Below are 57671 nucleotides of genomic sequence, written 5' to 3' on the forward strand. Positions count from 1 at the left end.
CGTGGCGGAATGTCGCGCCAAGGGGCGCCTGTGCGCAAGCGCCATAGGATGCCATTGATCACGTGCCGATGCTCGACATACACGTGACCGTGATGGGGGTTGGATGGCAGATGGGGCGCAAGTTTGCGCCACTGCTTTTCAGTAAGGTCAGTTCGGCTCATCGCCCTATGACCATCCAACCTTAATCAAGTTCAGTCAGACAGACCCTAGCTGACAAGAACGGCACCTTCGGGTGCCGTTTTTTTATGTTCGTTATTGCGGCCTTCCGCACAGGCAAAGAGACGACCGCGTGGGAGCGGTAGCGCTTCAAGCCCCGCTGCTGGCCGATAAAGCCACCCTGGCCGGTGACGCCACCGAAGATCTGCTGGCTATCGAAACCCGGCAACACCACGGCGACGAAGCGTCATCTGCGCTGCTAGCTAATTTAAAACAGGCACCTTCGGGTGCCTTTTTTTATGCCCGCTGCTGCGGCCTTCCACCGCGCACGCAAAGAGAAACAAGCGTGGGAAGTGGAAGAGCGTCAAGCGCTGCTGCTGGCCGAGAAAGGCACCCTGGCCGGTGACGCCACCGAAGATCTGCTGGCCATCGACACCCGGCAACACCACGGCGACGAAGCGTCATCTGCGCTGCCAGCTGATTTAAAACAGGCACCTTTGGGCGCCGTTTTTTATGCCTGTCCACATTGCCATGCACAAAAAAGATAGCACGGCAGGCGGTAAATGATGGCAGCCCATTCCATTTCCCTATTCGATTGGCATGCATATCGCCACGGCAGCACATCATTTATATCGCGCACTGAGGAACACGATTTTCGGCTGTTGCTTATTCACACCCATTCATTTGTATTTCGCGGCATATGTAAATGGCATGCGTAAAATGGAAGAGAAAGGATGTATTAAAAGTCATGCTCTTATTGCTGGCCTAGATGGAGAACAAGACTTCTATGCAGGCATGCATCCTGGTTCGCTGATAGCTTATACGGCCGAGTTAATATTACGTCGGACATGTTTGAATTGATGGACTAAACGTGTAACGCGGTCGACGCCAGACTGGTGCAGGCGCGAGGCCGGATGTGTAGACGTCGCGCGGACGAATGTGAAGTGAGCGCTTACAAGGATGGCTGCTTGCGGGTGACGGCGCTTGGCTACTGCTGTTGCGTCATTCCGCTCGGTTGCGCATGGGGTCATCCTTCTGCCGATCGCGCATTCGCGCGTTGTTGTGGCGTCACATCCTGTTGCCTGCTACACGCCAGTTTCCAGTTCATTTATGCTAAGATTTGGCGCATGATTGCCCAAGCCCTGTTTACTCCCGCCCAGCAAAAACTGCTGGGTTTGCTCTTTGTCCGCGTGAATGAAGGCTTTCACTTGAACGAGATCATGCGCTTGACGGGGCTGGGCAGCGCATCGGCGCAGCGCGAACTGCGCCGGCTGCATGAGTCCGGCCTGATCATATCGGAGCGGATCGGCAATGTGCGGCGCTTCTGGCCTAACAAGGAAAGCCTTGTGTATCCGGAGTTGAGCGGACTGGTGCAAAAAACCTTCGGCATTGTCGGCGTGCTTAGCATGACTCTGGCGCCCTTGCGTGCCCAGCTGCACCTGGCGTTTGTGTCGGGCGCTGCGGCGAAAGGGCAGGATATGCCTGGCAGCGCCATCGATTTGCTGCTGGTGGGCGAAGAAGCCAATTATGGCGATCTGTTGACGGGATTGGCCCCGGCCGAGCGAACCTTAAGGCGTAAAATCAATCCCAACCTATATACGCTGGCCGATTATCGCCGGCGGCTGCGTGAAGGCCAGCCATTTCTGCTGCAGGTATTACAGCAGCCGAAGTTGTTTGTCATCGGCGATGAATCGCTATTGCATGCGCTGGCATTACCGGATTCTTCATTACAAGCGAATGACAAGCCATCTGTATTCTAAAGGCCGGGCCTGGCATTCAATTTCAGGTGCATGAAATTGTTGGCCAGAATAATATCTGAGGCGGATTGATCGTATGATGAATAAATTACAGGCTTTTGGTTTAATTGTTTCCCAGGCGGTGCGCGGTGAATTAACGTTTCCCACGAGTGTTAATTCAGCACTGCAATTGCAATTGGCCCTGGCTGAACCGGACTGTCATATCGACCACGCGATCAAGCTGGTACTGGCCGAACCCTTGCTGGCGGCGCGCACGGTCGCGCTGGCCAATTCAGCCGTGTACAGCCGCGGCGATGCGGCGCCCGTGACCAGCGTGCGCGCCGCCGTCATGCGCATGGGCTACCGCAATCTGTACGCGCTGGTGGCGGCCATGGTGGTGCGCCAGTTCGGTAGCAAGATCATCGACCCCGTGCTGCGCCAGAAGGCGACCCAGCTGTGGGAGCACACCGCCCACGTGGCGGCGCTGGCGCACGTGCTTGCCCGCCGCGTAACGCACGTCGATGCCGATACGGCGCTGTTCGCCGGCATCGTGCATGAGGTGGGCGGGTTTTACTTATTGTCGCGTGCCGATGAATTTCCCGGCCTGCTCGACGACGATGCCGATCACTGGATGGAGTCCGCCGAAGAAATCATTTCTCGCGAAGTCATGAAGAAGCTGCTGATCCCGCTGGCCGTGAGCGAAGCCATCGAAGGCTTGCGCGATGGCTTGCTGTCCATTCCGCCTGACTCCCTGCTCGACACCTTGTTGTTGGCCAAGCAACTGTCGCCCGTGCCGTCGCCCTTGCAGGTGACGTATGTGGAAATGCTCACCCCCTCCGATTCTGTCATCGATTTCATTATCGACAATGAGACCCTGCAAAGCATCCTGGCCGAGTCAAACGAGGAAGTGCGCTCGATGAGTGCCGCGCTGCTGGTATAGCTGAAATGCCAGCGGCGAAAAAAAACGGCAGCGCCATCGAGGTGCTGCCGTTGTGCCTTCAGGCGCCGCGTCTTACTTCTGTTGCGCGATCCACCGGTCGACCTTGGCTTCCAGCAGTTTCAAGGGCAGGGTGCCGTCGCTGAGCACGACTTCATGGAATTTCGGCAGGCTGAATTTGTCGCCCAGCGCCTGCTGCGCGCGCTGGCGCAGTTCCACGATCTTCAGCGAGCCGATTTTGTAGCCCAGCGCCTGGCCTGGCCAGGCCATATAGCGTTCCGTTTCGCTTTTCGCCACGGCGTCATAGCCGAGGGTGTCGCGCATGTACTTGATCGTCTGCTCGCGCGTCCAGCCCTTGGTGTGCAAGCCCGTGTCGACCACCAGGCGCACGGCGCGCAGCATCTCGTCGTTCAAGTGGCCGAAATACTGGGCCGGATCGTCGAACAGGCCCATTTCCTTGCCTAGGGTTTCCGCATACAGGGCCCAGCCTTCTGTGAAGGCATTATTGCCGCCGAAACGGCGGAAGTTCGGCAAGTCCATCTCTTGCACCAGCGCCAGGTGGAAATGGTGGCCAGGTTTACCTTCGTGCAGGAACAAGGTGGTCATGCCCGTGTCGCCATACAGTTTCGGATCGGTGACGACGGACCAGAATACGCCCGGGCGCGAACCGTCGGCGGCCGGCGCCGTGTAGTGGTCGGCGGCCGTGTCGCGGCTCAGTTCAGGTTCCAGGCGCAAGTCCAGCGGCGCTTTCGGCACCAGGGTGAACAGGGCGGGCAATTTGCTGTCGAGCCGAACGTTCAGCTTGCGGTAGACGTCGAGCACTTCCTGCTCCGTCTTGAACGGACGGTATTTTGCCTGTTCCGACACCCACACGGGCAAGCCGGCGGCCGGTCCGTTGTAGCCCATCTTCGGACCGACGATCGCGTATTGTTCCTGGATGCGCGCCACTTCGCGCAAGCCGATGGCGTGGATTTGCTCCGGTTTCAAATCCGTCGTGGTGCTGCTGGCCACGCGCGCCTGGTACCAGGCCGCGCCGTCGGGCAGGGCGCTCCAGCCGCTGCTCGTGCGGCCGGCCGGCAGATAATCGCGTTCCATGAAGGTGGCCAGGCGCTGCAGCGCGGGCATCAGCTTGGCTTCGATGATGACGGTGTAGGTTTGCGTCAGGCGCGCCTTGTCCACCGCGGAAAAGGTGGCCGGCAAGTTCTTGATGGGCGTGTAATAGACGCTGTCCTGCGGCGTGGCGCTGACGAGTTTCTTGAATTGCGGCAGGGCCGATTCCGTCAGCGCCTTCGGCAGCACGATGCCCTTTTGCATGCCGACTTTCATGTTGGCGATGGCCTGGTCTATCCAGCCCGGCAACTGCCCGATACGGCTCAGGTAAGCGTCATACTCCTTGACCGTGGTCAGCGGCTGCGATGCCTCGCCGCCCGCATAATTGGCCAGGGTGACGGGCATGCTGTCCATCTGGTTCAAAGGCAGCAGGTATTCGGGGAAGCGCTCGAAGCTCAGCGCCGTGGCCAGTTCATAGTCGAGGATATCGTAGTTGATCTGGTCCTGGTGCGACAGCTGCGCGCGGGCGATGCTGCGCAGGCTCTTCTGGTACTGGCGGTACAGGGCGAACTGTTTTGCGCGCGCGGCGGGCACGATGGCTGAACCGAGCTGGTCGTCAAAACGGTTGTCGCCGCTCTCGGTGGCGTTGATCGGCTCGAAACGGGCCAGCGCATCGTAGTACTGGTCGGCCAGCACTTGCAGCTGCTGCCTGGCTTTGGGCGCGCTGACGGCCAGGTCTGCGGCTTTGGCTGCGGGCTGGGCCGCCTGCGCCATGGGCGCGTAGGCGAGCAACAGGGAAATGGCCAGGGTGCCGAGGGTGCCGGCGGCAAAACGATGCTTCATGCGCAATGTCCTTTGTAAGGAAGGGAATGAACGGAGGCTTACAACGCCTAAAAAAAGCGTAGCGAGCGAAAGGAAGTTGTGGTCGAGAAGCGCAACTGTACGAAGGTACAGTGAGCATCGCAGACCGCAAATTACGACGCGCAGCAGGTTTTGATAGGCGTTCTTGGCGAGGTCGGGGTGGCCGGTCGCAAAGGAACAGCCGGGGCGTAAGCATACGCCATTGCCCAGTGCCTTTGGACAAATTGTGCGGGAGGAATGTTGCTATTTTTCCGTAGGCGGCAGGGCTGCTTTCATCGCCTGCCAGTGCTGGCTGGCCAATGGGACGCAGGCGGGGCAGGGCGTGGCGGCGATCAGGCTGCGGATCTGCTGGGCGCGCGCCGCCGTTTGCGGGTGCGAGGAAATCCAGCCCGGCACCTTGGCCTTGTCCTCGTCATCGAGCTTCTGGAAAAAGCGCAGCATGCCGTCGGGACGGATCTGCGCACGCTGCAAGGCGAGCAAACCGAGCCGGTCCGCTTCCTCCTCCATGTCGCGGCTGAAATACAGGGTGCCGGCCTGGTGCGCCAGCATGGCGGCCATGGCGCTGATGTCGCCGAGGGTCAAGCCCACCAGGGCGCCCCAGCCCAGGCTGCTGATCATCTGCCGCAGCGTATGGCGCTGTTCCACATGCTGCACTTCATGCGCGAGCACGCCGGCCAGCTCGCCCGGATCCCCCGCCTGGCGCAGCAAGCCCGTGTGCACGACGATAATGCCCCCCGGCATGGCAAACGCGTTGACCGTATCGTCTTGCTTGACCAGCCAGCGGTACTGGTAGCGCGACCCGGCCGTCAGCTTGCGGCCGATGTCCTGCACCGTTTGCTGCGCCACGCCGCTCTCGCGGATGCCGCCTTGCGCGCGCACTTGCGACAGGGCCAGCTCACCCAGCTGCTTTTCCGTCGACAGGGGGATGAATCCCGCCAGCGCGCCGACGGCATGGCCGCCTTGCCACCACAGCAGGGCGGCCGCGACGACGGCCGCGCCCGTCAAGCCGGCCAGCCAGCCCGATACCTGCCGCCGGTTGCGCTGGCGCTCTCCCCACAGGCGCTGCAGTTGCGGCTGCAGCGCGGCCGGCGCCTCCTTCAAGACGATGGCGACGGCTTCCGCCCCGAGCGTTTTCAGCGACGCTTGCCGTCCTTGCTCGTCGAGCCAGTTCAGGAACAATTCGGGGCCGTCGACGCCGCCCACGCTGACGACCAGCCGCGCCACGTCGATACCCTGGCCAAGCGCGTCGATGGCCAGCTGGCTGCCGAAAAAATGCGCGTTGACGACCGTGCCCGCCGGGCCGCCGTCTGGGCCGCTCAGCATTGCCTGGAATGGCGTCATGCGGCGGCCTCGGCAAAGCGGCTTTCGTACAGGGCCGCCATCAGATCGGACTGGCTGATGATGCCGGCCAGGCGTTCTTCCTCGTCGAGGATGGGAATATGGTGATAGCCGGCGTCGGCCATCAGGGGCACGAGGTCGATGATGGGCGTGCCCAGGCGGGCCGTGTGCGGCGACGGCGTCATCAGCTGTCCCACCGCTTCCGGCTTGTCGCCGTGGGACAGGCCGCTACGCTGCAGCAAGCCGCGCAGGCGCTGGCGCATGCCCTGATAATCGTCGAGCCCGCCATGGCGCAGGAAATCCGTCTGCGTGATGATGCCGATGACGCGACGCGCCCGGTTCAGCACGGGCAGGGCGCCCACCTGGTGCTCGCGCATCGTGCGCCACGCAACGTCGAGCGGCGTGCCGAATTCCACGCTGAGCACGTCTTTCGACATGATGTCGGCGCAGGTGACGACGCCGAAGCGGCGCTGGTAGGCGCGCATTTCCGTTTGCAGGAAGATCGCCTGTAAATCGTCGCGGCTGATGTCGAGCACCTCGCTGTGCTGGCGCAGCACGGCATCGAGGTCGTCCGGCGAAAAGCCCAGGCGGTTGCTGGGCACCTCATCCTTGGTGGCGTGCGGATGCGGCGCGACCAGTTGCTGGATGTGCGGGTAGCGGCGCCCCGTCAGGTTGTTGTACAGCACGGCGCAGGCGACCAGCACGGCCGAATTGAACAGCACGGTGATGAAGACGAATTCAAAGCCGGCCGCATGCACGCTGGCGCCGCCCACCACGGTGGTGAGCGCCACGGCGCCGCCCGGCGGATGCAGGCAGCGCAGGGTAAACATGGCGCCGATGGCCAGGCAGGCGGCCAGCGCCGCCACGCCCACGCTGGATCCGAACCATTTGACGCAGGCCATGCCGACCAGGCCGGAGACGACGTTGCCGCCCACCACGGACCACGGTTGCGCCAGCGGGCTGGCCGGCAGGCAGAACAGCAGCACGGCCGAGGCGCCCATGGGCGCGATCAGGTAGACGCTGGCGCTGTCGGGGGCCAGCAGGAAGTGACAGATCAGGCCCGTCAGCAGCAGGCCGCAGATGGCGCCCGCGCAGGCGCGCGCCTGTTCGCGGCGGCTGCCGTTGTTCGGTTGCGGCAGCCAGCGTGCCAGGAAAGAAGTCGTCATGGGGGAGGGCTCGTTCGGGCCGCGTTGCTCTGTGTGAGCCCGATATTATCCCATGCGTTGCATTTCGCTGCCTGTGGGCAGTAATCCTTGGTGGCGCTGATACGTGCTTATACGTTTTCCGCATAAGCACAGTGCAATTAAATGGTGGATATTTCCCACAAGCAGGCATATTCTAGACAGTCACGCCCGCTGGCAGCTGTTCAGCTGGCTTCACGATTTCTCTCAGGAGCCCCGCATGCGCGTTTCCCGTTTCGTTTCCCTTGTCTTTGCCAGCCTGCTGCTTGCCGGCACCGCTATTGCCGCCGCCCCGACGCCAAGCAATCCGGTCGCCACGCCGCATCTGCCGTACAACGCGGCGGCCGACGCCAAGGCCGACGTGGCCCGCGCGCTGGCCGAGGCCAAGGCGGCGCACGTACCTGTCTTGCTGATCTTTGGCGCCAACTGGTGCGAGGATTGCCGCGCACTCGACAAGGCCTTGAAGGAAGGCAAGAACGCCGAGCTGATGCAACAGCAGTTCAAGGTCGTCAAGGTCGACGTGGGTAACTTCGACCACAACCTCGATGTGGCGCAAGCCTACGGCAATCCGCTCAAGAAAGGCATCCCGGCCGCCGTGCTGGTCTCGAGTGACAACAATCAGGTGCTGTACGCCACCAAGGGCGGCGAACTGGCGAATGCCCGCCGCATGAGCGAGAGCGGCATTTATGATTTCTTCAAGCAGGCGGCAAGCGTGAAAGCGCCGGCGCTGTAATCTCTTCCAGCTTGAAGACGCTGACCACCTGCGCCAGCCGGCCCGCCTGATCCTGCAAGGACTGGGCCGCCGCCGCCGCTTCTTCCACCAGGGCCGCATTTTGCTGGGTGGCGTCATCCATCTGCGTGACCGTGGCATTGACTTGCGCGATGCCCTGGCTTTGCTCCTGGCTGGCCGAAGCGATCTCTCCCATCAGGTCGGCCACCCTCTGCACGGAGACGACGATGTCCTGCATGGTGGCGCCGGCCGAGTCGACCAGCTTGCTGCCCGCTTCGACCTTGCTGCCCGAGTCGACGATCAAGTCCTTGATTTCCCTGGCTGCAGCCGCCGAGCGTTGCGCCAGGTTGCGCACCTCGGTTGCCACCACGGCAAAGCCGCGGCCCTGTTCGCCCGCGCGCGCCGCCTCGACCGCCGCGTTCAGGGCGAGGATGTTGGTTTGAAAGGCAATGCCGTCGATCACGCCGATAATATCCGCGATCTTGCGCGAACTTTCCGTAATCGCACCCATCGTCTGTACCACCTGGTCGACCACTTCGCCACCCTTGACGGCGTGGCCCGAGGCCGATACCACCAGCTGGTTCGCCTGGCGCGCGTTGTCCGCATTCTGTTTCACGGTCGACGTCAGCTCTTCCATGGCCGCCGCCGTCTCTTCCAGGCTCGATGCCTGGGCTTCCGTACGCGCCGACAGGTCCAGGTTGCCCGACGCGATCTGGCTCGATGCGCTGGCAATGGCCCCGGTACTGTCGCGAACTTCGCGTATCGTCACGTTCAGCGACGCGACGAAGCGGTTGAAGGCGGCCGCCAGCGCGCCGACCTCGTCTTCCGATTCCACGGGCATGCGGCGGCTCAGGTCGCCATTCCCGCTGGCGATCTCGCTGAGCATGCCGGCGGCCCGCGCCACAGGCGCGGCGATGGCGCGGCTGATGACGTAAATGATGCACAGGGCGATGCCGCCACCGACCAGTCCGGCGATCAGGGCGGCGATCAGGGCTGAACGCGTGACATTGCCCAGCACTTCCGCTTCCGGCACTTCGGCCATCACATACAGATTGAGTTCCGGCACGAAAGAGGCGGCCACGAGCTGCTTGCCGGCGGGCGCCGCATAACTGGCATGCGCGTATTTGCTGGCTGTCAGCAGGGTCTTGCTCAGTGCTGCATTAAATCCCGGCAAGTCCTTCAATTGATGCTTGCCGTCGGCCAGGGCCGGATCGCGGTGGATCAGCAGGCTGCCGTCGGCGCGCACCAGATAGACATGGCCGGTCTGGCCGACCTTGTAGCTGCGGATGGTCTCGGCCATGGCGTCGACGCTCAAGCCCATGCCCGCAATGACTGCCTTGCCGCCCGCCGTCTGGCCCCGCGCATTCAGGAACAGCATGAAACCGCCCGAGGCCGGATCGCGGTCCAGATTGACCGTGTGTTGTTTGTTTTCGTCGAGCATGCTGAAGAACCAGTGATCGGCTGGTTGTTGCTTGTCCAGCGTGCGGATCAGGCCCGCATCGGTCATGTACCGGGACGCGGTTTGCGAACTCCAGCTGACGCCGGCCGCCTTGTTTTTGTCCTTGAGCATCCTGGCGTAGCGCTGGAAAGTGGGCAAGCCGCCGTCCGCCAGACCCGCGTCTTCCCAGTCTTGCAGGAAGACATCATTGGCCATCGTTTGCACCACCGACAGCGGTTGGCTGATCTGGCGCAACACGTCGTTGCGGATCTCGCCCACTTGCGCCGGCAACTCCTGGCCGACGACGCGCTCGCGCACATAGTCGCTGCTCATGCGCACGCTGAGGAACGAGGAAATGCCCATGAACAGCAGCAGGCACAAACCCATGCTGAACATCAGTTTTTTCTGGATGGAGAGGTGGCGAAGCAGATGCATGGACGACCCTGGGAATGGGCCCGCGCGACTGGCAGAAGTTGCCAAACAGGCACAGGCGAGTGCGCAGTATAGCGACGGATAGGGCCAATATAGAGAGGGATGGCGTATTTAATGGGGATGTGTTGCCATGTGGCAACGATGCCACGGCGCCAACATGCGCAGTTTTCATGCTCCCCCGTCCAGGGTGGAAAAACGTTCAGGCAGGCAAGCCGTGGGCGATCAATTCCAGCGGCAATTCCGTGCTGCACTTGATCTGTTCCATGGAAAAGGCGGACGACACGCCCGTCAGTTGCACGGCCTTGATGAGCTTTTTGTAGAAGGTGTCGTAGCCCTTGATATCGGTGGTGACGACTTTCAGCAGGTAGTCGATATCGCCGCTCATGCGGTGGAATTCCTGTACCTCGGGCAGGACGATGACGGCGGCGGCGAAGCGGCGCAGCCATTTTTCATCGTGCTGGCCCGTGCGCACGCTGACGAAGACGGTCACGGGTAAGCCCACTTTTTGCCGGTTGACGATGGCCACGCGGCTCTCGATATAACCGTCTTCCTCCAGGCGCTTGACCCGTTTCCAGCACGGGGTGCTCGACAGGCCGATCTTTTCGCTGAGGGCGGCGATCGACAAGGTGCCGTCCTGCTGCAGGGCGGCCAGGATGGCGCAGTCGAATTTGTCGAACGAGGCGTTTGGTAAATTCATTTTAGTATTCCGGTTTTTATGGCATGCACATGCTGCATAGTAGCGTAGTTGCAGTATCTTTTGGCATATCTTCACGGGGGCAGGCCGGTAGACTATCGATATGTCCCAGCCGCTTGCGCTGCGCCTTTTTAACTGCGCCTTTTTATAGAATATTCGGACTGCCATCATGAAAGAAATCTACCTCGACAGCAACGCCACCACTTGCGTGCTGCCCGCCGCCGTTGCCGCCGCCCGGCAAGCGATGGAGCAGGGCTATGGCAATCCCAGCAGCACCCATGCGACGGGTTTGCAGGCCAAGGCCATGATGGATGGCGTGCGCCAGCGCGCCAGCGGCTTGCTGGGCGTGGGCGACGGCCGCTTGATGTTCAACAGCGGCGCCACCGAGGGCATCCAGACGGCCGTGCTGTCGGCCCTGTGCGCGCTGCGCGAACGGCGCGACGCGGGCAAGCGCATCGGCAGCCTGCTGCTGTATGGCGCGACCGAGCACAAGGCCGTGCCGGAAAGCCTGGCGCATTGGAACCGTTTATTGGGCCTGAATCTGGAAGTGCGCAAGCTGCCCGTCGATGCGCAGGGGCGCCACGATCTGCAGGCGCTCGCTGCGCTGATCGGCGAGACGGCCATGCTGTGCACGATGGCGGCGAATAATGAAACCGGTGTCGTCAGCGACTTGTCCGCCATCGCCCAGCTGCTGCAGGAACGCGGCGCCGATGCTTACTGGATGGTCGATTGCGTGCAGGCGCTGGGCAAGCTGAAGCTGAACCTGGCCGCCACGCGCATCGACTACGCGCCGTTTTCCGGCCACAAGCTGTATGCGCCCAAGGGCATCGGCATGCTGTATGTGCGCGCCGGCGCGCCGTTTACGCCCTTGATGATGGGCGGCGGCCAGGAAGCGGGCCTGCGCTCGGGCACGGAAAACATGGCGGGCATCGCCGCGCTGGGCGCCGTGCTGGCCGCGCTCGACGATGGCAAGACCTTCCGCAGCCACGCCGACCTGGCCGCTTTCCGCGAGCAGCTGATGGCCAGCCTGGAGCGCGCTTTCCCCGGCATCGTGTTCAATATGCCGTTCGATTTGTCCTTGCCGACGACGCTCAATTTTTCCGTGCCGGGCCTGTCTTCGAAAGAGCTGCTGGACCTGTTCGACGCGGCGCGCGTGCGCGTCAGCTCGGGCAGTGCGTGTTCCGCCGCCAAGGCGCTGCCCAGCTATGTGCTCGAGGCGATGCACGTGCCGCAATGGCGCGCCAGTTCCGCCATCCGTCTGTCGTTCGGCCCCTTGATCGACGCGGCGACGGTAGCTTCCGCCTGCGCGCGCATCGAGCGCTGCGGCGAAGCGCTGCGCAGCAGCTGTTTGCTGCCGTCGGCGCTGGCGCCAGCGCAACAGGACGGCGCGCAGGACGGCATAATCCAGCTGAGCGTCGACGGCCAGTGCACCTGGCTGCTCAGCGACGCCGCCAGCGCCAGTTGCGTCGTCATCGACCCCGCCGCCGCGCTCGTGCCGCGTCTGGCCGCCTTCATCCGCTGCCAGCACCTGGCCTTGCGCGCCATCGTGCATACGGCGGCGCCCGCCGACCATGGCGCCGCGCGTCTGGCGCTGCTGCAGGAACTCGCTATCGAACAGGTGGACCGCATCGATATCGACGGCGAGCTGGCGCTGGGCCGGCAGCGGCTGCGCCGCATCGAGTGCGGCGAAACCCATGTGTACCTGCTGGAGCAGCGCTTCGCCTTCATCGGCGCCCTGGCGCCCGAGGCGCTGACCCCCTTGCTGGATGCGGCGCTGCTGACGCAGGACACCGTGCTGTGCGCGTCAAGCGACGATGGCAGCATCTGCGGCACCGTGCGCACGGTGCAGGACGGTAGCGTGCCGGCCGCCGCACTGCAGCTCGACGCGGCCGCCTTGCCCGCCTTCCTGCGCCAGCATCCCGACGCCATCCTCGTCGACGTGCGTGAAGCGTATGAACACGCGGCGTGCGCCGGCACGGTATTCGAGGGCTGCGCCGTGCGCAGTGTGCCGCTGAGCCGTCTGGCGGGACAGGTGGCCGCCTGGCTGCTGCAGCCGCAGCGCCCGCTCGTCTTTTTCTGCCGCAGCGGCAACCGCAGCGCACGCGCCGCCGCCTGCCTGCGCCGCCTCGGTCACGGCGCGGCATGGCAACTCAACGGCGGCATGGCGATGGCGGAGGCGACGCGCCATCCTCTGGCGATTGCGGCCTGATCTGCTTGAAATTTCTTCCATGAAATATTGCACCGTGCCATCATCGGCGCGGTGCGCGTCGCCCCTTTTCTCCCGTTCATTTCCTACCGGCATTTTTCAGCCATTCAACACGCTGATTTCTTCGCTGAAACGTCCCTAAAACACGGAGTATGTACGCTAGCGCACGGTGTTGCCTGCGCCGCCCTCCTACGATGAAGTTCAGAAAATCTCCCTGCACCCTGAGATTCATCGCAACGCTCCGGCGCTTCGCTTTCCGTCTTCGCCAGTGTCCGATCATGTTCTTCCAGACTGGGCCTGCGTGACGGTGGCCGCTGGCTGCCTGCGCGCACCTAGCGAGGCCAAGTTGAAAGAGTACACAGCAGTTGTCACGCAGCAGATCATGGAACAGGTTTCCAAAGTCAAAGAAATCTTCCGTGACCATTCCCTTGCACCGGACACCTTCGACGCCGCGCGCGACGATGCCTTGCCCCTGCGTTCGGAGTTATTCAGCGCCATGCAGATGGCCGCCCACGGCAAGCACGTGGCCGCCGGCCATGCGGTGGGCAAGCATCATGGCCGCGACCGTCTGTTGGCGCGCCTGGCCGACAATGCGGCCCTGATCACGGCCACCGTCAACGAGTTGACGGCCACGGTGAAAAGCGGGCGCCAGGTCACGCCCGCCTCGGAGTGGCTGCTCGATAATTTTTATCTGATCGAAGAGCAGATCCGCACCACGCGGCGCCACTTGCCGAAGAACTACAGCAAGGAGCTGCCACGGCTGAGTTCCGGCGTGGATGCGGGCTGCCCGCGCGTGTATAAAATCGCGCTGGAAATCATCTCGCACGGCGATGGCAGGGTCGACCTGGAAAACCTCTGCCACTTCGTCGAGGCTTACCAGGACGTGGCCACCTTGACCTTGGGCGAACTGTGGGCCGTGCCCATCATGCTGCGCCTGGCGTTGATCGAAAACCTGCGCCGCGTCGCCGCGCGCGTGGCCGACGACCGCATGCAGCGCGACCTGGCCAATACCTGGGCCGACCAGATGACGGAGATCGCCGAGCGCAATCCCAGCGGCTTGATCCTGCTCGTGGCCGACATGGCCCGTTCGAATCCGCCGATGACCAGCGCCTTCGTGGCCGAATTGTCGCGCCGCCTGCAGGGACAGAGTTCCTCGCTGGCCCTGGCGCTGTCGTGGCTGACGCACAAACTGGCCGAGTCGGGCCTCACCATCGAGCAGCAGATCCAGTCCGAAATCGGGCAGCAGGCGGCCGACCAGGTCTCGATCGCCAACAGCATCGGCAGCCTGCGTTTTCTCGGCACCATGGATTGGCAGGAGTTCGTCGAGACCATGAGCGTGGTCGAGCAAACCTTGCGCCTGGACCCGGCCGGTACATATGGCTTGATGGATTTTGCCACGCGCGACAGCTACCGCCACGCCATCGAACGCATCGCCAAGCGCAGCGCGCGCAGCGAAGTGGCAGTGGCCGAGATGGCGGTGCAGCTGGCGCATACGCACGGCAACGGCAATGACGCGCGCCGCGGCCACATCGGCTTTTACCTGGTCGGGCGCGGCGTGCTGGTGCTGGAAAAGCAGGCCGGTGCGAAGCTGCCCTTCATCGAGGCGCTGCAGCATACGGCGCGCGCCGCGCCGCTGGCCAGCTATCTGGGCGCCATTGCGTTCCTGACCCTGGCGACGAGCGCGCTGCTGCTCGAACGCGCCGTGCGCCATGGCGTGCAGGGCTGGCCCCTGGCGGCGCTGGGCGCGCTGGCGCTGCTGGGCAGCAGCCAGCTGGCCGTGGCCGTGGTGAACTGGCTGGCAACCCTGATGACGTCGCCGCACCCGCTGCCGCGCATGGATTACCAGGCAGGCATTCCGTCCGATGCGCGCGGCATCGTCGTGGTGCCGACTCTGATCTACAGCCCGGAAAACGTGGCGGCCCTGTGCGAGGCGCTGGAAGTGCGTTATCTGGCCAACCGCGACCCGAACCTGCGTTTCTGCCTGCTGACGGACTTTGTCGACGCGCAGGCGCAAACCCTGCCCGGCGACGACGCCTTGCTGCGCCAGGCGCAGGAAACCATCCGTGGCCTGAACGAGAAATACCGCGTCGAGGGCGCCGAGTTCAATGACAATGGCGAGCCGGCCGACCCGGAAGAGCTGGGCCATGCGGGGCCGTTCCTGCTGCTGCATCGTCCGCGCCTGTGGAATTCGCAGCAGAATGCGTGGATGGGGCAGGAGCGCAAGCGCGGCAAATTGTCCGACCTGCACGCGTTTTTGCGCGGCGGCGCGCGCGACAAATTCTCGCTGGTGGAAGGCGAGTTGCGCGGTCTGCGCACGATCAAATACGTGATCACGCTCGACACCGATACGCAGCTGCCGCGCGACGCGGCGCGCGAATTCATCGCCACCATGATGCACCCGCTGAACCGTCCCGTGCTGGACGCGGCCGGCACGCGCGTGGTGGCCGGCTACGGCATCCTGCAGCCGCGCGTGGCCGTGGCCCTGCCCAGCGCGAACGCGTCGCGCTACGAGCTGCTGTGCGGCGGCGAACCGGGCATCGACCCGTACACGCGCACCGTCTCCGACCTGTACCAGGACGTGTTTTATGAAGGCTCGTTCATCGGCAAGGGGATCTATGACCTCGACATGTTCGAGCGCGTGCTGGGCCAGCGCCTGCCAGACAATAAAATCCTCAGCCACGATTTGCTGGAAGGCTGTTATCTGCGTGCCGGCCTGCTCAGCGACTCGCAGCTGTACGAGGAATACCCGGCCCGCTACGACGCCGACGTCAGCCGCCGCCAGCGCTGGATCCGCGGCGACTGGCAGCTGATCGGCTGGCTGCTGGGCCGGGTGCCGGGCCGCGCCGGCAAGCGCGAACGCAATCCTTTGTCGATGCTGTCGCGCTGGAAGCTGTTCGACAACCTGCGCCGCAGCGTCGTGGCGCCGGCCACCACCCTGTCCCTGCTGCTGGTGTGGGGCTTCCTGCCGCACGTGGCCTTCTGGAGCGCGGCCGTGCTGGCCATCATCTTCCTGCCGCCCGTGTTTTCGGCCCTGTACGATCTGCTGCGCAAACCGCGCGACACCCTGTGGCGCCAGCATCTGGCCGCCTTCGAGCGGCGCTGCGGCGTGCAGTTTTCGCACGCCATGCTGACCCTTGTCTTCCTGCCGTATGAAGCGTGGATCAGCCTGGACGCCATCGCGCGCACGCTGTGGCGCCTGGGCGTGTCGCACAAGCATTTGCTCGACTGGCGCGCCTCGAACCTGCACAGCTCTTCCGGCAGTCAAGCCGACAGCTGGCGCGCCATGTGGTGCTCGCCCGCGCTGGCGCTGGCCACCTTCGGCGCCTTGCTGACCTGGCGCCCGGAAGCCTTGCCAGCGGCGGCCGTGGTGCTGCTGCTGTGGCTGGCCGCGCCCGCCATCGCCTGGTGGATCAGCCGCCCCATCGAGCGGGCCGTGGCGCGCCTGTCGGCCGAGCAGGGACGTTTCCTGCATGGCGTGGCGCGCAAGACCTGGGCGTATTTCGATACCTTTGTCGGGCCGGACGACCACTGGCTGCCGCCCGATAACATGCAGGAGCATCCGAACCTCGTGGTGGCGCACCGCACTTCGCCGACGAATATCGGCCTGGCGTTGCTGGCCAACCTGACGGCCTACGATTTCGGCTATCTCACCCTGGGCCAGTTGATCGAGCGCAGCCGCGCTACCTTGCACAGCATGGGCGAGCTGGAACGCTTCCAGGGCCATTTCTATAACTGGTACGACACGCAAACGCTCAAGGCGCTGCAGCCGATGTACATCTCGACGGTCGACAGCGGCAACCTGGCCGGCCATCTGCTGACCTTGCAGCCGGGACTGGTGGAACTGTACGACGCTCCCATCATCGGCGCGCAGGTGGTGCAGGGCATCCGCACGACGGCGCAGGTGCTGCAGGAATTCATCGCCGCCGAAGGCGAGGGCAAGGCCATGCGCGAGAGCATGAGCCTGCTGCAGGCGCCCGCCGCGCCTGCCACCTTGGCCGAATGGCATGCCTATCTCGCCGCCGCGAATGGCGCGGCCGATGCGCTGCTGTCGCTGACCTTGCAAGGCGAGGATGGCGAGCTGTCCATGTGGACGGGCGCGCTGGCGCGCCAGTGTCGCGCGGCGCTGGCCGAATTGCTGCAACTGGCGCCGTGGGCGGCACAGGCGGGTGTCGATCCTGCGTGGCTGCGCATGCCGACTCTGCGCGAACTGGCCAACCTGGAGGTGCCCGAAGACACGCCATCGGAGCTGGCGGCCATGCTGGCGCAAGGCCGCGAACAGGCGGGCCGCCACGTGCGCGACATCGCCCACGCGGCGGGCCAGGCGCGCGACTTCGCGCAGGTCGAATACGGCTTCCTGTACAACCCGTCGACCAAACTGCTGGCCATCGGCTACAACGTCAGCGAACGGCGCCTGGACCCCAGCTACTACGATTTATTGGCTTCCGAAGTGCGCCTGGCCAGCTTCATCGCCATCGCCCAAGGGCAGCTGCCGCAGGAGCACTGGTTCGCCCTGGGCCGCCAGTTGTGCATGGTGGCCGGCCAGCCCGTGCTGCTGTCGTGGAGCGGTTCGATGTTCGAGTACCTGATGCCGCTGCTGGTGATGCCGAACTACCCGAACACCCTGCTCGACCAGACCTACCACTCCGTCATCGAGGCGCAGATCGACTATGGCCGCCAGCGCGACGTACCGTGGGGGATTTCCGAGTCCGGCTACAACACGGTCGACGCCAGCCTGAATTACCAGTACCGCGCCTTTGGCGTGCCCGGCCTGGGCCTGAAGCGGGGCCTGGCCGACGACCTGGTGGTGGCGCCGTACGCCAGCATGATGGGCTTGATGGTGCAGCCGGAAGCGTCGTGCCAGAACCTGCAGCGCATGCAGGCGGCCGGCTACATGGGCCGCTACGGCTTTTTTGAAGCCATCGATTTCACCACGGCGCGCCTGCCGCGCGGGCAGGGCAGCGCCGTCATCCGCTCCTTCATGGTGCACCACCAGGGCATGGGCTTTCTGGCCCTCAGCTATCTGCTGCACGACCGACCGATGCAGCGCCGTTTCGAGTCTGATCCGCTGCTGCAATCGGCCTTGCTGGTGCTGCAGGAGCGCACGCCGCAGGCCGGCGCGTTTTACTCGAACACGGCCGAACTGGCGGTGCTGCGCAGCGGCGCGCCGGAGCAGGCCATGCCGATGCGCATCCTCACGCAAGCCAACAGCGCCGTGCCGGAAACGCAGCTGCTGTCGAACGGCCGCTACCACGTCATGGTGAGCAATGCGGGCGGCAGCTACAGCCGCTGGAAAGACCTGTCCGTGACGCGCTGGCGCGAAGACAGCACGCGCGACAACTGGGGCAATTTCTGCTACCTGCGCGACCTTGACGACGGTGAAGTCTGGTCCACCATGTACCAGCCGACGCTGGCCGAACCGAAGAAATACGAAGTGATTTTTTCGGAAGGGAGGGCCGAGTTCCGCCGCGCCGACCATGGCCTCGACCTGTACACCGAAATCGTCGTCTCGCCCGAGGACGACATCGAAATCCGCCGCACGCGCATCAGCAATAATTCGAACCGCCGGCGGCGCATCGAGATCACCAGCTTTGCCGAAGTGGTGATGGCGCCGGCGGCGGCCGATGCGGCCCACCCCGCGTTCAGCAAGCTGTTCGTGCAGACGGAAATCCTCGCGCATGAAAAGGCGATCTTATGCACGCGCCGGCCCCGCTCGAAAGAGGAGCAGATGCCGTGGCTGCTGCACGTGATGACCGTGCACGATATCGAACGCTGCGAAGTGTCCTTTGAGACGGACCGCGCGCGCTTCATCGGCCGCGGCAACACGGCGCAGCTGCCGCAGGCGCTGCAGGACGACGGGCCGCTCAGTGGTGGCCACGGTTCCGTGCTCGATCCCATCGTGGCCATCCGCTACGTCATCACGCTTGAACCCGACCAGGCCGTCACCGTCGACAGTGTTACCGGCATGGTGGAGCAGCGCGAGGCGGCGCTGCACCTGATCGACAAATACCAGGACCGCCATCTGGCCGATCGCGTCTTCGAACTGGCCTGGACGCACAGCCAGGTGGTGCTGCGCCAGTTGAACGCCAGCGAAGCGGACGCGCAGCTGTATGCGCGCCTGGCCAACGCCGTGATCTACCCGAATGCGGCCCTGCGCGCCGAAGCGAGCATCCTGATCAAGAACCAGCGCGGTCAGTCCGGCCTGTGGGCGTATGCGATTTCCGGCGACTTGCCCATCGTGCTGCTGCAGATACGCGACGCGGCCAATATCGAGCTGGCGCGCCAGATGGTGCAGGCGCACGCCTATTGGCGCCTGAAAGGATTGATAGTCGACCTGGTGATCTGGTACGAGGAGCAGTCGGGCTATCGCCAGCTGCTGCACGACCAGATCATGGGCTTGATCGCCTCGGGCATCGATGCGCAGGCGATCGACCGCCCGGGCGGCATCTTCGTGCGCCTGGCCGAGCAGATCGCCAACGAGGACCGCATCTTGCTGCAGTCGGTGGCGCGCGCCATCATCAGCGATTTGCGCGGCACCCTGGCCGAGCAGGTCAAGCGTCCGCCGAGCCCCGTGCTGCGCATGCCGCCGCTGCTGCAGGACCCGGCGCGCGACCATGGCGGCGTGCCGCACCGGGCGCCGCAGCGCGAGCTGATCCAGGAAAATGGCCTCGGCGGTTTCACCCCCGATGGGCGCGAATACGTGATCACCACGGGAGAAGGCAAGCAGACGCCGGCGCCGTGGTCGAACGTGCTGGCCAATGCGCAATTCGGCACGGTGGTGTCGGAGGCCGGCCAGGCGTACACGTGGAGCGAGAACGCGCATGAATTCCGCCTCACGCCATGGCAGAACGACCCCGTGTCCGACCTGTCGGGCGAAGCGTTTTATGTGCGCGACGAGCAGACCGGCCAGTTCTGGTCGCCCTCGTCCTTGCCCGCGCGCGGCAGCGGCGACTATGTGACGCGCCACGGTTTCGGCTACAGCGTGTTTGAGCACAGCGAGGGCGGCATCGCCACTGAGTTGTGCACCTATGTGGCGCTCGATGCTGCCGTCAAATACTCGGTCATCAAGGTGCGCAACGACAGCGGCGTGCCGCGCCGCCTGTCCGTCACGGGCTACGTGGAATGGGTGATGGCCGACCTGCGCGCCAAGTCCGGCATGCATGTGGCCACCGAAGTCGATACGATCAGCGGCGCGCTGTTTGCGCGCAATAATTACAACACGGAGTTTTCCGGCCGCGTGGGCTTTTTCAATACGGACGCCAGCATCCGTTCCATCACCTGCGACCGCAATGAATTCATCGGCCGCAACGGCAGCCTGGCGCAGCCGGCGGCGCTGCGCCGCGTGCGCCTGTCCGGCAAGGCGGGCACGGGGCTGGACCAGTGCGCCGCCATCCAGGTGCCGTTCGAACTGCAGCCGGGACAGGAGCGCGAAATCGTCTTCCTGCTCGGCGTGGGCGGGCGCCGCAATGCCGACGCCAGCACCATGGTGCAGCGCCATGCTGGCAAGGAAGCGGCCCGCATGGCGCTCGACGCCGTACGCGCGCACTGGGAAAGCACCCTGGGCGCCGTGCGCATCGAGACGCCCGACCCGTCGCTCGACGTGATCGCCAATGGCTGGCTGATGTACCAGACCATCGCCTGCCGCTTGTGGGCGCGCAGCGGCTATTACCAGTCCGGCGGCGCCTACGGTTTCCGCGACCAGCTGCAAGACGCGATGGCGATGATCCACACGGCGCCGCAATTGCTGCGCAAGCACTTGCTGCTGTGCGCGGCGCACCAGTTTGTCGAAGGCGATGTACAGCATTGGTGGCATCCGCCGTCGGACCGGGGCGTGCGCACGCATTGCTCCGACGATTATCTGTGGCTGCCGCTGGCTGCCTGCCGCTATGTGATCGCCACGGGCGACGTCAATGTGCTGTCGGAGGTGGCGCCCTTCATCGAGGGGCGGGCCGTCAAGCCGGAAGAGGATTCCTACTACGACTTGCCCGTACGTTCGGGCGAGTCGGCCGACCTGTACGAGCATTGCGTGCGTGCCATCCGCCATGGCTTGCGCATGGGCGTGCACGGCTTGCCGCTGATCGGTTCCTGCGACTGGAACGACGGCATGGACAAGGTGGGCGAACACGGCAAGGGCGAGAGCGTGTGGCTGGCCTTCTTCCTGTACGAAGTGCTGCAGCGTTTCGCCGAAGTGGCCATGCTGCGCGGCGACGCGGCCTTTGCCCAGTTCTGCCGTGACGAAGCCGTGAAACTGGCGGCCAACGTCGAGGAGCATGCATGGGATGGCGAGTGGTACCGTCGCGCATATTTCGACGACGGCACGCCATTGGGTTCGCACACCAACGAGGAATGCCAGATCGATTCGATTTCGCAAAGCTGGGGCGTGCTGTCGGGCGCCGCCAACAAGGAGCGGGTCGCCGGCGCCATGCGCCAGGTCGATGCGCGCCTCGTGCGCCGCGATTCCGGCGTGATCCAGCTGCTCGATCCGCCGTTCGACAAGGCCGACCTCAATCCCGGCTACATCCGCGGCTATGTGCCGGGCGTGCGCGAGAACGGCGGCCAGTACACGCATGCTGCCATCTGGACGGCGATGGCGTTTGCCCGCATGGGCGACGGCGAAAAGGCGTGGGAACTGCTGCGCATGATCAATCCCGTACGCCATGGCGTCGACGCGCAGGCGGTGGCGCGCTACAAGGTGGAACCGTACGTGGTGACGGCCGACGTGTATGCCGTGGCGCCGCACGTGGGGCGCGGCGGCTGGAGCTGGTACACGGGCTCGTCGGGCTGGCTGTACCGCCTGATCGTCGAATCCCTGCTCGGCCTGACGCGCGAAGCGAACGTGCTGCGCGTGGCGCCGACCATGCCGGCCGAATGGGACAGCTTCAAGCTGCATTACCGCTTCGGCGCCAGCAGCTATGCCATCACGGTGGAGCAGGCGCAGGGACGGCCGGCGGGGTTGTCGCTCGATGGCGTGGCACAGGGCGGCAATAGCATCGCTCTGCGCGACGAGGGCCGCGAGTATGCGGTGCTACTGCTGCTCTAGTTTTGCCACTTCTCGTATTCGGGACGGCGCCGGCCAGCCAGCAGGATCAAGCCGGCGCCAAATAGCAGCAGGTCGCGCGTGCGCACTTCGGGCGCGGATGGCGTCGCCGTCTGTTGGTGGTGCAAGGGGGCCGCCATGGCGGCGGCAGGCTGGATTGCGCAAGCGGCCAGGCACAGCGCCGCCACATTTCTATTCAACTGCATATATTCCTCAAGAAAGCGCGCTGACCGTTCCGGGTCGGCGCGCCGGTATTCATGCCGCCGACATTGTAATTATGAGCATGAATATTGTAAATTGGAAAATAACAGGGCTGTCTCAAAATCCCAGGGCGGCGCCCGCGCCCAGCAGGGTGGCCACGCCCAGCACGGCAAACACCAGGGCCGCGATGCCGTGCACCAGGCGCAGCGACACGCGGTTGGCGATCCTCTGGCCCAGGTAGACGGCCGGCACGTTGGCCAGCATCATGCCGAAGGTGGTGCCCAGCACGACCGAATAAATGTCGTCGTAGCGCGCCGCCAGGGCCACCGTCGCCACCTGCGTCTTGTCTCCCATTTCCGCCATGAAGAAGGCAATCAGGGTGGTCAGGAAGACGCCGTATTTGGCCAGCTTCGTCTCGTCTTCATCGAGCTTGTCCGGGATCAGGGTCCAGGCGGCCATGGCCAAGAAGGAGACGCCCAGCACCCAGCGCAGCACGTCCGGCCCCAGCATGCCGGTGATCCAGGCGCCGACGGCGGCGGCGAACGCGTGGTTGGCGACGGTGGCGACGAGAATGGCCAGCACGATGGGCAGGGGTTTGCGGAATTTGGCGGCCAGCAGAAAGGCCAGGAGCTGGGTTTTGTCGCCGATTTCAGCGAGACCGACGATGCCGGTGGAGATGAGGAAAGCTTCCATGAGATTGCAAGAGGTACGCGGGCCGGACGAATTAACCAATGATCCACGGGCGACTCCGGCCCATGCGGCCGCCCTGGATCAATGGTCTCGTCAAGTTCTGCAACCACCTGCACCATGGCCTGCGGGCCAATCATGTTGATACAGGTTCCCGCGGCAGGACCGCGGGACGACTACTCCCCAATGTTCGAGGCGCATGATACGCCAATGCCTGTTTCTGCGCCAGTGCCGCCGGCCGCCGGCGCCGTGCTGCGTGTGGGACTTCCACAACAATGATCGATTGCAAACAGACTCGACTTAGAATGCAGTTCTGTCCACGACTCCCAGATGGAATGCGCCATGCCGGTCCTTGTCCGCTTGCTTGCCCTGTGTTTGACCTTGTTATCTCCCTTGCCCGGCCTGTGCGCCGCCGCGCCCTTCGACGACAAGTTCCGCCAGCTCGAAGAACTGCTGCCAACGCCGAACAGCTACCGCACGGCGTCCGGCGCGCCCGGTCACGCCTACTGGCAGCAGCGCGCCGACTACGTGATCCGCGCCACGCTCGATGAAGCGCGGCGCGCCATCACGGCCAGCGAGCAGATCACTTATCACAACCGTTCGCCCGACAGCCTCGCGTATCTGTGGCTGCAGCTGGACCAGAACGGTTTGCGCCAGGATGCCGACCAGCGACGCGTACTGAGCGCGCCGTCGCGCCAGGCCTGGCTCAGCGGCAGCGAAGACGAAGCGCTGAAATTCGAGGATTTGCGCGCCATCCACGCCGGCCGCGAATTCGACGGCGGCTTCAAGCTCACCGCCGTGAAAGCGGCCAGCGGCAAGCCGCTGCCGTATGTAATCAACCAGACCATGCTGCGCATCGATCTGCCGGTGGCGCTGGCGCCCGGCCAGAGCGTCACGTTCAATATCGACTGGTCGTATCAGATCAATGACCAGAAGGTGCTCGTCGAGCGCTCCGGCTACGAGTATTTTGAGGACGACAAGAACGCGATTTTCCAGATCGCGCAGTGGTTTCCCCGCATGGCCGCGTATTACGACGCCGTCGGCTGGCAGCACAAGCAGTTCCTCGGTTCCGGGGAATTCACGCTGGAGTTTGGCGACTACGAGCTGTACCTGACGGTGCCGGCCGACCACGTGGTGGCTGCCACGGGCGAGCTGCAAAATCCTGCCGCCGTCCTGAGCGCGGCGCAGCGCGAGCGCCTGGCGCGGGCGAAGAACAGCGATACGCCGCTGCTGGTGATCACGCCGGAAGAGGCGCTGGCGGCGGAAAAGGGCAAAGCGGCGGGCATGAAAACCTGGCACTTCAAGGCGGCCAATGTGCGCGACGTGGCGTGGGCGTCAAGCCGCAAGTTCATCTGGGATGCGCAGGGGCTGAACAGCGGCGGCAGGCGCGTGATGGCCATGTCCTACTATCCGAATGAAGGCAATCCGCTGTGGCAGCAGTACAGCACGCGCGCCGTCGTGCACGCGATCGAGCAGTACAACAAGTACAGTTTCGATTACCCGTATCCGAACGCGATGTCCGTCAATGGCGCCGTGGGCGGCATGGAGTATCCGATGATTGCGTTCAATGGCGGGCGTCCCGTGAAGGACAAGAAGACGGGCGAACGTACGTATTCAAAGACGACCAAATATGACCTGATCGGCGTGATCATCCACGAAGTGGGCCACAATTATTTCCCCATGATCGTCAACTCGGACGAGCGCCAGTGGACGTGGATGGACGAAGGCCTCAATTCCTTCCTGCAGTACCTGGCCGAGCAGGCGTGGGAAGAGCATTTCCCCTCCTGGAATGGCGAGCCGCGCAAGATCGTCGACTACATGCGCAGCCAGAACCAGGTGCCCATTATGACCAACTCCGAGTCCTTGCTGCAGTTCACGGCGAATGCCTACGACAAGCCGGCCACGGCGCTCAACATCCTGCGCGAAACCATCCTCGGGCGCGAACTGTTCGACTTCGCCTTCAAGCAGTACGCCTTGCGCTGGAAGTTCAAGCGCCCGACGCCGGCCGACTTTTTCCGCACCATGGAAGATGCGTCCGGCACGGACCTGGACTGGTTCTGGCGCGGCTGGTTCTATACCACCGACGCGGTCGACATCAGCATCGACGGCATCAGTGAATACGGCGTGAGCACGAAGAATCCGGAAGTCGAGAAAGCGTGGAAAAAGGCGCAGAAGGCGGCGCAGCCCATCTCGATCTCGGACCAGCGCAACAGGGCGCTGCCGAAGAAGGTCGATACCGATCCCGCATTGAAGGATTTCTATAACCGGCACGACGAGTTCACCGTCACCAACAAGGACCGCAACAGCTATGCGGAAGAGCAGGAAACGCTGGAGCCGTGGGAGAGAAAGCTGCTGGAGCAGCACAACATGGGCAAGCATCTGTACCTGGTCGACTTTTCGAATCTCGGCGGCCTGGTGATGCCGCTGATCCTGGAAATCGAACTCAAAAGCGGCAAGAAGATCATCGAGCGCGTACCGGCCGAAGTGTGGCGCTACGCGCCGCACAAGATCAGCAAGGTGATCATCACGGACGAACCGATGGTGGGCCTGGTGCAGGACCCGTACTGGGAGACGGCCGACATCGACACCAGCAACAATGCCTGGCCGAGAAAAATCACGTCATCGCGCCTGGAGCTGTTCAAGCTGGACCGCGACAAGCATAACCTGATGAAGGATTTGAATACGCCGCTGAAGGCGCCCGAGGCCAAGGCCGAGGTCCGGCCGGAAGCAAAATAGGGAAACAGCGCCGGCCAGTCCGGCGCTTTTTTCTGCCGGCCCGCGCTGGAAGTGCTATTCTGCGCGACGCCCCGGCGCACACGGATCGGGGCTTTCGCAAATCATTCAAAAGACGACCATGCAAACTTTGACCTTCCTGCGCGCGCTGGGCTGTGCGCTACTTTGCCAGGTGACTCTGGCCGCGCACGCCGACCCCCTCAGCTATGCGCGCTACGACCAGGTGCGCACACGCGACCTGCAGCTGGACCTGAAAGCCGACTTCAAGCAAAAGACCCTGTCCGGCTATGCCGAGCTGTCCTTGAACTGGATCGATCCGGCGGCGCGCACCCTGGTGCTCGATACGCGCGATTTGTCGATCGCCAAGGTGCAGGTGCAGGACAAGCGCGGCGCATGGCAGATGGCGCCGTACCAGCTGGACAAGGCCGACCCGGAAAAGGGCCAGGCGTTGCGCATCACCACCACGGGCCAGCCGGGCAAGGTGCGCGTCTACTATCACACGGCGCCGAACGCCATCGCGCTGCAGTGGCTCACGCCGCAGCAGACCATGTCGGGCAAGCTGCCTTTCATGTTCAGCCAGTCGCAAAGCATCAACGCCCGCTCGTGGGTGCCGTCGCAGGATACGCCGGCCGTGCGCTTTACGTATAGCGCGCGCATCGAGGCGCCATCGGGCATGCGCGTCGTGATGAGCGCCGAGAACGATGAAAAGGCGACCGGCAAGGGCGGCTGGAAATTCAGGATGCCGCAGCCGATTCCATCGTACCTGCTGGCGATCGCCATCGGCGAACTGGAAGTGCGCAAGCTTGGCCCCCGCTCCGCCGTGTATGCGGAACCGCCGCGCATCAAGGCGGCCGAATACGAGCTGGCCGATACGGAAAAGATGATCCAGGCGGCCGAAGCGCTGTATGGCCCGTATGGCTGGGGGCGCTACGACATGATCGTGCTGCCGCCATCGTTCCCCTACGGCGGCATGGAAAACCCGCGCCTGACCTTCCTCACGCCGACCATGATCGCGGGCGACCGCAGCCTGGTCGATCTGATCGCGCATGAACTGGCCCACTCGTGGTCGGGCAACCTGGTCACCAACGCCTCGTGGAAACACATGTGGCTCAACGAAGGCTTCACCACCTACGTCACGACGCGCATCGTCGAGCAGCTGTATGGCAGCGACGTGGCGCAGATGGGCGTGCAGGTCGACCAGGAAGAACTGGCCGCGTCGATCCGCGAATTGCCGGCTGCGAAAACGGCGCTGATCTCGCGCGACGCCGATGCCAACCCGGCGGAAACGTACACGGATGACGGGATCATCTACCCGAAAGGCGCCTGGTTCCTGGCCACCATGGAGCGCCGCGCCGGCCGCGCCGTGTTCGACCTCTTCCTGCGCGGCTGGTTCGACCAGCATGCGTTCCAGAGCGTGACGACGGAGCAGTTCATCGCCTACCTGCGCAAGAACCTGCTGGCGCAGCACCCGGACGTGATGCCGCCGGCGGAACTCGATGAATGGCTGTATGGCACGGGCGTGCCGGCCAGCGCGCAGCGCGTCGTTTCGCCGCGCCTGGCGCTGCTCGACCAGCACCGCGACGCCTGGCTCAAGGGCGAGCTGTCCACCAAAGACCTGGGCATGGACAAGTGGATCGCCATCGAGTCGATGCACTTCCTGAACGACATCAACAACAAGGCCAGCGCGGCGCAATTGCGCGAGCTCGACCAGGTCTACGGCGTGGGCAAGAGCGGCAACAATGAAGTGGCCTACCGCTTCTATCTGGCCTCCGTGAACGCCGGCTACGACGTGCGCCAGCCCTTGCAGGCATTCCTGATGAGCGTGGGCCGCCAGAAGTTCGTCGTGCCCCTGTACAGCGCCTTGATGAAGACGCCGCAAGGCCATGCCTGGGCCAAGGACGTGTATGCGCAGGCGCGCGAACGCTACCACCCGGTGACGCAGGAAAGCGTCGATAAATTGATGGCCGCGCAAGCGCATTGAACCTTCTTTGGACATCCTGACCATGCATACCATGAACCGCCTCGCCGCCGCCATCGTGCTGGCGTTTTCCGGCATCGCCGTGCCGGCGCTGGCATTTGACGCCGCCCCCGTCGTTGCCGCCGCACCGGCGCCCGCGCCTGCCTTCGATCTTGAGCGCGACGTCGCCACCGCCCTGAAAGTGTTCGACGTGCCCGGCATGGCGATCGCCATCGTCAAGGACGGCAAGGTCGTCACCGCCAGGGGCTTCGGCGTGCGCAAGCTGGGCGAGCCGGCCGCCGTCGATGCGCAGACCTTGTTTGAAGTGGCATCGAACTCGAAAGGCTTCACGGCAGCCGCGCTGGCCATGCTGGTCGACGAGGGCAAGCTGGCCTGGGACGATCCCGTCACCAAGCATTTGCCCGGCTTCCAGATGCACGATTCCTACGTGACGGGCGCCATGACCGTGCGCGACCTGCTGACGCACCGCAGCGGCCTGGGCCTGGGCGCCGGCGACTTGCTGTGGTGGCCGACCACCACGTTCAGCACCGACGAGATCATCGAGAAGCTGCGCTACATCCGTCCGGCCACGAGTTTTCGCAACAGCTATGCCTACGATAACCTGCTGTATATCGTGGCCGGCAAGATCATCGCCGACAAGGCGGGAAAAAGCTGGGGCGAGGCCATGCACGAGCGCATCCTGGCGCCGCTGGGCATGACGGGCACCACCACCAGCCTGGCTGAAAATGCGGGCAAGCCCGACGTCGCCAGCGCGCACAGCAAGATCGACGGCAAGATCGCCGCCGTCAAGTCCATGCCCGTGCCGAACGCCGTGGGCGCCGTCGGCATCAACACGAATGCGGAAGATATCGCCAAGTGGATGATGGTGCTGCTCGATGGCGGCAAGATCGCCGGTACGACGGACAAGGATGGCAAGGAAGCGCGCCTGTTCAGCGAAAAGCAGGGCCGCGAGATGTGGACGGCGCAAACGCCGATCAAGATTCCCGAGCCGAAACCGGCATTGGCCGCGACGAAACCGAACTTCAGCGCATATGGCCTGGGCTTCCAGCTGCGCGACTACAAGGGCATGAAGGTCGCCATGCACGGCGGCGCGCTGCAGGGATTTTATTCGCGCGTGGTGATGGTGCCGGAAGCGAAACTGGGCGTGGCCATTCTGACCAATGCGGAAAATGGCGGTTCGATGACGGCGCTGCAATGGCGCATCCTCGATCATTACCTGCAGGCCGCGCCGTCGGACTGGCTGGCGCTGGTGGCCAAGGTGGAGCAGGACCAGCATGCCGAGGAGGTGAAAAAGCAGGGCAAGGCGTCGAGCGCGCGCGCGGCCAAATCGCAGCCTTCGCTGCCGCTGGCGGCGTATGACGGCGAGTATGAAGACGCCTGGTACGGCAAGGTCGTGATCAAGCCGGAAGGGAAAAAACACATCCTCAGCTTCACGCGCACGCCGGACCTGACGGGCGAGCTGGAACACTGGCAGCACGACACCTTCATCGTGCGCTGGAAAGAGCGCAATTTCAACGCGGACGCCTACGTGACGTTCTCGCTCAACCCCGATGGCAGCATCGACCGGGTCAAGATGGCGCCCGTGTCGGCCGAAACGGATTTCAGCTACGACTTCCAGGACCTGAGCCTGATGCCGGTAAAGCCGAAGGACGCGAAGAAATAAGGGGTCGATACCAAAACCGCAGCCTGTGCTGCGGTTTTTTTTCGCCTGTTGCCATGCAAATGCGCGGCGCAAGGGCGGCGGGCCGGTTTTTATTCCATGAAATGGGGCGAAAAATAAACGTTATCTTGTTTTCTTGTTTGCGTATTTACTAACTTTTCAAGGTGGTACTATTTCTGTGCGCCATGAAATTTGTCTGTCGACCGGCGCTTTCTGGCGGCTGGCGTCTTTGTCTTCCAGTGGTTTTTAGAACGACTCAACTCTTGGGAATGGGATAAAAATGATCAATGTGAAAAAAGCCGTATTTGTCTTTTGCGCCGCCGTCGGTTTTGCCGGCGCCGTCAGTTCTTCCGCGTATGCCCTGCCATCGCGCGAAACCTGCGAGGAAGCCTACACCGCGTGCGTGGTGGACGGCGATGCCAGCTCCTGCACCCTGGTCAAGCGCCTGTGCGGCGTGTACGGCATCCACCTGTAGCCGGCAGGTCAATCCGCGCTCGGGCGGCGCGCCGGATTGGCGCGCCGCCGTTGGATTGACTATGGCTTGACGAACTTCAGGGTCATGCGGTCGCTCTCGCCGATGGCCGTGTAGCTGGCCCGGTCCACATCCTTGTTGGCGTAGGTGGGCGGCAGCGCCCAGACGCCGCCCTGATGGTCCGCCGTGTCTTTCGGATTGGCGTTGATGTCCGATTTGGCGGCCAGTTTGAAACCCGCATTTTCCGCCAGCTTGATCACATACGCTTCGTGCATGTAGCCGCTGCTGGCCGTGGCGTCCTGCGGCTTGTTCGCCGGCAGGCGGTGCTCGACGACGCCGAAGACGCCGCCCGGTTTCAGGCTGTCATACACTTCCTTGAACAGGGTCTGCATGCCCGCTTCGCCGATCGGTATCCAGTTGTGGATATTGCGGAAAGTGAGCACCATGTCGGCCGTGCCCTTGGGCGCGATGCGGTAGGTGGTGGGCGGTGCGAAGGCGCCGATTTCCACCTTGCCGAAAGCGGCCGGATTGGCGTCGAGTTTCTGCTGGAAGCGCGCCGCGCCACGGCGCGCGCCTTCGCTGCTTGACTGCGGGTCGTTGCCGGCGGCGATCAGCTTGCCGTGCTCGCGCAGGTAGGGTGCCAGGATCTCCGTGTACCAGCCGCCGCCGGGCGCCAGTTCCACCACCGTCATGGTCGGCTTGATGCCGAAGAACGTCAGCGTTTCATAAGGGTGGCGGGCGCTGTCGCGCAGCGCGTTGGCCGGCGTGCGCGCGTTGCCGGCGATGGCCGCCTTCAGGGCCGCGTCGCCCGCATCGGCGGCCAGTGCCGTGCCGCTGCCGCCACAGGCCAGCATGACCGTCAGGGCCGCAGCCAGGGATACTCGCTTCATCATCATATGCTCCATGAGTGATTGGATCGGTTGGTAACTTGGTGGCGATCGCCATCAACGCCGATCATCGGTCAAGCATGCTGGCCGGTCAAGCGGATTCCGTACCCCATGCGGCGGCATACGCGGGCATATCGCTGGTGTTGAGCGCATCGGCGATGGCCGCGCCACGGCCGTGCGCAAACGGCAGTTCACCCGTCCAGACGGCATGCGCCATGTCGTCCGCGTCGTCGAGCGGGCCGCCCTGGCGCTGCTTGACGGCATATTCGTCGAGCGCGATGCGCAGCACTGTGGTGGCCGCGTATTCCTTGGCGCTGCCGCCGCGCACGTGCGCCAGGCGTCCCGGCGCCAGCTTTTCCATCAACGCGTCCATGGCCGCATGCTGCTGGCCGATATCGCTTACTTTTTCAAACTGCCCGTACACCATCGCCGAACGGTAGTTCATCGTGTGGTTGAAGGCGGAGCGCGCCAGCACCAGGCCGTCGAGATGGGTGATGGTCACGCATACGTCGCTGTCTTGCAAGCGTTTGAGCATGCGGCTGCCGTTCGAGCCATGGATATACAGGTGGCCATCGATGCGCCAGCAGGCGGTCGGGATGCAATGGCTGCCCTTGTCGTCGTGGAAGGCGATATGGCACAGGTAGGCGGCATCGAGGATGGCGTACAGGGCGGCTTGCTCGTAGCTGGCCAGTTCGGCGACGCGGCGCACGCGGGTACGGGGGCTGGGGGGCAGGGCGGGAGCGGTCATGGCGGGAATCCGGTTGGTTGAAGAAGCAGGCCGCACTATAATCGGCATCTGGCCCTGAAAAAAGATCCAGAACTGACAAAAAATATAGAGCCAGGATGAAAGGGGCGCATGGATTTCGCTTTACTGCTGGGCGCGTTCGAGCGCACGCACCGCGAGCGGGGCTGGCCGCGCCAGCGCCTGCTGCATGAATGTCTGCGCGCGGCGATCCGCGGCGGCCAGCTGGCGCCGGGCACGCGCCTGGCTGCCACGCGCGTGCTGGCGGCCGAACTGGGCGTGGCGCGCAATACCGTGCTGTACGCCTACGAGCAATTGGCCAGCGAAGGGTTTGTCTTGCCGGACCGGCGCGGCACCGTCGTCGCCGGCAGCGCCGGCGTGCCGGCGGCATCGCCGGTGAGCGGTATCCAGGATGGCTTGTCGCGCCGCGCCCGGCATTTGCGCGGCGTGTCAGGACAGGATGCCAGCGCGGCGCTGGTGTTTCCCGCCGACGCCATGGGCGCGTTCGCGCCTGGCGTGCCGGCGCTCGACGAATTTCCGCTGGCGCAGTGGCGGCGCATGCTGGACCGCGCGTGGCGCGCGCTGACGCCGCGCCAGCTCAATTACGGCGACCCTGCCGGCGAGCCGCAGCTGCGCATGGCCATCGCCGACCATTTGCGCGCCGCGCGCGGCGTCGTCTGCGATGCGGGCCAGGTGTTCATCACGGACGGCACGCAGAGCAGTCTCGATGTCTGCCTGCGCGCCTTTGCCGACCAGGGCGATACTTTATGGATCGAGCATCCCGGCTATGGCGGCGCGCTGGCGGCGGGCCGTGGCGCCGGCTTGCAGGTGACGGGCGTCGCCGTCGACATGGATGGCATCGCGCCGACGGACGAGGACTGGCGCGATACGCCGCCGCGCCTGATCTACACGACGCCGTCGCACCAGTATCCGACGGGCAGCGTGCTCAGTCCCGCGCGCCGCATGGCGCTGCTCGAACGCGCGCGCGCGGCCGGAGCGCTGATCATCGAAGACGATTACGACAGCGAGTTTCGCCATGGCGGACCGCCCCTGGCCGCCATGCAGGGACTGGTGGCCGACGCACCCGTCGTGTATCTGGGCACCTTCAGCAAGACCATGTTCCCCGCCTTGCGCATCGCCTTTATCGTCGTGCCGGCCGCGCTGGCCGGCGCCTTCGCGCAGATGCAGGCGCAGGGCGCCGCGCGGGGCCGCGTGGCCGAACAGCTGGCGCTGGCCGAGTTCCTGCGCAGCGGCCTGTTTGCGCGCCACGTGCGCCGCATGCGCCGCCTGTACCGCCAGCGCCGCGACGCCTTGAGCGATGCCTTGCGGCGCCATGCGTGCGCGGGCGCGGCCATCCATGGCGGCACGGCCGGCATGCACCTGGCGCTGCGTTTTCACGACAAGCACTGGGATGACCTGGCGTTGAGCCGCCGCGCCGCGCAGGACGGCATCGTGGCGCTGGCGCTGTCCGCGCATGGCACCGGCGAGGGACCGGGCTGGAACGGTTTCCTGCTCGGTTATGCGCAGGTGCCGGCCGAGAACATGGATGGCCTGGCGCGCCGCCTGGGCGCGCTGCTGCCGGCGTGATGCGCCGCTAGCGCCTTACTGCTGGTCCTGCATCCACTGCTTCAAGCCGTTGACCCAGTTCTTCGCGGGCAGGTTGAACTGTTTCCTGATGGCGGCGGCGCGCTCATATAAATCGCTGAAGTCGAGCGATGGCGATTTTTTGAAGGCCAGTACGACGATGTTTTCATCTTCCATTTCCGGCACCCAGACGACGGCGTCGAAGACCAGTTCCATCGCCTGCAAATTCTTGTCGTAGTTGGGGAAGTCGCCGAAGACATTTGTGCACATGATGCCGTCGTCCGTCAGGCAGTCAAAGCAGGCTTGGTAGAACTCGGGCGTGTCGAGCACGGGGCCGCGTGCGTCTTCGTCGTACAGGTCCACTTGCAGCGCGTCGACCGTGCCGTGGTTGGCCGGGTCGAGCACGAAGTCGAGCGCATTCATTTCGCGCACGTCGAGGCGGGCATCGTTCGGCGGCAGCGCGAACTGGGCGCCGCAGATGGCGATCACGTTCGGATTGAGTTCGATGGCCGTGACCTTGGCGTCGGGAAAGCGGCGGTAGCTGAACTTGGTCAGCGCGGCGCTGCCCAGACCCAGCTGCACGATGTGTTTGGGCTGCGTCTTGAACAGCATCCACATCATCATCATCTGCACGTATTCGAGCTCGATGGCGTCCGGTTTGTCCAGGCGCATGGCGCCCTGCACCCACTTGGTGCCCAGGTGCAGGTAGCGGATGCCGCGGTGTTCGGTGGTGGTGGCGGGCGGGTGGCCCGGGTGGCTGAAAGCGGTGTTGCTGGTGGAGATAAAGTCGGTCGTCATGGCGTCAGTTTAGCAGCCGCCAAAGAAAAAGACGCCGTGGCGTCTTTTGGGTGGTGCGCTCAAGATTGCTTGCGGCGTCGCGCCAGGAAGCCGAGTATGCCCAGGCCGGCCAGCAGCATGCCATAGGTTTCCGGTTCAGGAACGGGCGCCAGGTTCAGGTTGAAGACGCCGCCATAGCTGCCGCCCTTGGTGTTGCCGATGACGGTGAGGACCAGCGGGCCGTTGAACAGAATGCTGGTCGGCGCCAGGACTTCGCCCTGGGCATAGCCAAAGACGGTGGGCCCGCCAAAGCCGCTCAGAGAAATGCCGTTCAGGTTGGCGCTGGTGAAGCTGATCGAGGAACTGTCCGAACCCGTGACGGACAGGTTGGCCAGGAAGGCTTGCGCGGTGGAACCGAAGGTCGCGTTGGGCGTGAACGTGAACGTATCGGTGAAGTCGCCGAGCGGGCTGGGAATGGCGCTGAAGCCGCTGGTCCACAGATTGCCGCTGGTATTGACGAGGTTGACTGTGTAGGCGGCGGCGCTGGCGCTGCCGATGGAAGCAGCGCTCAGTACTGCCGCTGCGATGAGTGATTTTAATTTCATGTTAATCCCCGCGAAAAGACGATTAATGTTTCAAAAAAACCGTACCGCGCTGATAAATTATCGCCAAGACAATTCATTGTCAATGAGCTATTTTTATATCATTATGCAAACTTAAATAGCTTATTTCTAACACACGGGCGTGGCGGGCATGAAGTTGCAATATTAAAAACCATAATTATTAATATTGCACTGAAAAATAGTTGCTGATCGTGTGATTTAAAAATCGTTACACAGTGAACTAATTTCTTTCGAGTAAGGGCAGAATCAAGGTCACCGCCAGACCGCCGCCTTCGCGGTTGGCCAGGGTGATGCGCCCGCCATGGGCTTCGGCGATTTCGCGCGCCAGGGCCAGCCCCAGTCCCGTGCCGCTGCGCTTGGTGGAATAGAACGGCACCAACGCGTTTTCCAGCACGGCGCCGCTCATGCCCGGACCTCGGTCGCGCACTTCGATGCGCAGCTGCCCTTGCGCCTGGCTGACGTGCAGGCCGATATGCTCGAGCTTGGAGCCGGACTCCAGCGCATTCTTGAGCAGATTGAGCAGCGCCTGCTGCATTTGCGCCGCATCGAACACGGCGGCCTGCGCGGGCGGTGGGCCGTCCAGCGTGAAGGCCGCTTGCGAGGCCAGGCTGTCGAGGAAGGGTTGCCATTCGCACGGCGCCAGGCGCGGCGCGGGCAGCTTGGCAAAGCGCGCATAGCCGAGGATGAAGGATTCCAGGTGACGCGTGCGCTCTTCGATGGTGGCGAGGATTTGCGGCAGGCGCTCCGTCTGGCCGCGGCGCACCAGCTCGGCGCCGGAATGGGCCAGCGAGGCCAGCGGCGCCAGCGAGTTGTTGAGTTCATGGCTGATGATGCGGATGACTTTTTTCCAGGTCTGCACTTCCTGGCGCCGCAGTTCCAGCGTCAGCTGGCGCAGCAGCAGCAGTTCGTGCTTGCGCCCGTTCAGGCTGAAGCTGCGCCGCGCCAGGTGATACACCTCTTCCTGTTCCCCTTCGCCGCTGGTAAACAAACCGTCGTTGCGGCGCGCCAGCGCCTCGGCCAGGGCCGGTGCCGCCTCGCGCACGATGTCGGCCAGGTGGTGCCCCTCGAGCCGGCGGCCGTGGTGCAGCAGCTGGCGCGCGGCCAGGTTGGCGTAGACGATGGCGCTGCCCTCGGCCACCAGCAGCATGGCCACCGGCGTGTTTTGCACCATGGTGTCGAGCAGCAGTTCGCGCTGCACCAGATCCAGCCGCTGCTTGCGCAGCACGTCGCCCAGCGCATTGTGGGCCGCCACCAGGTCGGCCAGTTCATCGTTCTGCGGCCAGCGCAAGCTGAAGCCGAAGTCGCCATCCTGGTAGCTGGCGACCGTGCCGCTCAAGGCGCGAAACAGCGACAACATCGCTTGCAGCTGGGCGCGGATGGTAATGATGGCCACCGGCAGCACGCACAGCAGCGTACCCGCCAGCACCAGCAGCGGCTGGCCTGGCAAAAAATACGCGAGCAGCAGGGCGATGACGATGCCCAGTACCAGCAAGGTGACGATCAGCGCCGTCCAGCGCGTGAGCAGGGAGAGGCGCATGGGGCGGTAGGCCATCAGCCGCGCGCGATGCCCAGGCGCTCCATGCGCCGGTACAGCGCCTGGCGTGACAGCCCCAGTTCCTGCGCCGCCTGTGCCACCACTCCTTGCGCACGGTCCAGCGCAGCCACGACGCTGTCGCGGTCCGGTTCCGTGCCGGCGCCATCCTGTAGCGTGCGCGGCGCCGTCGCCAGCGGCAAGCCGAGTTCCTCCGCGCGGATCACCGGACCTGCCGTCAGCAGGCTGGCGCGCTGCATGACGTTTTTCAGTTCGCGCACATTGCCCGGCCAGCCGTGCGCCAGCAAGCTAGCCTGGGCCTGGGCGTCCAGCGTTTTTTCGCTGCCCAGGAAATGCCGCGCCAGCACCAGGATGTCGGCCGGGCGCCGGGACAGCGGCGGCAAGCGCAGTTCGATCACGTTCAGGCGGTAAAACAGGTCTTCGCGAAACGTGCCGGCCCTGATCATGGCCGGCAGGTCGGCGTTGCTGGCGCTGATGACGCGCACTTTCACCTGCCGCTCGCGGTTCGAACCGAGGCGCTCGAAGCGTCCCGTTTCGAGCACGCGCAGCAGTTTCATTTGTCCGGCCAGCGGCAGGTTGCCGATCTCGTCGAGGAACAGCGTGCCGCCGTCGGCCGCGTCGAACTTGCCGTCGCGCGCGCGCGTGATGCCCGTGTAGGCGCCGGCCTCGGCGCCGAACAGTTCCGCCTCGATCAGCTCCACGGGAACGGCGCCGCAATTGAGCACGACGAAGGGGCCGCCGGCGACCTGGGAATTGGCTTGCACGATGGCGGCGATGCGTTCCTTGCCGCTGCCGTTCGGCCCCGAGATGAGCACGGGCACGTCGGCGCGCGCCACCTGGCACGCCAGGTGCACGACTCTTTCCGTGGCCGGGTCTTGCCACACCATGCCGCGCAAGTCGAAGTCGTGTTCCAGCGCGTGGCGCTGGCGCTGCTCGGCCAGCACGCGCTGGCGCAGCGCGCGGTTGGCCTGTCCCAGTTCCAGCAGGTTCTGCACGCTGGCGATCAGGCGCCGGTCATCCCAGGGCTTGGCCAGGTAGTCGGCCGCGCCGGACTTGATCAGGTCGACGGCCGCGTCGAGCTGGGTCCATGCAGTCAGCAGGATCACGGGCAGGTCCGGGTGGCGTGCGCGGATCGCGTGGAACAGCGCGCCGCCTTCCTCGCCCGACGTGGTGTCGGCCGTGAAGTTCATGTCCTGCACCACCAGGTCGATGGCGTGGTGCTCGAGCAGGTGCAAGCCTTCCTCGGGCGAGGCGGCGCGCACGGCGTCGATCTCGTGCAGGGAGAACAGCACGTCGAGCGCGATGGCCACGGCGGCATTGTCGTCGATAATCAGTACGGTAGGCATGCGCGCAGCATATCACTCAGGTGCCGGCTCAGGTACTGCGGGTGGCGGTGGCCGGCGAAATGCTGGCCGCGCGCCATGCCGGGCCGTACACGGCACCGAGGCCCAGCAGCCAGAACACGAGCGCGCCGGCCAGCAGGTAGCCGGGCGGCAGGCGCGCCATTTCCAGCTGGCTGACCAGCAGCTGGTTCAAGCCCAGGGCCAGCAGCACGCCGCACGCCACGCCGACGCTGCTGATCATGAAATTCTCGGTCAGGAAGTAGCGCAGGATGTCGACGCGGCGGGCGCCCAGTGCGCGCCGCACGCCGATCTGCTTCCTGCGCTGCGTCACCCAAAGGCTGGCGATGCCGACGATGCCGCTGGCCGTCACCAGCAGCAGCAGAGTCGACACGGCGATCAGCATCCAGGACAAACCCCGGTCGGCCCGGTAGCGTGACGTGCGGTGCTTTTCCAGCGTGTCGGTGCGTACCAGCAGGCGCTCGCTGGTGGCGCTGCGGATGGCTTGCTCGGCCTCCTTCATCAGGCGGTCGCGCTGTCCAGGCTCGGCCCGCACGGCGTACAGCAGCGAGTCGCGCGAACCCGTCAGGCGCGCCGGCAGGATCAGCGAATGCTCGCCCTGCGCGCTGGCCTGGCCGACCTGTGTCTGCAGCCGCTCCACCACGCCGATCACGCGCATTTCGTCGTCATCGTCACCGGTGCCGTTGAACAGGGTCTTGCCGACAAAGCTGCTCTCGCCAGGCCAGATCTTTTGCGCCGCGGCGAGCGTCACGATGACCACCTTGGGAAAGATCGCATCGACGCTTTCATCGATTTCCGGCACTTCGTCGGGATGGAAATCACGGCCTTCCACCAGCTTGAGTCCATATGTCTTGACCAGCGAGTCAGGCGTGAAATACATCGACGTGGTGGCGCTGGCCGTGGGCTGTCCACGCTTGATGGAGACATTGGTGCTGCTGCCGGAACGCGACAGCACGGCCTGCGAGGTCTGCGCCACGGAGAGCACGCCGGGCAGGCTGCGCAGCAAGGCGGCCTGGCGTTTCTGGTCGGCCAGCTGGCGCTGGTGGCTGCCTTTGTCCATGCTTTGGATGTTGACATAAAAGATGTCGTTTTCAGCGGCCACGCCGGTGGGGCGGGCGGCGATCGCCTGGCGCAGGTTAACGATATGCAGGGCGTTGGCCAGGATGGCCAGGCTGATGGCGATCTGCACGGCGACGAGTACGGCACCGGTTTTGCTGCGCATCAGTGCCGACAGGATGGGGCGGATTTCCATGTTGAACCTCATTGCGGTACGGTGAATGTCATTGGGATTTGAGCTGTATCGCCGGCGTCACCTGGCAAGCGCGCCAGGTGGGCAGCAAACCCGCCAGCAGGGAGGCCAGCACGGAGACGGCAAACGTCAGCAGCAGCATCGGCATATCCATGTGCGCCACCGTGCCCAGTTCCTTCGATTGCGAACGCACGACGGCCAGCGCTGCATACGCCAGCAGCAGGCCCAGTACGCCGCCGGCCAGGCCTATGACGCCCGTCTCGATCAGGAACTGGCGAAAGATATCGCGCCGCGTGGCGCCCAGCGCACGGCGGATCCCCACTTCACTGGCGCGCACGGAAAACTTCGCCAGCAGCAGGCCGATGGTATTGACCAGGCATAGCAGCAGGAAACCGAAGGCCAGCCAGGCCGCCAGCTTGTTGTCGTTGTCGACCACGTTCAGGAACACCATCCATTCCTTGACGTTGTACAGGGCGTTGGGCGCGTGGCGCGGCATGCGGCCCAGCTTGCGCTGCTCGGCAGCATAGCTGTCGAGATATGCCTGCAGCTCGCCACGCTGGCCTGCGCTTTCCATCTCGAACCAGAACTGCAGCCAGGTGCAGTCCGACGCCAGGACGCCCTGGAAGCCGGGGCCGCGTTCGACGCCGCTGCAGGCCATGCCGCCGTCATGCCGCGTTTCATGGCGGATGGCGCTGGCAAACGGAATGAAGAATTCATCTTCCGTGCCAAAGGCGCCCTTGCTGCCGATGATGCGGTGTATGCGCGGCACGGGATCCCAGTGATCGAGCACGCCGCTGATCAGATAGGGCTGTCCCAGGACGGTCACGCGCCGCCCCACGGGATTGACCGTACCCAGCAGTTTTTCCGCCAGCGAGCGGCTCAGCACGATGACGTCGGCGCCGCTGGCGTCATCGGCTTCGCTCCATGGCTGACCATACAGGAAGGGGAGTTCGAACATGGCGAAAAAGTCGCGCGTGGGCGCCAGGCCCTGGGCCTGGAAGGCGCCGATATCCGTGCGTGCCGGCTCGACCGGGCCGGCCACGCCGTACATGACGGTGCGGCGCACGCCCATGTTGCTGGCCATGAAATTCTTCGCGTCGGTATAGGCCAGCTGCGACTGGCCGAAGCTGGGCTTGGCGCCCGGCACATAACTTTTCAAGGGGACGACGTCGATCATCGGCACGAACAGGCGGTCGCTCTTGTGCGGCAGCGGATCGCCCGACATGGCATGCAGGATGGTGACGGTCGACACGCTGGCGGCCACGCCGACGGCCAGGGTCAGCACCATCAGCGCGGTCAGGGCGCGGTTGCGGCGCAGGCTGCGCAGGCCCAGCGTGAAATAGTAGCGGAACATGGTCTCTCCTTACGCGGTCGCGGCGTGCTGCGGCCTGGCCGACAGCGAGGCGCTGTGCTGCACCAGGTCCGACACTTGGCCGTCGATGATGTGCACATTGCGCTGGCTGCGCAGCGCCAGTTCCGGATCGTGCGTGACCATCAGGATGGTGGTGCCCTGCGCGTTGATGTCCTCGAGCAGTTCCATCACGCCGCGTGCCATCTGCGTGTCCAGGTTGCCCGTCGGTTCATCGGCCAGCAGCAGCTTGGGCGAGCCGGCCAGCGCGCGCGCGATCGCCACGCGCTGCTGCTGGCCGCCCGACAGTTCGGCCGGATAATGCTTCATGCGCGACGCCAGTCCCACCTTGGCCAGCGCGTCCTCGATGCGCTCCTTGCGCTCGGCGCGGTTGAAGCCCCGGTAGCGCAGCGGCACGTCGACGTTGTCGAACAGCGACAGGTCGGGAATCAGATTAAACCCCTGGAAGATGAAGCCGAGTTTTTCATTGCGCAGGCGCGAACGGGCATTGTCGTCCATGCCCCTGACATTGATGCCGTCGAGGATGTATTCGCCATCGGTGAATTCCTCGAGCAGGCCGGCGATGTTCAGGAAGCTCGTCTTGCCCGAGCCGGACGGCCCCGTGACGGTGACGAATTCACCTTGCTGCACATGGATGTCGAAGCCGCGCAGCGCGTGGGTTTCGATCATGTGGGTGCGATAGATTTTGCTCAGGTTTTGCATGCGCAGCATGGAGGGCCTCTCAGAATATAAGTTGAATGATGTGTCAGTTGAGCGAGATGCGGGCGGCGTTCTCGAACGCTTCCGTGCCGGCGATCACCACCTTGTCGCCCAGCTTCAGGCCGCCGAGGATTTCCACGGCCGCCACGCTGGTGGCGCCCAGTTTGATCGGCGTACGGATGGCCACGCCGTCGCGCACGACGTAGGCGAAACGGCCGCCTTCGGCTTCGACGAAAGAGCCGCGCGCCAGCATCAGCACATCCGGTTTTTCATCGATCATCAGGCGCGCCGCCACGCGCTGGTTCTGGCGCAGGCCGGCCGGCTGCTCGCCATCGAAACGCACGCGCGCCAGCACCTGGTTTTTCACCACTTCGGGCGACAGCGCCGACAGTTTGCCGGTCGCCCGGATGGCGCCCGTTTCGATCTCGGCGCGCATGCCCAGGCCGATATCGGCCACATACGTTTCCGGTACCTCGAGCTCGACTTCCAGCTGCGACAGGTCGACCAGGGTCATCAGGGCCGTATTGGCTTGCACCACGCTGCGGTTGGCCACCGACAGGGTGCCGATGAAGCCGTTGACGGGCGCGCGCACGGTCAGCTCGTCGACCCTGCGCAGGGCGTTGTCGCGCACGAGGCGCTGGCGTTCGAGTTCATTCACCCTGGTCTTGAGCGCCAGGGTCACGTCCTCGCTTTCCAGGCCTGCCGCCTGCGAGGCGTGCTTGCTGCGGATATCGGCCGAATTCAAGGCATCCTTGGCCTTCTGGTAATCGATCTTGGCGATGATGCCCACCTGCGCCACGCTTTCATAGCGTTCGAGCGTGCGCTGCGCGGACAGGCGCTCGATTTCGGCCGTATCGGCTTCGCGGCGCGCCAGCAGCTTCTGCTTCTTGGCCAGGATCTGCTGGCGCGCCACTTCCGCTTCCAGCTGCTGCACGCTCGATTGTTCGCGCTTGAGGGCGTCGGACAGGTCAGGCGATTCCAGCACGGCCAGGATGTCGCCTTTCTTGACCGTGTCGCCCGCCTTCGCTTTCAGCGTGACGGTGGCCACCGTGGTCGAATACAGGGTGGGGCTGATCGACGCGACCACGCGGCCCGTGACGGCTGCGTCGCGGATCAGGGTGCCGCGCGTGACGTCGGCGATGCGCAGGCGGCTGCTGTTGACGGAATGCTCGCTGTTGCGCCAGCCGGTAACGGCGGCGACGGCGGCGCCGATGACGATGACGACGCCGGCCAGCAGCAGGGCGCGTTGCTTGTGGCGCTGGCCGGGCCGGGCGGACAGGACGGCGTCTTGAGAGGAGGTATCGCGGATCATGGGCATGTCTCGTGAAGGATGACTTTTCCAATGCACGATCCATGCCATTGATTAAGTCGTTGATTTGAATGGGGAAAAGTTCGGGCGTCCGGCTGTCCGTTGTGTCCGCGCTGTCCGGCCTGTCCGTCCGTGCAGGCGGAACTTGATAAATTGGCAATCGCCTGCATCTGCTGTGGCATTCCCTTCATCGACTCCTCCGCAGGCGCCATGCATCCATTCCTCCAGCAATTTTTCCCTGCCAGCGCCTTCGCGCCGGCGCTCGATTACCCTTTCGCGCGCAGCGACGTGGCGATGCTGCAGCGGTTGACGGACGAGGCGCCAGCGCTCGATGCTCAGACCTGGGACGAGCTGCTGCTTGACCAGTATGCGGCGCAGCTGGCGCGCGAGACCAGCATCTTCGGCCAGCAGGAGCTGCACCGGCGTCTGAACGGCGGCCAGGCCGATCCCGCCTCTGTCGCGCGCGTCCGGCAATTGCTGGACGACCCGGCACAAGTGGCCAGCCTGGAGCGCGCCTGTCTGCCCTTGCGCCAGACCGATACTGAGGTGAGCGAGACCCTGTTCGGCGCGGCGCTGGCACCGGCGCCATGGTGGAGCGCCTGGTTATGGCTGGTGCCGCTGGCCCTGTTGCTGGCCGTCGTTGCCGCCTGGCTGGTGGGCTGGCCGGCGCTGTTTGGCGTACTGGCCGCCTGTGTCGCGTTGATGGCTGTACAGGTGCGTTTTTACGAAAGCGCCAAGCTATGGGAACGCACGCTCGCTACCTTGCGCCACCTGCTGAAAACCCGTGCCGCGCTGGCGCGGCTTGCTGTGCCGGCAGCCTTGCCATGCGCCGCCGGCGGCGCACAGGCGGCCAAGCTGACGCGCGCCATCGAGCGCTCGCTGCTGCACTACGTGCCCTTCATCGATACGGTACTGGTCGAATATGGCGACTGGCTCCTGCTGAAAAACGTCAAGCGCTATTTCCGCACGCGCCAGTTGGTGGCGCAGCAGCTTCCCTTTCTGCGCGACAGCTTCACCCAGGTGGCGCAGCTGGAAGCGGACTTGGCGCTGGCGCGGCAGCTGCGTGCTTCCCCCGTGTTTTGCTGGGCGGGCACTGCGGCGCCGCGCGCGCTGGCCTTGCGGGGCATGCTGCATCCCTTGCTGGAGAACGCCGCGCCGCTGTCGTTCGACGTGCAGGGCAAGGGGGCCTTCATCTCCGGCCAGAACGGGATCGGCAAGAGCACCTTGCTGCGTTGCATAGGCCTGAACCTGGTCTGCGCGCGGGCCTTCGGCTTTTGTCATGCGCACAGCGCCGATGTGCCGCGCCTGGCCGTGTATGCGAGCATGCAGAACGAGGACTCGCTCGATGGCGGCGAAAGTCTATACATCGCCGAATTGCGGCGCGCGCGCGAATTGCTGGCGCTGGCCGAGGGCGGGGCGCCGGCGCTGTTCCTGATCGATGAAATCTTCCGCGGCACGAACCACCTCGAGTCGGTGGCGGCGGCGGCCGCCGTGCTGCATACGCTGGCCGCGCGCCACCTGGTGATCGTCTCGTCGCACAACCTGGTGCTGGGCCCCTTGCTGGAAGACTGCCTGGCGCCGTGGTGCGTGCGTCGCGATGACGCCGGCGCCCGGCGTGCTGCAGGCCACGAACGGCATCGCTCTGCTGGCGCAGCGGGGCTTTGACAGCGCCATCGAAGACAAGGCGGAACGCGTCTTCGACTGGCTCAGCACGCACATGGCGCAACCGGCCGATTGTAGCGGCGTGCTGGAACGGGCCTGAGGGCGCCTTGACCGCCTTTACTTGTCCTGCTTCTCCGGCGTGCTCTTGTCGATCACTTCGCGGCAATCGCCGCGGATGATGGCGTTGTCGTAGTTGGTCCAGCCGTAGCTGTCGACGTAGCGTTTGTGCTGCTTGAAGCGGGGGCTGACGATGCTCCATTCGGGCTGTTCGCCGGCGAAGCGGATGTCGCCCAGGTCGAGCAGGGTGTGGAACATGTTTTCCGTCGACAGGCGCGCCTTCTGATGGCGCCGCAGCTGCGTCACCTTGTCCGGATAGTGCTGCTGGAATTGCGGCGAATACCAGACAAAGGCGGGCACGTGGAATTCGAACTGCGTGTTGTGCCCGTGGAAGGCCAGGCGGCAGGTGCCGTCGTACAGGGTCTGGCCGTGGTCGGCCACGTAGACGAGCGAGCTGCGCAGGGCTGTGCGCTGGCCGTCGTCCTTCAGCATGCCGATCACCTGCGACAGGAACCAGTCCGTGTACAGGATGGAGCTGTCGTAGCTGTTGTTGAGCTGCGGCTTGATGGCCGTGTCCGTGTAGACGGGCTTGTCGACGCCGAACAGCGACGGCTGCCACTTGTCGAACGCTTTCGGATAGCGCTGGCTGTAGTTCCAGTGGCTGCCCAGCGTGTGCAGCACGATGAGTTTTTTCGGCGCCGGGTCGGCCAGCGCATTCCTGAACGGATCGAACAGGATCTGGTCGAAATTCGAACTGTTGGTAAAGCCGCCCAGGTTCAGGAACTGCACTACGTCCGCTTCCTTGGCGAATACGGACACGGGCGTGTCGAACTGGCCGAACGAGATCTGGTTCGATAGCCAGTAGGTCTTGAAGCCCGCTTCCTTGTAGGCGGTGAGGAAGGATTTTTCCGAGAAGCCATCCTTGAGGCTTTGCGTGGCCGGCTTGCGCGAAATGATGACGGGCACGGACAGGCGCGTGGCGGAAACGGCCGTGATGACGTCGGCCAGCGGCACCAGGTTGCTTTCCTGTTTCAGCAGGGGATTGGTGTCGCGTTCGTAGCCGTTCAGGCTCCAGCGGTCGTAGCGCGACGATTCGCCGATCACCATGACCACCACTTCCGGATGGGGATCGGGCTGTTGCTGGTGCGCGCCGAAACGGAAGCTGCTGCTTTTCTGTCCCAGTTCGGCCAGGTACTTGCGTTCCTTGTAGAAATCGAAGCCGCGCGCGGCCAGGCCGAAGGGCCAGGAATTGCTGATGGTATCGAAGGCGTAGGGCAGGCGCGCCCAGTGGGGCAGGCTGGGCCAGCCCAGGCCCGTCTCGTCGGCGCCGGCGATGCTGGCGTTCTCGGGCTTGCTGCTTTCTTCGTCTTCCTCGGCCGTCTCGTCGTCGGCCGAACTGGCGTCGCCGAAGCCGGAGGCGCCCGCCTTGCCGCTGGCCTTGGCGGACGCGGCGGCGCTGCGCACGGCCTTGGCCTCGAAACCGAATTCGTAGCCATACCACCAGAAGCCGCCCAGCAGGAGCAGCAGCACGAAGGCGGCCGGGCGCGTCTTGCCGCGCCAGTCCAGGTCGCGCGTGCGCGTGGCCGCATGCCAACTCAGGGCGCACCAGGCGATCACGCCCAGCATGACGGCGCCCATCAGCCACACTTTTTGCCCGAGGAATTCCATCGCTTCCTTGGGGCTGGTTTCGAAGATGATGCCCAGGTGGTGCGTGGAAATGCCCTGGCCATAGAAAATGAACAGGTAGATTTCCGTCGGCAGGGCCAGGAAGGCGGGCACCAGCAGCCAGTGGAAGTAGGCGGGGCGCTTGAACACGCTCCAGACGGCCAGCCAGGCCAGCAGCTCGAACGTGAGCATCTGCCACGGATGCTCGAGCGCACGCCCCAGCAGCGCGGGGACGAAGGGCACGGCCGTCAGCAAGGCATATGTCAGGAGCAGGAACAGATTGGCGGGGCGAAGCAAGGAGCGCATAAGGGGAGGCAGCGAAAAATGTCCGCTATTATCAGTCTTTTTGTTGTCTTGCGGTCGTACAAGAATGTGCGTGCCAGATGCTTGGTCGCAGGGAAAGAGTGCCAAATCATCAAGCGTTTACGCGTGGCGTCGTCCGCGCTTCGCTGCCAAAGATTAGTCAAAATGCCACAAATTCCCACGTTTTTTGCCTTTTTTTATAGCAAAAAGCGGTAAACTGATTGACCCCCTGTAACACAAGGTCTAAACTAGCGAGTTCTCGATTTTATTCTGCTCATCGTTTACGCATTACTTGGCATTTCATGGCCGCTCCTTATCGAGTGGCTGCGGGCGCCTCCGGTGCGCAGTAGATGAAAGCGGGACGAGGTTTTAGTCGCCGGGCATCTTGCCCGGGTTATTAATCGTAGTTTTTTGTTGGATTTATAACGATGCCAACCATCAATCAATTGATTCGCAATCCACGCGTCGCTTTGACCGTGAAGAGCAAATCGCCGGCGCTGGAAAACAGCCCGCAAAAACGTGGCGTCTGCACACGTGTTTACACCACGACTCCAAAGAAGCCTAACTCGGCTCTGCGTAAAGTCGCTAAAGTTCGCCTGACCAATGGTTTCGAAGTCATTTCGTACATTGGCGGTGAAGGCCATAACCTGCAAGAGCATAGTGTTGTGCTGTTGCGCGGCGGCCGCGTCAAGGATTTGCCGGGTGTGCGTTACCACATGGTTCGCGGTGCCCTGGATACCCAAGGCGTTAAAGACCGTAAGCAATCGCGTTCGAAGTACGGTACCAAGCGCGCTAAAGCTGGCAAGAAGTAATAAGTTGTACGCAGCAAACCCAAGTTTCGCTCAGTGGCAACTAGCTAAGTGAATGTAGTCGACCGCATCTGGTCGAGTAAGTGGAAGACTATGATGGTCGTCCGCGAGTGTGCGAAGAACGCGCGCTCAACTGAAGATTGAAAGGAATTGATATGCCACGTCGTCGTGAAGTACCCAAGCGCGAAATTTTGCCAGATCCAAAATTCGGCAACACTGATGTCGCTAAATTTGTAAACGTGCTGATGCTGTCCGGTAAGAAATCGGTTGCAGAAAACATCATCTACGGTGCTTTCGAGCACATCGCAGCAAAATCGGGCAAAGATCCGCTCGAAGTTTTTGCTACCGCAATCAACAACGCCAAGCCGCTGGTTGAGGTGAAATCCCGTCGCGTCGGTGGTGCAAACTACCAGGTGCCGGTCGAAGTTCGCCCAGTCCGTCGTATGGCTCTGTCCATGCGTTGGTTGCGTGAAGCTGCTAACAAGCGCAGCGAAAAATCGATGCCACAACGCCTCGGCGGTGAGCTGATGGAAGCGGCTGAAAGCCGCGGCGGCGCGATGAAAAAACGCGACGAAGTCCATCGTATGGCTGAAGCGAACAAAGCGTTCTCGCATTTCCGCTTCTAATATAAAGCCAGCTACCGCAAGGCGGCTGTCAAGCATCTGTTGTTCGAGGCCGGGCTCATTTTTGCAAAAAAATGCTGCTCGGTTTTGTCCATTCATTTAGGATTAATTATGGCCCGCAAGACCCCCATTGAGCGCTATCGTAATATCGGTATCTCCGCTCACATCGATGCAGGTAAGACGACCACGACTGAGCGCGTCCTGTTCTACACAGGCGTGAACCACAAGCTGGGCGAAGTCCATGATGGCGCTGCCACCACCGACTGGATGGCACAGGAGCAAGAGCGCGGTATCACGATTACCTCGGCTGCTGTTACGTGCTTCTGGAAAGGCATGGCAAACAACTTCCCAGCGCACCACATCAACATCATCGACACCCCAGGCCACGTTGACTTCACCATCGAAGTGGAACGTTCGATGCGCGTGTTGGATGGCGCCTGCATGGTTTACTGTGCAGTCGGCGGCGTGCAGCCACAATCGGAAACGGTATGGCGTCAGGCTAACAAGTACAAAGTGCCACGTCTGGCCTTCGTGAACAAGATGGACCGTACCGGCGCCAACTTCTTCAAGGTCTACGATCAGATGCGTTCGCGTCTGAAAGCCAACCCAGTACCGATTCAGATGCCTATCGGCGCTGAAGACGTCTTCACCGGTGTTATCGATCTGGTCAAGATGAAAGCGGTTATCTGGGACGACGCTTCGCAAGGCATGAAGTTTGAATACGGCGACATTCCTGCCCACCTGGCCGCTGATGCTGCCAAGTGGCGCGAAAACATGGTTGAAGCCGCTGCTGAAGCGTCGGAAGACCTGATGAACAAGTACCTGGAAGAAGGCGATCTGTCGGAAGAAGAGATCAAGGCCGCCCTGCGTCAGCGTACCATCGCCAGCGAAATCGTTCCAATGCTGTGCGGTACCGCCTTTAAAAACAAGGGCGTACAAGCCATGTTGGACGCGGTCATCGAGTACCTGCCATCGCCAATCGACATTCCACCTGTCCCAGGTCTGGACGAGGACGAGCAGCCAGTCGAGCGCGCAGCTGACGACAATGAGAAATTCTCGGCATTGGCGTTCAAGATCGCAACCGATCCGTTCGTCGGTCAGTTGTGCTTCATCCGTTGCTACTCGGGTACCCTGAATTCGGGCGACTCGGTGTTGAACTCCGTGAAGCAGAAGAAAGAGCGTATCGGCCGTATCGTGCAGATGCAAGCGAACGAACGCGAAGAAATCAAGGAAATGCGCGCTGGCGACATCGCCGCCGTCGTGGGTCTGAAAGACACCACCACTGGCGATACGCTTTGCGACGAAAAAGCCAGCGTAGTTCTGGAGCGCATGGTCTTCCCTGAGCCGGTGATTTCGCAGGCAGTCGAGCCAAAAACCAAGGCCGACCAGGAAAAAATGGGCCTGGCCCTGAACCGCCTGGCTGCAGAAGATCCATCGTTCCGCGTGCGTACCGATGAAGAATCGGGCCAGACCATCATCGCCGGTATGGGCGAGTTGCATCTGGACATCATCGTTGACCGCATGAAGCGCGAATTCAACGTTGAAGCGACCGTCGGCAAGCCACAAGTGGCTTACCGCGAAACGATCCGTAAAGTGTGCGAAGAGTCGGAAGGCAAATTCGTCAAGCAATCGGGTGGTCGTGGTCAATACGGTCACGTGGTTCTGAAGATCGAACCGCAAGAACCGGGCAAGGGCTTCGAATTCGTTGACGCGATCAAGGGCGGTACCGTTCCTCGCGAATACATCCCTGCAGTTGAAAAAGGTGTGCGCGACACGCTGACTTCGGGCGTGATGGCTGGCTACCCAGTCGTTGACGTGAAAGTCACGCTGTTCTTCGGTTCGTACCATGATGTTGACTCGAACGAAAATGCATTCCGCATGGCCGCTTCGATGGCATTCAAAGATGGCTGCCGCAAAGCATCGCCAGTCATCCTGGAGCCGATGATGGCCGTGGAAGTGGAAACGCCGGAAGACTACGCCGGTACCGTGATGGGCGATCTGTCGTCGCGTCGCGGCATGGTGCAAGGTATGGATGAAATTGCTGGCGGTGGCGGCAAGATCATCAAGGCTGAAGTACCGCTGTCGGAAATGTTCGGTTACGCTACATCGTTGCGTTCGTCGACCCAAGGTCGTGCGACTTACACGATGGAATTCAAGCACTATGCTGAAGCACCTAAGCATGTGACTGAAGCAATCGTAAGCTCGAAAGCTAAGTAATAGAAGTTCTGGGCCGGCTTTCACGAGAATGCCGGTCCCTACATTTAAATCATTGTTCTAAGGAAGAATAAAATGGCAAAAGGTAAATTCGAACGGACCAAGCCGCACGTCAACGTCGGCACCATCGGCCACGTCGACCACGGTAAAACCACGCTGACCGCTGCAATCGCAACGGTTCTGTCGAAGAAATTCGGCGGCGAAGCTAAAGCATACGACCAGATCGATGCGGCTCCAGAAGAAAAAGCGCGCGGTATCACGATTAACACCGCCCACGTCGAGTACGAAACGGAAACGCGTCACTACGCGCACGTTGACTGCCCAGGCCACGCCGATTACATCAAAAACATGATTACCGGTGCTGCGCAGATGGACGGCGCGATCCTGGTGTGCTCCGCAGCTGACGGCCCAATGCCACAGACCCGCGAACACATCCTGCTGGCCCGCCAAGTTGGCGTTCCATACATCATCGTGTTCCTGAACAAGTGCGACCTGGTCGACGACGCAGAGCTGCTGGAACTGGTTGAAATGGAAGTGCGCGAGCTGTTGTCGAAGTACGAATTCCCAGGCGACGACCTGCCTATCATCAAAGGTTCGGCACGTATGGCGCTGGAAGGCAAAGAAGGCGAAATGGGCGTTGACGCAGTGCTGCGTCTGGCCGATGCGCTGGATGCCTACATCCCAACGCCAGAGCGCGCTGTTGACGGCGCCTTCCTGATGCCAGTGGAAGACGTGTTCTCGATCTCGGGTCGCGGTACCGTGGTAACGGGTCGTATCGAGCGCGGCATCGTCAAAGTCGGCGAAGAGATCGAAATCGTCGGTATCACCGATACCGTCAAAACGACTTGCACCGGCGTGGAAATGTTCCGCAAGCTGCTGGACCAAGGTCAAGCAGGCGACAACGTTGGTCTGCTGCTGCGCGGCACCAAGCGTGAAGACGTGCAACGTGGTCAAGTTCTGGCAAAACCAGGCTCGATCAAGCCGCACGCCCACTTCACCGGCGAGATCTATGTTCTGTCGAAAGACGAAGGCGGCCGTCATACGCCATTCTTCAACAACTATCGTCCACAGTTCTACTTCCGCACGACGGACGTGACTGGTTCGATCGAGTTGCCAGCAGACAAAGAAATGGTCATGCCAGGCGATAACGTGTCGATCACCGTCAAGCTGATCAACCCGATCGCGATGGAAGAAGGTCTGCGCTTCGCTATCCGCGAAGGCGGTCGTACCGTCGGCGCTGGTGTTGTTGCAAAAATCCTGGCTTAATTCTTAAGCCTGCATAAAAGAAGACGCGTCGTCGCCCGGCGCCCTTCTTTTTATTCAACTGCCGGGGTTGGCAAGCATTTTGGTGCTATCATGTCGACCCTGACGGTTGTTGCGTCAGAAATTCCCGTATGACCTCATTGCCGTGCAAACCGCGCGGTTCGTTCTTTTAAGGAAATATCATGTCGGCACCAAACCAAAAAATCCGCATCCGCCTGAAGGCTTTCGATTACAAACTGATCGACCAGTCCGCTCTGGAAATCGTTGAAACCGCGAAGCGCACCGGCGCTGTCGTCAAAGGCCCAGTACCACTGCCTACCCGTATTCAGCGTTTCGATGTGCTGCGTTCCCCGCACGTCAACAAAACTTCGCGCGATCAGTTCGAGATCCGTACGCACCAACGCCTGATGGACATCGTTGACCCAACGGACAAAACCGTTGACGCGCTGATGAAGCTGGACCTGCCAGCTGGTGTTGATGTCGAAATCAAACTGCAATAAGAGTTTCCAGGGCAGCTGACCACAACGTAGCATCAGGTGTTGACAGCTGTTCCAGGCCGGCGGGGTGTCCCGCCGCCTGATGATGGGGCCGGGCCTGTTCACAATCGTGAGCGCGTCCGGCCCCATTGCTATTGGCGCCGCGCCTTTTTCAGCTGCTTCCGTCCTTTTCTTCGTTCGCTTCGCTTTCTCCCTCTCCTGTTCACCTCTCCTCGCCGCGATTGCCGGGCAGTTCAAGGCGCGCCAGCTTGACTCCAGCACATACTTGTCTGACCTGTAAAGTGGGGTAAAAACAACAATTGTTAATTGTTTTCTTTCCCGCGTGCGTCAAATGTGAGAAATTTGTAACATGCGTGAGAATGTGTGATCATTTTACAAAAATGATCCGTGCAACGCATCGATTTATAAAACGAAAACAATATTTGAGGAGTAGTTTTGAAAAGTACCGTGATGAGCAATACCCCCCGTTTGAAGAAAAGCACACTTGCAATCGCATTGACACTGGCTTTCTCTCAATATGCTGTGGCGCAAGAAGCTGCCGCACCTGTAGAAAAACTGCAACGCGTCGAAGTCACCGGCAGTAGCATCAAGCGTACCGAAGCTGAAACAGCTGGCTCGCTGCAGGTTCTGACCCGCGACGACATCGAGCGCACCGGCCAGACCACGGCGCTGGGCATCCTGAATTCCTCCGCAGCCATCAGCACTTCGATCGACTCGTCGAGCAACAGCTCCGGCAGCTTTGCCACGGGTTCATCGGGCGTCGGCATGCGTGGCCTGGGCAAGGTCGCGACCCTGGTGCTGGTCAACGGCCGCCGCATTGCACAATACGGCCTGGCCGATGGCGCACAACAAAACTTCACCAACCTGGACGCGATCCCGGCTGCGGCCATCGAGCGCATCGAGATCCTGAAGGACGGCGCGTCGGCAATCTACGGTTCCGACGCCATCGCTGGCGTGATCAACATCATCCTGCTGAAGAATTTCGAAGGCGCCAAGATCACCGGCAACTACAAGGAAACCGAAGGCTTCAAAGACCAGCGCAGCCGCAACGTCTCGGGCATCGTCGGTTACGGCGATATCGACAAGGACGGTTTCAACACCTACCTGACGTACGAAGCTTACAAGAGCGATGGTTATACCGCTGACGACCTGCGCGGCCACTACCCTGAATGGCACCGCCAGACTCCGGGCCGTTCGACCTGGGACGCCCTGAGCTCGTTCTCGCCAACCGGCAACTACTTCCTGAACAGCACGAACATCGTTGCCGCGCCAGGCTGCCCAGCCGACAAGATCGACCCGAAAGACAAGCTGTGCAAGATGGATGTCCTGCCGTACACCGGCCTGACCACCAATGCCAAGCGCTATGCGGTGGCCAGCAATACGCATTTTAAAATTGGCAAGTCTATCGACGCCAATTTCGAGATCACCAATGCCGGCGCCAGCAACGACTACATCGTCCCTCCGCTGAACGTCAGCAACGGTAGCGCCACCACGTCGCCGAGCACCTGGTACGACGCGATCAATGGAAAGATGGTCGGTCCGTTCTTCTATCCTAAGTTGCCAGTTGGCCACGCCAACAACCCTTACGGCGTACCGGTCGAATACCGTGCCCGCATGATGGACACCGGCAACGGCTTCAACTTCAACCGCACCGAATCCGATCAGACGCGCGTCATGCTGAGCCTGAACGGCGACATCGGCAATTTCGACTGGAAATCCGCGGTCGGCTACATGAACTCGAAAGCCAACAAGGCCACCCGTGCCGTGAGCGCTACCGGCTACACCAATGCCATCGTCAACGGCACCTACAAGTTCGGCCAGCAAAACGATGCCGCGCTGCTGGAATCGATGTTCCCGGTACGTACCACCAAGGGCGAGTCGAAGATCACCTTCATCGACGCAACTGTATCCGGTGAAGTGGCGCAATTGCCAGCCGGTCCGTTGAACGTGGCGTTCGGTACCGACATCCGCCGCGAAAAGTATGAGATGGCCAGCTCGGACAACGTCCTGCGTGGTGACCTGGTCGGCATCGCCGGCCTGCAAGTCAAAGACACCATGGATCACTACGCGCTGTTCGCCGAAGCGACCATTCCGGTAGTCAAGCGTGTGGAAGTGAGCGCTGCAGTACGTGCCGACAAGTCCACCAACAGCGACGTGCACTTCTCGCCGAAGCTGGGCTTGCGCATCAACGCGACCGATACCCTGTTGTTGCGCGCCACGGCCGCTGGCGGCTTCCGTGCGCCTAACATCGTTGAAACAGGTAATGGCCTGGGCCGCAGCTCGTTTGCCACCGATGTCAGCGATCCACGCCGCTGCGCAACCGCCAGTGCCCTGAATAACCTGGTGCAGAACAATCCAGCAGCCACCAGCGTCGACAAGGCGCAGGGCAACACCTTCCAGAACAGCGATTGCAAGGGCGGCGTGCCTAGCTTCGTGTCGGCGAACAAGGACCTGAAGCCGGAAACCTCGCGTTCGATTACCGCTGGTTTCGTTTTCGAACCGGTCAAGAACTGGACCGTGGCACTGGACTACTACCATATCGAACGTAAGGATGAAATCGGTACCCGTGCCGTGGCTGACATCCTGCGCGGCGAAGCTGGCTTGCCAGCCGGACAGCTGGTGCGTGTCGATAACTCGGCTTCCGATGCGCAATTCCTGGCACTGGTGAAAAAATACGCACCAGGCAATACGACCAACTTCGGTGGCGTTGGCGCGATCGGCCTGTTGTACAACCCATACGTCAACAGCGGCAAGACCCGTGCTTCGGGCTTCGACTTTGATGCGGGTGGCCGTTTCAACACCAGTATCGGCCAGGTTCGCCTGAAGCTGGAAGGTAGCTACCTGTGGAAATACCAGGAATTCAGCGTGACCGACAATGCCTATGACACCAACCTGGCAGGTAACTACGACCTGGGCTCGCGTCTGAAAACCAAGTTGCGCGCCAGCGTGAAGACCGGCTCGTTCGACCACGGCATGACCCTGAACTACGCCAGCGGTTTTAGCAACGACAACCAGACTTCGTCGACCTACTGTGTCACCAACAAAGTGTCGGCCGAGAATATGTCGGCTTGCTCGCGTGTTGGCAGCAACACCACGGTTGATTACAACCTGTCGTACAGCGGCATCAAGAACACGCGTCTGAGCCTGTACATTGACAATCTGTTCGACAAGGCTGCGCCGGTGCAGTGGCGCCGCGGCTACGCTGAATCGTTCCAGATGCGTCGTATCGGCGTATCGGCCAGCTACACCTTCCTCTGATCGTCATCAGTTGATACCCTACCGCCCGGCAGCGATGCCGGGCGTGTCAAAGACCAGGCCGCGTGCCTGGTTTTTTTTGCCTTGTCATCGATACGCACGGGGATATCGCTTTACAGTGCTGTGGCTGGAAGATAAAGTTGCCGCATGCTTAACGCCCTCGATACCCACCTGCTCAATGCAACTCCCCGTCAGCGCCTGCGCGGCTGGCCGCGCTTCCTGACCGAATTTTTGTATTTCGGCATCAAGGAGGCGAGGTCATGCCTGTTTGTGGGACTGTTTTTTGCTGCCGTATTCCTGGTGCCGCGCGCCGGCCTGTTCGGCCTGCCGCGCTATGACGTGCTGCTGCTGGTAGCGCTGGCGATCCAGGCAGCGATGGTCTGGAGCGGGCTGGAAACGTGGGATGAATTGAAAGCCATCTGCCTGTTTCACGCGGTCGGCTTCGCGCTGGAAGTGTTCAAGGTATCGGGGACGATCCAGTCGTGGAGCTATCCCGATTTCGCCTACACCAAGGTGTTTGGCGTTCCCCTGTTTTCCGGCTTCATGTATGCGGCCGTCGGCAGCTACATCATCCAGACCTGGCGCCTGCTCGACATGCGGATCCGCCACCATCCGCCGTACTGGATGGCGGTGCTGATCGCAGTGTTGATCTACGCCAACTTCTTCACCCATCACTACATCGGCGACTACCGCTGGTACCTGGCCGCCTGCGCGCTGGGCTTGTATGCGCGCACCACCGTGGTGTTCCGCCCGCTCGACCGCGACCGCAGCATGCCTCTGCTGCTCGGTTTCGTGCTGGTCGGCTTTTTCATCTGGCTGGCCGAAAACATCAGCACCTTTTGGGGCGTGTGGCGCTATCCGAACCAGCTCGGCGCGTGGTCGGTGGTGCACGTCAGCAAATGGAGCTCATGGTCGCTGCTGGTGGTGATGACGTTCACCATCGTGGCCCACCTCAAGCACATCAAGGCCAGCATCCACGTGGCCCAGCCTTAGGCGCGGCTCAGGGAGTCGCTTATTGCAGGCTGGCCGCCACCGCCTCGAGGCGCGCCCACCGCTGCTTGCGGGCCGCCTTGCAGCTGCATGGCGGACTGGCGCAGCACTTGCGCCGAATAGGTGCGCGAGGCGGGCGACAGCTTCGGCAGCAGCGGCGGCACGCGTTCCAGATAGCCCGTGCCTTCCTGCCACTTGCCTTGCGCGGCCAGGACCGACGCCAGTTCCACCATGCGGCGGCCGACGCGCGCATCGCTGCGCGGCTGCGCCGCTTCCTCCGTGGCCCCGGCCTGCTCGGCGCTGCGCAGTGCCTGTACGCAAGCCAGTTCCGCTTCGCCAAACTGGCCTCTGCGTTCGGCCGCGTCACAGGCATCTTGTTGTGCGTTGGCGGTGGCGAGTGTCGCTGGCGCCGCGCAGGCTGACAGCGCATAGCAGGCTGATGGAATCGGTCTTCATAATCTCCTCGGACGGGTGTCAAACACGGTGTATCGGCGGAGTCATGCCGCAATAAATATACGCCAGGTTTTTTGGGGCGGGTGGCTTTTCGTCGGCCGCGCGATTGACGCCGCTTGCGTGCTTCAGGGATACTCCGGGCTTGTCCACTAATGCGTGCCGCCGCCATGTCCAAGACTGTCCTGATCGTGGAAGATGAACAGGCGATTGCCGACAGCATCGCCTATGCCCTGCGCACGGACGGCTTTACGCCGCGCCATGTGATGTTGGGCGAGCACGCCCTGGCCGCGCTGCGCCCCATGTCCGGCGCAGCGGCGCAGACGCCCGTTCTCGTGGTGCTCGACGTGGGCTTGCCCGACATGAGCGGGCTGGAAGTATGCCGCCGGCTGCGCCAGTTTTCCGAGGTGCCGGTGATCTTCCTGACGGCCCGCAGCGACGAGATCGACCGCATCGTCGGCCTGGAAATCGGCGCCGACGATTACGTCACCAAACCGTTTTCGCCGCGCGAACTGGTGGCGCGCATCCGCGTCATCCTGCGCCGCGCCGGCGTCGCCCAGGCGCCGCGCGAGGCTGGCATGACGATAGCTGCGCCTGTCGTCGCGACCGCGCCGGCGCGCTTCGAGTTGCGCGCGCTCGAGGCGCGTGTACTGTTTCACGGCCAGCAGCTGGACCTGACCCGCTATGAATACCTGTTGCTGAAAACCCTGCTCGAGTATCCGGGCCACGTGCTGTCGCGCGCGCAGCTGATGGAGCGCGTGTGGAGCGGGGCGCCCGACACGCTCGAGCGCACCGTCGATGCGCACGTCAAATCGCTGCGCGCCAAGCTGCGCGCCGTCGATGCGCAGGCCGATCCCATCCACACCCATCGTGGCCTCGGCTACAGCCTGGCCGGCGCATGAAGATCGGCCTGCGCATCCTGCTCGGCTACTTCCTGATCGTCGGGCTGGCCGCATGGTTCCTGCTGAATGTCTTCATGGAGCAGGTCAAGCCGGGCGTGCGCTCGACCCTGGAAGACACCCTGGTCGACACCTCGCAGCTGCTGGCCAGCCTGGTGGCGCCCGACGTGAAGGCGGGCACGCTGGCGCAGTCGCCCGTGGCCGCGCGCATGCAGGATTACGCGCGCCATGGCGTGGACGTCAATATCAATGGCGTGCGCAAGCGCACGCTCGATTACCGCATCACCATCACGGACCGGCACGGCATCGTGCTGTTCGATTCCAGCGGGCGCGACGTGGGGCGCGACTATTCGCGCTGGAATGACGTGTATCTGACCTTGCAGGGCAAGTATGGCGCGCGCAGCACGCGCAGCCGGCCCGACGACGAGATGTCGACGGTCATGCACGTGGCCGCGCCGATTCGCGACGGCGATGAGGTAATCGGCGTGCTGACGGTAGCCAAGCCGAACGCCAGCGTGCAAGCGTTTGTCGAGCGCAGCCAGCGCAAGATCCTGCAGCGCGGCGCCGTGCTGTTGCTGCTGTCGCTGCTGATCGGCCTGGCCTTCGCGTGGTGGCTGCACCATGCGTTGGGCAAGCTGATGACCTATATCGGCGACGTGGAAGCGGGGCGCAAGGTGGCGCTGCCGGCGCTGGGCACGAACGAGATCGGCACCCTGGGGCGGGCGCTGGAGGCGATGCGCACGCGCCTGGAAGGCAAGGAATACGTGGAGCAACTGATGCACACGCTGGCGCATGAATTGAAAAGCCCGATCGCCGCCATCCAGGCCTCGGCCGAGCTGCTGCAGGAAGACATGCCGCCGGCCGAGCGGCGCCAGTTCCTTGCCAGTATCCTCGAGCAGAATGCACGCCAGCGGCAATTGATCGACAAGCTGCTGGCCCTGGTGCGCGTGGAAAAGCAGCAGCGCCTGGACCACCCCGAGCGCATCGCGCTGGGGCCCCTGCTGGCGCAAGTGGCGCAGGACGCGGCAGCCACGCTGGCGGCGCGCGGCGTGCGCCTGCAGCTGCAGTGCGAGGAGTTGAGCGTGGATGGCGACGCCTTGCTGCTGCGCCAGGCGTTGGGCAACTTGCTCGACAATGCGGCCGGCTTTGCGCCGCCGGGCAGCTGCATCGACGTGACGGCGCATCGCCAGGGCAGCCAAGTGGAAATTGGCGTGCGCGACCGCGGCGAGGGCATCCCCGCATATGCGCTCGAGCGCGTCTTCGAGCGCTTTTATTCCCTGCCGCGCCCGAGCGCCGGCAAGAGCACGG

Annotated in this window: 42 protein-coding genes and 1 riboswitch (1 of these 43 running past the window's edge); of the genes, 22 read left to right on the top strand and 20 right to left on the bottom strand. The window is 63.1% G+C overall.

The features are described 5' to 3' along the window. The coding region (locus ACQ4W4_RS18835) for a transposase (protein ID WP_436543444.1) at nt 1-161 on the bottom strand (161 nt) is incomplete at its 3' end. A gap of 282 nt (nt 162-443) precedes the next feature. Between ACQ4W4_RS18835 and ACQ4W4_RS18840 the strand changes: the two genes are divergently transcribed. From ACQ4W4_RS18840 to ACQ4W4_RS18850, 3 genes are all read left to right on the top strand, one after another. Continuing rightward, entirely contained in the window at nt 444-704 is a 261-nt protein-coding gene (locus ACQ4W4_RS18840; RefSeq protein WP_436543269.1) for a hypothetical protein, read from the top strand. A 579-nt stretch (nt 705-1283) separates the two neighbouring features. After that, entirely contained in the window at nt 1284-1916 is a 633-nt protein-coding gene (locus ACQ4W4_RS18845) for an ArsR family transcriptional regulator (protein WP_436543270.1), read from the top strand. Nucleotides 1917-1992: 76 nt separating this feature from the next. Then, nucleotides 1993-2832 carry an HDOD domain-containing protein gene (locus ACQ4W4_RS18850; RefSeq protein WP_436543445.1) on the top strand — a complete coding sequence of 280 codons (840 nt, stop codon included), beginning with the start codon at nt 1993-1995 and terminating at the stop codon, nt 2830-2832. 72 nt (nt 2833-2904) lie between these two features. On the opposite strand, the gene ACQ4W4_RS18855 is transcribed toward ACQ4W4_RS18850, so the two are convergent. The 3 genes from ACQ4W4_RS18855 to ACQ4W4_RS18865 form a co-directional block, all read right to left on the bottom strand. Beyond that, entirely contained in the window at nt 2905-4722 is a 1818-nt protein-coding gene (locus ACQ4W4_RS18855; protein WP_436543271.1) for a DUF885 domain-containing protein, read from the bottom strand. A gap of 261 nt (nt 4723-4983) precedes the next feature. Then, entirely contained in the window at nt 4984-6081 is a 1098-nt protein-coding gene (locus ACQ4W4_RS18860) for a M48 family metallopeptidase (RefSeq protein ID WP_436543272.1), read from the bottom strand. Further along, nucleotides 6078-7244: an HPP family protein gene (locus ACQ4W4_RS18865; protein ID WP_436543273.1), complete on the bottom strand. Its 1167-nt coding sequence runs from the start codon at nt 7242-7244 to the stop codon at nt 6078-6080. The genes ACQ4W4_RS18860 and ACQ4W4_RS18865 overlap by 4 nt, the downstream gene beginning before the upstream one ends. A gap of 235 nt (nt 7245-7479) precedes the next feature. On the opposite strand from ACQ4W4_RS18865, the gene ACQ4W4_RS18870 reads away from it, so the two are divergent. Continuing rightward, entirely contained in the window at nt 7480-7992 is a 513-nt protein-coding gene (locus ACQ4W4_RS18870) for a thioredoxin family protein (protein ID WP_436543274.1), read from the top strand. Here the strand turns inward: ACQ4W4_RS18870 and ACQ4W4_RS18875 are convergent. Both ACQ4W4_RS18875 and ACQ4W4_RS18880 read right to left on the bottom strand, forming a co-directional pair. After that, entirely contained in the window at nt 7955-9862 is a 1908-nt protein-coding gene (locus tag ACQ4W4_RS18875; RefSeq protein ID WP_436543275.1) for a methyl-accepting chemotaxis protein, read from the bottom strand. The two genes, ACQ4W4_RS18870 and ACQ4W4_RS18875, sit on opposite strands and share 38 nt — an antisense overlap. Nucleotides 9863-10058: 196 nt before the next feature. Further along, complete coding sequence (locus tag ACQ4W4_RS18880; protein WP_436543276.1) at nt 10059-10556, bottom strand: Lrp/AsnC family transcriptional regulator; 498 nt, start codon at nt 10554-10556, stop codon at nt 10059-10061. Between the two features lie 166 nt (nt 10557-10722). Here ACQ4W4_RS18880 and ACQ4W4_RS18885 point away from each other — a divergent pair, with 166 nt between their 5' ends. Both ACQ4W4_RS18885 and ACQ4W4_RS18890 read left to right on the top strand, forming a co-directional pair. After that, on the top strand, nt 10723-12762 hold the full coding sequence (locus ACQ4W4_RS18885; protein WP_436543277.1) for an aminotransferase class V-fold PLP-dependent enzyme: 2040 nt from the start codon (nt 10723-10725) through the stop codon (nt 12760-12762). 379 nt (nt 12763-13141) lie between these two features. Next, nucleotides 13142-21796: a glycoside hydrolase family 94 protein gene (locus tag ACQ4W4_RS18890; RefSeq protein WP_436543278.1), complete on the top strand. Its 8655-nt coding sequence runs from the start codon at nt 13142-13144 to the stop codon at nt 21794-21796. Here ACQ4W4_RS18890 and ACQ4W4_RS18895 read toward each other — a convergent pair. Next, the gene (locus ACQ4W4_RS18895) at nt 21793-21999 is read right to left on the bottom strand and encodes a hypothetical protein (protein ID WP_436543279.1); all 207 of its coding nucleotides are present in this window, start codon (nt 21997-21999) and stop codon (nt 21793-21795) included. The genes ACQ4W4_RS18890 and ACQ4W4_RS18895 overlap by 4 nt on opposite strands. 112 nt (nt 22000-22111) lie before the next feature. After that, nucleotides 22112-22687, bottom strand: coding sequence for a TMEM165/GDT1 family protein (locus tag ACQ4W4_RS18900; RefSeq protein ID WP_436543280.1), 576 nt, complete (start codon nt 22685-22687; stop codon nt 22112-22114). Between the two features lie 21 nt (nt 22688-22708). Beyond that, nucleotides 22709-22878, bottom strand: a riboswitch (yybP-ykoY riboswitch). Nucleotides 22879-23023: 145 nt separating this feature from the next. Here ACQ4W4_RS18900 and ACQ4W4_RS18905 point away from each other — a divergent pair. The 4 genes from ACQ4W4_RS18905 (at nt 23024) to ACQ4W4_RS18920 (ending at nt 29527) form a co-directional block, all read left to right on the top strand. Beyond that, nucleotides 23024-25417 (top strand): M1 family aminopeptidase, encoded by a 2394-nt coding sequence (locus ACQ4W4_RS18905; protein ID WP_436543281.1) that lies wholly within the window; start codon nt 23024-23026, stop codon nt 25415-25417. Nucleotides 25418-25535: 118 nt separating this feature from the next. Next, nucleotides 25536-27395, top strand: coding sequence for a M1 family metallopeptidase (locus ACQ4W4_RS18910; protein WP_436543282.1), 1860 nt, complete (start codon nt 25536-25538; stop codon nt 27393-27395). Nucleotides 27396-27417: 22 nt separating this feature from the next. Further along, nucleotides 27418-29055, top strand: a complete 1638-nt coding sequence (locus ACQ4W4_RS18915) for a serine hydrolase (RefSeq protein ID WP_436543283.1) — start codon at nt 27418-27420, stop codon at nt 29053-29055. 277 nt (nt 29056-29332) lie between these two features. Next, nucleotides 29333-29527, top strand: coding sequence for a hypothetical protein (locus ACQ4W4_RS18920; protein ID WP_436543284.1), 195 nt, complete (start codon nt 29333-29335; stop codon nt 29525-29527). A gap of 59 nt (nt 29528-29586) precedes the next feature. On the opposite strand, the gene ACQ4W4_RS18925 is transcribed toward ACQ4W4_RS18920, so the two are convergent. Both ACQ4W4_RS18925 and ACQ4W4_RS18930 read right to left on the bottom strand, forming a co-directional pair. Continuing rightward, nucleotides 29587-30417: a class I SAM-dependent methyltransferase gene (locus ACQ4W4_RS18925; protein WP_436543285.1), complete on the bottom strand. Its 831-nt coding sequence runs from the start codon at nt 30415-30417 to the stop codon at nt 29587-29589. Between the two features lie 85 nt (nt 30418-30502). Then, nucleotides 30503-31159 carry a pyridoxamine 5'-phosphate oxidase family protein gene (locus ACQ4W4_RS18930; RefSeq protein WP_436543286.1) on the bottom strand — a complete coding sequence of 219 codons (657 nt, stop codon included), beginning with the start codon at nt 31157-31159 and terminating at the stop codon, nt 30503-30505. 108 nt (nt 31160-31267) lie between these two features. On the opposite strand from ACQ4W4_RS18930, the gene pdxR reads away from it, so the two are divergent. Further along, entirely contained in the window at nt 31268-32740 is a 1473-nt protein-coding gene (gene pdxR / locus ACQ4W4_RS18935; RefSeq protein WP_436543287.1) for a MocR-like pyridoxine biosynthesis transcription factor PdxR, read from the top strand. 15 nt (nt 32741-32755) lie between these two features. Here pdxR and ACQ4W4_RS18940 read toward each other — a convergent pair whose 3' ends face one another. The 8 genes from ACQ4W4_RS18940 to ACQ4W4_RS18975 all read right to left on the bottom strand — a co-directional run bounded on the left by ACQ4W4_RS18940 (nt 32756) and on the right by ACQ4W4_RS18975 (nt 41679). Beyond that, nucleotides 32756-33535 carry a spermine/spermidine synthase domain-containing protein gene (locus tag ACQ4W4_RS18940; protein ID WP_436543288.1) on the bottom strand — a complete coding sequence of 260 codons (780 nt, stop codon included), beginning with the start codon at nt 33533-33535 and terminating at the stop codon, nt 32756-32758. A 59-nt stretch (nt 33536-33594) separates the two neighbouring features. After that, nucleotides 33595-34119, bottom strand: coding sequence for an FxDxF family PEP-CTERM protein (locus ACQ4W4_RS18945; protein ID WP_436543289.1), 525 nt, complete (start codon nt 34117-34119; stop codon nt 33595-33597). A 238-nt stretch (nt 34120-34357) separates the two neighbouring features. Next, nucleotides 34358-35674, bottom strand: coding sequence for a sensor histidine kinase (locus tag ACQ4W4_RS18950; protein WP_436543290.1), 1317 nt, complete (start codon nt 35672-35674; stop codon nt 34358-34360). A gap of 14 nt (nt 35675-35688) precedes the next feature. Next, nucleotides 35689-37035, bottom strand: a complete 1347-nt coding sequence (locus ACQ4W4_RS18955; RefSeq protein WP_436543291.1) for a sigma-54-dependent transcriptional regulator — start codon at nt 37033-37035, stop codon at nt 35689-35691. 28 nt (nt 37036-37063) lie between these two features. Further along, entirely contained in the window at nt 37064-38302 is a 1239-nt protein-coding gene (locus tag ACQ4W4_RS18960; RefSeq protein WP_436543292.1) for an ABC transporter permease, read from the bottom strand. 28 nt (nt 38303-38330) lie between these two features. Beyond that, nucleotides 38331-39653: an ABC transporter permease gene (locus ACQ4W4_RS18965; RefSeq protein WP_436543293.1), complete on the bottom strand. Its 1323-nt coding sequence runs from the start codon at nt 39651-39653 to the stop codon at nt 38331-38333. A gap of 9 nt (nt 39654-39662) precedes the next feature. Continuing rightward, a complete protein-coding gene (locus ACQ4W4_RS18970) occupies nt 39663-40379 on the bottom strand; it encodes an ABC transporter ATP-binding protein (protein ID WP_436543294.1) in 717 nt (238 codons plus the stop codon). Nucleotides 40380-40413: 34 nt separating this feature from the next. Next, nucleotides 40414-41679 (bottom strand): efflux RND transporter periplasmic adaptor subunit, encoded by a 1266-nt coding sequence (locus tag ACQ4W4_RS18975; protein WP_436543295.1) that lies wholly within the window; start codon nt 41677-41679, stop codon nt 40414-40416. Nucleotides 41680-41886: 207 nt separating this feature from the next. Here ACQ4W4_RS18975 and ACQ4W4_RS18980 point away from each other — a divergent pair, with 207 nt between their 5' ends. Continuing rightward, nucleotides 41887-43341: a MutS-related protein gene (locus tag ACQ4W4_RS18980; RefSeq protein ID WP_436543296.1), complete on the top strand. Its 1455-nt coding sequence runs from the start codon at nt 41887-41889 to the stop codon at nt 43339-43341. Continuing rightward, nucleotides 43292-43438, top strand: coding sequence for a hypothetical protein (locus ACQ4W4_RS18985; protein WP_436543297.1), 147 nt, complete (start codon nt 43292-43294; stop codon nt 43436-43438). The genes ACQ4W4_RS18980 and ACQ4W4_RS18985 overlap by 50 nt, the downstream gene beginning before the upstream one ends. A 17-nt stretch (nt 43439-43455) precedes the next feature. Here the strand turns inward: ACQ4W4_RS18985 and ACQ4W4_RS18990 are convergent, their stop codons facing one another. Then, the gene (locus ACQ4W4_RS18990) at nt 43456-45366 is read right to left on the bottom strand and encodes a phosphoethanolamine transferase (protein ID WP_436543298.1); all 1911 of its coding nucleotides are present in this window, start codon (nt 45364-45366) and stop codon (nt 43456-43458) included. 425 nt (nt 45367-45791) lie between these two features. Between ACQ4W4_RS18990 and rpsL the strand changes: the two genes are divergently transcribed. The 7 genes from rpsL to ACQ4W4_RS19025 all read left to right on the top strand — a co-directional run bounded on the left by rpsL (nt 45792) and on the right by ACQ4W4_RS19025 (nt 55017). After that, nucleotides 45792-46175, top strand: a complete 384-nt coding sequence (gene rpsL / locus ACQ4W4_RS18995) for a 30S ribosomal protein S12 (protein WP_010394376.1) — start codon at nt 45792-45794, stop codon at nt 46173-46175. Between the two features lie 152 nt (nt 46176-46327). Beyond that, nucleotides 46328-46798: a 30S ribosomal protein S7 gene (gene rpsG / locus ACQ4W4_RS19000; protein WP_010394377.1), complete on the top strand. Its 471-nt coding sequence runs from the start codon at nt 46328-46330 to the stop codon at nt 46796-46798. Between the two features lie 108 nt (nt 46799-46906). Beyond that, nucleotides 46907-49012, top strand: coding sequence for an elongation factor G (fusA, locus tag ACQ4W4_RS19005; protein ID WP_034753184.1), 2106 nt, complete (start codon nt 46907-46909; stop codon nt 49010-49012). A 72-nt stretch (nt 49013-49084) separates the two neighbouring features. Then, nucleotides 49085-50275, top strand: coding sequence for an elongation factor Tu (gene tuf, locus ACQ4W4_RS19010; RefSeq protein ID WP_034753125.1), 1191 nt, complete (start codon nt 49085-49087; stop codon nt 50273-50275). 179 nt (nt 50276-50454) lie between these two features. Further along, on the top strand, nt 50455-50772 hold the full coding sequence (gene rpsJ, locus ACQ4W4_RS19015; RefSeq protein ID WP_010394389.1) for a 30S ribosomal protein S10: 318 nt from the start codon (nt 50455-50457) through the stop codon (nt 50770-50772). A gap of 519 nt (nt 50773-51291) precedes the next feature. Next, on the top strand, nt 51292-54027 hold the full coding sequence (locus ACQ4W4_RS19020; RefSeq protein WP_436543299.1) for a TonB-dependent receptor plug domain-containing protein: 2736 nt from the start codon (nt 51292-51294) through the stop codon (nt 54025-54027). A gap of 144 nt (nt 54028-54171) precedes the next feature. Then, nucleotides 54172-55017, top strand: a complete 846-nt coding sequence (locus ACQ4W4_RS19025) for a DUF817 domain-containing protein (RefSeq protein ID WP_077398829.1) — start codon at nt 54172-54174, stop codon at nt 55015-55017. Here ACQ4W4_RS19025 and ACQ4W4_RS19030 read toward each other — a convergent pair. After that, on the bottom strand, nt 55014-55247 hold the full coding sequence (locus ACQ4W4_RS19030; protein WP_436543300.1) for a hypothetical protein: 234 nt from the start codon (nt 55245-55247) through the stop codon (nt 55014-55016). The two genes, ACQ4W4_RS19025 and ACQ4W4_RS19030, sit on opposite strands and share 4 nt — an antisense overlap. Before the next feature lie 387 nt (nt 55248-55634). On the opposite strand from ACQ4W4_RS19030, the gene creB reads away from it, so the two are divergent. Together creB and creC are read left to right on the top strand one after the other, a co-directional pair. After that, a complete protein-coding gene (gene creB, locus ACQ4W4_RS19035; protein ID WP_436543301.1) occupies nt 55635-56366 on the top strand; it encodes a two-component system response regulator CreB in 732 nt (243 codons plus the stop codon). Beyond that, a protein-coding gene (gene creC / locus ACQ4W4_RS19040) for a two-component system sensor histidine kinase CreC (RefSeq protein ID WP_436543302.1) crosses the window boundary here: on the top strand, nt 56363-57671 show its 5' portion. 113 nt of this gene lie beyond the right edge of the window; only the first 1309 of its 1422 coding nucleotides appear in the window; its start codon is at nt 56363-56365; the stop codon falls past the right edge of the window. The genes creB and creC overlap by 4 nt, the downstream gene beginning before the upstream one ends.

This window comes from Janthinobacterium glycogeni (assembly GCF_051380725.1).
In the GTDB taxonomy this organism is placed as follows: Bacteria; Pseudomonadota; Gammaproteobacteria; order Burkholderiales; family Burkholderiaceae_D; genus Janthinobacterium.

Coding starts and splice junctions, on each gene's coding strand:
- ACQ4W4_RS18965 (WP_436543293.1), bottom strand. CDS start 39,653: ATGTTCCGCTACTATTTCACGCTGGGCCTGCGCAGCCTGCGCCGCAAC.
- ACQ4W4_RS18955 (WP_436543291.1), bottom strand. CDS start 37,035: ATGCCTACCGTACTGATTATCGACGACAATGCCGCCGTGGCCATCGCG.
- ACQ4W4_RS18915 (WP_436543283.1), top strand. CDS start 27,418: ATGCATACCATGAACCGCCTCGCCGCCGCCATCGTGCTGGCGTTTTCC.
- ACQ4W4_RS18890 (WP_436543278.1), top strand. CDS start 13,142: ATGGAACAGGTTTCCAAAGTCAAAGAAATCTTCCGTGACCATTCCCTT.
- ACQ4W4_RS18945 (WP_436543289.1), bottom strand. CDS start 34,119: ATGAAATTAAAATCACTCATCGCAGCGGCAGTACTGAGCGCTGCTTCC.
- ACQ4W4_RS18975 (WP_436543295.1), bottom strand. CDS start 41,679: ATGATCCGCGATACCTCCTCTCAAGACGCCGTCCTGTCCGCCCGGCCC.
- ACQ4W4_RS18925 (WP_436543285.1), bottom strand. CDS start 30,417: ATGATGAAGCGAGTATCCCTGGCTGCGGCCCTGACGGTCATGCTGGCC.
- ACQ4W4_RS18905 (WP_436543281.1), top strand. CDS start 23,024: ATGCCGGTCCTTGTCCGCTTGCTTGCCCTGTGTTTGACCTTGTTATCT.
- ACQ4W4_RS18860 (WP_436543272.1), bottom strand. CDS start 6,081: ATGACGCCATTCCAGGCAATGCTGAGCGGCCCAGACGGCGGCCCGGCG.
- ACQ4W4_RS18850 (WP_436543445.1), top strand. CDS start 1,993: ATGAATAAATTACAGGCTTTTGGTTTAATTGTTTCCCAGGCGGTGCGC.
- rpsJ (WP_010394389.1), top strand. CDS start 50,455: ATGTCGGCACCAAACCAAAAAATCCGCATCCGCCTGAAGGCTTTCGAT.
- ACQ4W4_RS18940 (WP_436543288.1), bottom strand. CDS start 33,535: ATGACGACCGACTTTATCTCCACCAGCAACACCGCTTTCAGCCACCCG.
- ACQ4W4_RS18845 (WP_436543270.1), top strand. CDS start 1,284: ATGATTGCCCAAGCCCTGTTTACTCCCGCCCAGCAAAAACTGCTGGGT.
- ACQ4W4_RS18870 (WP_436543274.1), top strand. CDS start 7,480: ATGCGCGTTTCCCGTTTCGTTTCCCTTGTCTTTGCCAGCCTGCTGCTT.
- creB (WP_436543301.1), top strand. CDS start 55,635: ATGTCCAAGACTGTCCTGATCGTGGAAGATGAACAGGCGATTGCCGAC.
- ACQ4W4_RS18990 (WP_436543298.1), bottom strand. CDS start 45,366: ATGCGCTCCTTGCTTCGCCCCGCCAATCTGTTCCTGCTCCTGACATAT.
- ACQ4W4_RS18930 (WP_436543286.1), bottom strand. CDS start 31,159: ATGACCGCTCCCGCCCTGCCCCCCAGCCCCCGTACCCGCGTGCGCCGC.
- ACQ4W4_RS18865 (WP_436543273.1), bottom strand. CDS start 7,244: ATGACGACTTCTTTCCTGGCACGCTGGCTGCCGCAACCGAACAACGGC.
- ACQ4W4_RS18920 (WP_436543284.1), top strand. CDS start 29,333: ATGATCAATGTGAAAAAAGCCGTATTTGTCTTTTGCGCCGCCGTCGGT.
- rpsG (WP_010394377.1), top strand. CDS start 46,328: ATGCCACGTCGTCGTGAAGTACCCAAGCGCGAAATTTTGCCAGATCCA.
- ACQ4W4_RS18950 (WP_436543290.1), bottom strand. CDS start 35,674: ATGCGCCTCTCCCTGCTCACGCGCTGGACGGCGCTGATCGTCACCTTG.
- ACQ4W4_RS18900 (WP_436543280.1), bottom strand. CDS start 22,687: ATGGAAGCTTTCCTCATCTCCACCGGCATCGTCGGTCTCGCTGAAATC.
- ACQ4W4_RS18855 (WP_436543271.1), bottom strand. CDS start 4,722: ATGAAGCATCGTTTTGCCGCCGGCACCCTCGGCACCCTGGCCATTTCC.
- ACQ4W4_RS18980 (WP_436543296.1), top strand. CDS start 41,887: ATGCATCCATTCCTCCAGCAATTTTTCCCTGCCAGCGCCTTCGCGCCG.
- pdxR (WP_436543287.1), top strand. CDS start 31,268: ATGGATTTCGCTTTACTGCTGGGCGCGTTCGAGCGCACGCACCGCGAG.
- ACQ4W4_RS18885 (WP_436543277.1), top strand. CDS start 10,723: ATGAAAGAAATCTACCTCGACAGCAACGCCACCACTTGCGTGCTGCCC.
- tuf (WP_034753125.1), top strand. CDS start 49,085: ATGGCAAAAGGTAAATTCGAACGGACCAAGCCGCACGTCAACGTCGGC.
- ACQ4W4_RS18910 (WP_436543282.1), top strand. CDS start 25,536: ATGCAAACTTTGACCTTCCTGCGCGCGCTGGGCTGTGCGCTACTTTGC.
- ACQ4W4_RS19030 (WP_436543300.1), bottom strand. CDS start 55,247: ATGGTGGAACTGGCGTCGGTCCTGGCCGCGCAAGGCAAGTGGCAGGAA.
- rpsL (WP_010394376.1), top strand. CDS start 45,792: ATGCCAACCATCAATCAATTGATTCGCAATCCACGCGTCGCTTTGACC.
- ACQ4W4_RS19025 (WP_077398829.1), top strand. CDS start 54,172: ATGCTTAACGCCCTCGATACCCACCTGCTCAATGCAACTCCCCGTCAG.
- ACQ4W4_RS18875 (WP_436543275.1), bottom strand. CDS start 9,862: ATGCATCTGCTTCGCCACCTCTCCATCCAGAAAAAACTGATGTTCAGC.
- ACQ4W4_RS18895 (WP_436543279.1), bottom strand. CDS start 21,999: ATGCAGTTGAATAGAAATGTGGCGGCGCTGTGCCTGGCCGCTTGCGCA.
- ACQ4W4_RS18970 (WP_436543294.1), bottom strand. CDS start 40,379: ATGCTGCGCATGCAAAACCTGAGCAAAATCTATCGCACCCACATGATC.
- ACQ4W4_RS18880 (WP_436543276.1), bottom strand. CDS start 10,556: ATGAATTTACCAAACGCCTCGTTCGACAAATTCGACTGCGCCATCCTG.
- fusA (WP_034753184.1), top strand. CDS start 46,907: ATGGCCCGCAAGACCCCCATTGAGCGCTATCGTAATATCGGTATCTCC.
- ACQ4W4_RS18960 (WP_436543292.1), bottom strand. CDS start 38,302: ATGGAAATCCGCCCCATCCTGTCGGCACTGATGCGCAGCAAAACCGGT.